The organism is Nocardia sp. JCM 34519.1, from assembly GCF_020361265.1.
In the GTDB taxonomy this organism is placed as follows: Bacteria; Actinomycetota; Actinomycetes; order Mycobacteriales; family Mycobacteriaceae; genus Nocardia; species Nocardia arthritidis_A.
Genome location: NZ_JAIRBR010000020.1, coordinates 55,809 through 113,479, shown reverse-complemented (window position 1 = coordinate 113,479; position 57,671 = coordinate 55,809). Strand labels below are relative to the sequence as shown.

Annotated in this window: 46 protein-coding genes, 1 tRNA gene and 1 riboswitch (2 of these 48 cut by a window edge); of the genes, 17 read left to right on the top strand and 30 right to left on the bottom strand. The window is 67.1% G+C overall.

What is annotated here, in order from left to right; translation table 11 throughout:
• From tilS to LGY53_RS34525, 3 genes are all read right to left on the bottom strand, one after another.
• A protein-coding gene (tilS, locus tag LGY53_RS34535) for a tRNA lysidine(34) synthetase TilS (RefSeq protein ID WP_225730893.1) crosses the window boundary here: on the bottom strand, positions 1-692 show its 5' portion. The gene continues 292 nt to the left of window position 1, outside the view; only the first 692 of its 984 coding nucleotides appear in the window; its start codon is at positions 690-692; the stop codon falls past the left edge of the window.
• 24 nt (positions 693-716) lie between these two features.
• Positions 717-1,772 (bottom strand): zinc-dependent metalloprotease, encoded by a 1,056-nt coding sequence (locus tag LGY53_RS34530; protein WP_374111276.1) that lies wholly within the window; start codon positions 1,770-1,772, stop codon positions 717-719.
• Between the two features lie 94 nt (positions 1,773-1,866).
• Complete coding sequence (locus LGY53_RS34525; RefSeq protein ID WP_225730918.1) at positions 1,867-3,303, bottom strand: D-alanyl-D-alanine carboxypeptidase; 1,437 nt, start codon at positions 3,301-3,303, stop codon at positions 1,867-1,869.
• A gap of 157 nt (positions 3,304-3,460) precedes the next feature.
• Here LGY53_RS34525 and LGY53_RS34520 point away from each other — a divergent pair, with 157 nt between their 5' ends.
• Complete coding sequence (locus LGY53_RS34520) at positions 3,461-3,952, top strand: inorganic diphosphatase (RefSeq protein WP_167471611.1); 492 nt, start codon at positions 3,461-3,463, stop codon at positions 3,950-3,952.
• Positions 3,953-4,059: 107 nt separating this feature from the next.
• On the opposite strand, the gene LGY53_RS34515 is transcribed toward LGY53_RS34520, so the two are convergent.
• A complete protein-coding gene (locus LGY53_RS34515) occupies positions 4,060-7,119 on the bottom strand; it encodes a BTAD domain-containing putative transcriptional regulator (RefSeq protein ID WP_225730891.1) in 3,060 nt (1,019 codons plus the stop codon).
• A 408-nt stretch (positions 7,120-7,527) separates the two neighbouring features.
• Between LGY53_RS34515 and LGY53_RS34510 the strand changes: the two genes are divergently transcribed.
• Positions 7,528-9,021, top strand: coding sequence for an alpha/beta fold hydrolase (locus LGY53_RS34510; RefSeq protein WP_225730890.1), 1,494 nt, complete (start codon positions 7,528-7,530; stop codon positions 9,019-9,021).
• Positions 9,022-9,104: 83 nt separating this feature from the next.
• Here LGY53_RS34510 and LGY53_RS34505 read toward each other — a convergent pair whose 3' ends face one another.
• From LGY53_RS34505 to LGY53_RS34495, 3 genes are all read right to left on the bottom strand, one after another.
• Positions 9,105-10,898 carry an MDR family MFS transporter gene (locus tag LGY53_RS34505; protein ID WP_225730889.1) on the bottom strand — a complete coding sequence of 598 codons (1,794 nt, stop codon included), beginning with the start codon at positions 10,896-10,898 and terminating at the stop codon, positions 9,105-9,107.
• Positions 10,895-11,407, bottom strand: a complete 513-nt coding sequence (locus tag LGY53_RS34500; RefSeq protein WP_225730888.1) for a MarR family winged helix-turn-helix transcriptional regulator — start codon at positions 11,405-11,407, stop codon at positions 10,895-10,897. Before LGY53_RS34500 ends, LGY53_RS34505 begins: the two co-directional genes overlap by 4 nt.
• 88 nt (positions 11,408-11,495) lie before the next feature.
• Positions 11,496-12,317, bottom strand: a complete 822-nt coding sequence (locus LGY53_RS34495; RefSeq protein WP_225730887.1) for a crotonase/enoyl-CoA hydratase family protein — start codon at positions 12,315-12,317, stop codon at positions 11,496-11,498.
• Positions 12,318-12,561: 244 nt separating this feature from the next.
• On the opposite strand from LGY53_RS34495, the gene LGY53_RS34490 reads away from it, so the two are divergent.
• Positions 12,562-13,038 (top strand): YbaK/EbsC family protein, encoded by a 477-nt coding sequence (locus LGY53_RS34490; RefSeq protein WP_167471607.1) that lies wholly within the window; start codon positions 12,562-12,564, stop codon positions 13,036-13,038.
• A gap of 150 nt (positions 13,039-13,188) precedes the next feature.
• The gene (locus LGY53_RS34485; RefSeq protein ID WP_167478925.1) at positions 13,189-13,656 is read left to right on the top strand and encodes a flavin reductase family protein; all 468 of its coding nucleotides are present in this window, start codon (positions 13,189-13,191) and stop codon (positions 13,654-13,656) included.
• Between the two features lie 10 nt (positions 13,657-13,666).
• On the opposite strand, the gene LGY53_RS34480 is transcribed toward LGY53_RS34485, so the two are convergent.
• A complete protein-coding gene (locus LGY53_RS34480) occupies positions 13,667-14,986 on the bottom strand; it encodes an aminotransferase class V-fold PLP-dependent enzyme (RefSeq protein ID WP_225730886.1) in 1,320 nt (439 codons plus the stop codon).
• A gap of 45 nt (positions 14,987-15,031) precedes the next feature.
• A riboswitch (SAM riboswitch) is annotated at positions 15,032-15,145 on the bottom strand.
• 87 nt (positions 15,146-15,232) lie between these two features.
• Between LGY53_RS34480 and LGY53_RS34475 the strand changes: the two genes are divergently transcribed.
• Positions 15,233-15,898: a LysE family translocator gene (locus LGY53_RS34475; RefSeq protein ID WP_225730885.1), complete on the top strand. Its 666-nt coding sequence runs from the start codon at positions 15,233-15,235 to the stop codon at positions 15,896-15,898.
• 3 nt (positions 15,899-15,901) lie between these two features.
• Here the strand turns inward: LGY53_RS34475 and LGY53_RS34470 are convergent, their stop codons facing one another.
• On the bottom strand, positions 15,902-17,317 hold the full coding sequence (locus LGY53_RS34470; RefSeq protein ID WP_225730884.1) for a DHA2 family efflux MFS transporter permease subunit: 1,416 nt from the start codon (positions 17,315-17,317) through the stop codon (positions 15,902-15,904).
• A gap of 81 nt (positions 17,318-17,398) precedes the next feature.
• Here LGY53_RS34470 and LGY53_RS34465 point away from each other — a divergent pair, with 81 nt between their 5' ends.
• The 3 genes from LGY53_RS34465 (at position 17,399) to LGY53_RS34455 (ending at position 23,264) form a co-directional block, all read left to right on the top strand.
• The gene (locus LGY53_RS34465) at positions 17,399-17,836 is read left to right on the top strand and encodes a MarR family winged helix-turn-helix transcriptional regulator (protein ID WP_225730883.1); all 438 of its coding nucleotides are present in this window, start codon (positions 17,399-17,401) and stop codon (positions 17,834-17,836) included.
• 158 nt (positions 17,837-17,994) lie between these two features.
• Complete coding sequence (locus LGY53_RS34460) at positions 17,995-21,915, top strand: Pls/PosA family non-ribosomal peptide synthetase (RefSeq protein ID WP_225730882.1); 3,921 nt, start codon at positions 17,995-17,997, stop codon at positions 21,913-21,915.
• Complete coding sequence (locus LGY53_RS34455; protein ID WP_225730881.1) at positions 21,915-23,264, top strand: M1 family metallopeptidase; 1,350 nt, start codon at positions 21,915-21,917, stop codon at positions 23,262-23,264. The genes LGY53_RS34460 and LGY53_RS34455 overlap by 1 nt, the downstream gene beginning before the upstream one ends.
• A 4-nt stretch (positions 23,265-23,268) precedes the next feature.
• On the opposite strand, the gene LGY53_RS34450 is transcribed toward LGY53_RS34455, so the two are convergent.
• The 3 genes from LGY53_RS34450 to LGY53_RS34445 are packed head-to-tail and all read right to left on the bottom strand — an operon-like array spanning position 23,269 to position 24,026.
• Positions 23,269-23,457, bottom strand: coding sequence for a hypothetical protein (locus LGY53_RS34450; RefSeq protein ID WP_167471601.1), 189 nt, complete (start codon positions 23,455-23,457; stop codon positions 23,269-23,271).
• Complete coding sequence (locus tag LGY53_RS43810; RefSeq protein ID WP_255664951.1) at positions 23,450-23,572, bottom strand: hypothetical protein; 123 nt, start codon at positions 23,570-23,572, stop codon at positions 23,450-23,452. The genes LGY53_RS34450 and LGY53_RS43810 overlap by 8 nt, the downstream gene beginning before the upstream one ends.
• A gap of 10 nt (positions 23,573-23,582) precedes the next feature.
• A complete protein-coding gene (locus tag LGY53_RS34445; protein WP_374111272.1) occupies positions 23,583-24,026 on the bottom strand; it encodes a DUF2752 domain-containing protein in 444 nt (147 codons plus the stop codon).
• 108 nt (positions 24,027-24,134) lie between these two features.
• Between LGY53_RS34445 and LGY53_RS34440 the strand changes: the two genes are divergently transcribed.
• Positions 24,135-24,434 carry a hypothetical protein gene (locus LGY53_RS34440; protein ID WP_225730879.1) on the top strand — a complete coding sequence of 100 codons (300 nt, stop codon included), beginning with the start codon at positions 24,135-24,137 and terminating at the stop codon, positions 24,432-24,434.
• Between the two features lie 183 nt (positions 24,435-24,617).
• Positions 24,618-25,673 (top strand): alpha/beta fold hydrolase, encoded by a 1,056-nt coding sequence (locus tag LGY53_RS34435; protein ID WP_225730878.1) that lies wholly within the window; start codon positions 24,618-24,620, stop codon positions 25,671-25,673.
• Between the two features lie 169 nt (positions 25,674-25,842).
• Here LGY53_RS34435 and LGY53_RS34430 read toward each other — a convergent pair whose 3' ends face one another.
• Entirely contained in the window at positions 25,843-26,943 is a 1,101-nt protein-coding gene (locus LGY53_RS34430) for a serine hydrolase domain-containing protein (protein WP_308103038.1), read from the bottom strand.
• A 555-nt stretch (positions 26,944-27,498) separates the two neighbouring features.
• Between LGY53_RS34430 and LGY53_RS34425 the strand changes: the two genes are divergently transcribed.
• Both LGY53_RS34425 and LGY53_RS34420 read left to right on the top strand, forming a co-directional pair.
• On the top strand, positions 27,499-29,031 hold the full coding sequence (locus LGY53_RS34425) for a serine hydrolase (RefSeq protein ID WP_225730876.1): 1,533 nt from the start codon (positions 27,499-27,501) through the stop codon (positions 29,029-29,031).
• 261 nt (positions 29,032-29,292) lie between these two features.
• Complete coding sequence (locus tag LGY53_RS34420) at positions 29,293-29,724, top strand: hypothetical protein (protein WP_225730875.1); 432 nt, start codon at positions 29,293-29,295, stop codon at positions 29,722-29,724.
• A 59-nt stretch (positions 29,725-29,783) separates the two neighbouring features.
• Here LGY53_RS34420 and LGY53_RS34415 read toward each other — a convergent pair.
• Together LGY53_RS34415 and LGY53_RS34410 are read right to left on the bottom strand one after the other, a co-directional pair.
• A tRNA-Thr gene (locus LGY53_RS34415) sits at positions 29,784-29,856 on the bottom strand.
• A 62-nt stretch (positions 29,857-29,918) separates the two neighbouring features.
• Positions 29,919-31,112, bottom strand: coding sequence for a DNA polymerase III subunit delta' (locus LGY53_RS34410; RefSeq protein ID WP_225730874.1), 1,194 nt, complete (start codon positions 31,110-31,112; stop codon positions 29,919-29,921).
• Between the two features lie 85 nt (positions 31,113-31,197).
• Here LGY53_RS34410 and LGY53_RS34405 point away from each other — a divergent pair, with 85 nt between their 5' ends.
• Positions 31,198-31,743: a DJ-1/PfpI family protein gene (locus LGY53_RS34405; protein ID WP_225730873.1), complete on the top strand. Its 546-nt coding sequence runs from the start codon at positions 31,198-31,200 to the stop codon at positions 31,741-31,743.
• A gap of 3 nt (positions 31,744-31,746) precedes the next feature.
• Here the strand turns inward: LGY53_RS34405 and LGY53_RS34400 are convergent, their stop codons facing one another.
• From LGY53_RS34400 to LGY53_RS34390, 3 genes are all read right to left on the bottom strand, one after another.
• Entirely contained in the window at positions 31,747-32,250 is a 504-nt protein-coding gene (locus tag LGY53_RS34400) for a DUF664 domain-containing protein (protein ID WP_225730872.1), read from the bottom strand.
• 67 nt (positions 32,251-32,317) lie between these two features.
• Positions 32,318-35,236 carry a type I DNA topoisomerase gene (gene topA / locus LGY53_RS34395; RefSeq protein WP_374111271.1) on the bottom strand — a complete coding sequence of 973 codons (2,919 nt, stop codon included), beginning with the start codon at positions 35,234-35,236 and terminating at the stop codon, positions 32,318-32,320.
• 295 nt (positions 35,237-35,531) lie between these two features.
• Positions 35,532-35,738, bottom strand: a complete 207-nt coding sequence (locus LGY53_RS34390) for a cold-shock protein (RefSeq protein WP_225730871.1) — start codon at positions 35,736-35,738, stop codon at positions 35,532-35,534.
• A gap of 436 nt (positions 35,739-36,174) precedes the next feature.
• Here LGY53_RS34390 and LGY53_RS34385 point away from each other — a divergent pair, with 436 nt between their 5' ends.
• The gene (locus LGY53_RS34385; RefSeq protein WP_225730870.1) at positions 36,175-38,568 is read left to right on the top strand and encodes a DEAD/DEAH box helicase; all 2,394 of its coding nucleotides are present in this window, start codon (positions 36,175-36,177) and stop codon (positions 38,566-38,568) included.
• A gap of 219 nt (positions 38,569-38,787) precedes the next feature.
• On the opposite strand, the gene LGY53_RS34380 is transcribed toward LGY53_RS34385, so the two are convergent.
• From LGY53_RS34380 to ssd, 7 genes are all read right to left on the bottom strand, one after another.
• The gene (locus LGY53_RS34380; RefSeq protein WP_225730869.1) at positions 38,788-39,168 is read right to left on the bottom strand and encodes an Rv3654c family TadE-like protein; all 381 of its coding nucleotides are present in this window, start codon (positions 39,166-39,168) and stop codon (positions 38,788-38,790) included.
• Positions 39,165-39,479, bottom strand: coding sequence for a TadE family type IV pilus minor pilin (locus LGY53_RS34375; RefSeq protein WP_225730868.1), 315 nt, complete (start codon positions 39,477-39,479; stop codon positions 39,165-39,167). Before LGY53_RS34375 ends, LGY53_RS34380 begins: the two co-directional genes overlap by 4 nt.
• Before the next feature lie 56 nt (positions 39,480-39,535).
• Positions 39,536-39,709, bottom strand: coding sequence for a DUF4244 domain-containing protein (locus LGY53_RS34370; RefSeq protein ID WP_167478919.1), 174 nt, complete (start codon positions 39,707-39,709; stop codon positions 39,536-39,538).
• 952 nt (positions 39,710-40,661) lie between these two features.
• The gene (locus tag LGY53_RS34365; protein ID WP_225730867.1) at positions 40,662-41,276 is read right to left on the bottom strand and encodes a type II secretion system F family protein; all 615 of its coding nucleotides are present in this window, start codon (positions 41,274-41,276) and stop codon (positions 40,662-40,664) included.
• 459 nt (positions 41,277-41,735) lie between these two features.
• Positions 41,736-42,527, bottom strand: a complete 792-nt coding sequence (locus tag LGY53_RS34360) for a type II secretion system F family protein (RefSeq protein WP_225730866.1) — start codon at positions 42,525-42,527, stop codon at positions 41,736-41,738.
• Positions 42,528-42,582: 55 nt separating this feature from the next.
• A complete protein-coding gene (locus tag LGY53_RS34355; protein WP_225730865.1) occupies positions 42,583-43,770 on the bottom strand; it encodes a TadA family conjugal transfer-associated ATPase in 1,188 nt (395 codons plus the stop codon).
• Positions 43,771-43,855: 85 nt separating this feature from the next.
• On the bottom strand, positions 43,856-44,968 hold the full coding sequence (gene ssd / locus LGY53_RS34350) for a septum site-determining protein Ssd (RefSeq protein ID WP_225730864.1): 1,113 nt from the start codon (positions 44,966-44,968) through the stop codon (positions 43,856-43,858).
• A gap of 1,374 nt (positions 44,969-46,342) precedes the next feature.
• Between ssd and LGY53_RS34345 the strand changes: the two genes are divergently transcribed.
• A complete protein-coding gene (locus tag LGY53_RS34345; protein ID WP_225730863.1) occupies positions 46,343-47,182 on the top strand; it encodes an HAD family phosphatase in 840 nt (279 codons plus the stop codon).
• Between the two features lie 503 nt (positions 47,183-47,685).
• On the opposite strand, the gene LGY53_RS34340 is transcribed toward LGY53_RS34345, so the two are convergent.
• From LGY53_RS34340 to LGY53_RS34320, 5 genes are all read right to left on the bottom strand, one after another.
• On the bottom strand, positions 47,686-48,432 hold the full coding sequence (locus LGY53_RS34340; RefSeq protein ID WP_225730862.1) for an oxidoreductase: 747 nt from the start codon (positions 48,430-48,432) through the stop codon (positions 47,686-47,688).
• A 294-nt stretch (positions 48,433-48,726) separates the two neighbouring features.
• A complete protein-coding gene (locus LGY53_RS34335) occupies positions 48,727-50,427 on the bottom strand; it encodes an ABC transporter ATP-binding protein (protein WP_225730861.1) in 1,701 nt (566 codons plus the stop codon).
• Between the two features lie 8 nt (positions 50,428-50,435).
• On the bottom strand, positions 50,436-51,383 hold the full coding sequence (locus LGY53_RS34330; protein WP_225730860.1) for an ABC transporter permease: 948 nt from the start codon (positions 51,381-51,383) through the stop codon (positions 50,436-50,438).
• Positions 51,376-52,302: an ABC transporter permease gene (locus tag LGY53_RS34325; RefSeq protein ID WP_225730859.1), complete on the bottom strand. Its 927-nt coding sequence runs from the start codon at positions 52,300-52,302 to the stop codon at positions 51,376-51,378. Before LGY53_RS34325 ends, LGY53_RS34330 begins: the two co-directional genes overlap by 8 nt.
• Before the next feature lie 113 nt (positions 52,303-52,415).
• Entirely contained in the window at positions 52,416-54,011 is a 1,596-nt protein-coding gene (locus LGY53_RS34320) for an ABC transporter substrate-binding protein (RefSeq protein ID WP_225730858.1), read from the bottom strand.
• A gap of 402 nt (positions 54,012-54,413) precedes the next feature.
• On the opposite strand from LGY53_RS34320, the gene acs reads away from it, so the two are divergent.
• A complete protein-coding gene (acs, locus tag LGY53_RS34315; protein ID WP_225730857.1) occupies positions 54,414-56,363 on the top strand; it encodes an acetate--CoA ligase in 1,950 nt (649 codons plus the stop codon).
• Between the two features lie 200 nt (positions 56,364-56,563).
• Positions 56,564-57,671, top strand: the 5' portion of a protein-coding gene (gene nhaA, locus LGY53_RS34310) for a Na+/H+ antiporter NhaA (protein WP_225730856.1). 122 nt of this gene lie beyond the right edge of the window; 1,108 of the gene's 1,230 nt are visible here — the first part of the coding sequence; the start codon lies at positions 56,564-56,566; its stop codon lies beyond the right edge, outside the window.

Genomic DNA, 57,671 nt, shown 5'->3' with positions numbered 1-57,671 from the left:
GCGCCGTCATCGCGCAGCTGCGCGCCGGTGCGGGCCAGCGCCGCCGCGACGCCGCCGCCGAGCACCTGCTCCAACAGCGGCAGCACCTCCGTGCGCAACCGGACCCTGGTGAAATCGGGCGACGCGTTGTGCGGATCGTCATGCGGAATCAGGCCGATATCCGCGCACAGCTGCCGAGTGGTGGCGCGCCGGACGTCGAGCAGCGGGCGGCCCCACGGTTCGGCATAGGCCGCCATACCTTGGATCGAGCGTCCGCCGGAACCGCGCCCGAGGCCGAGCAGAACGGTTTCGGCCTGGTCATCGAGGGTGTGGCCGAGCAGAACCGGCAGCCCGTCGCGGGCGGCGTCGAGCGCGTCGTATCTGGCTTCGCGGGCCGCGGCCTCCAGCCCGCCTTCCCGGCCGACATGGACCGGAAGCACCCGCGCCGATCGGCAGCCGAGCCCGAGCGCCGCCGCCGCGGCTTCGGCGGCCACCGCATCGGAGCCCACCTGCAATTGATGATCGACGATCAGGGCATCGACCGCGCCCGCCTCGACCACCGCGGCAGCGGTCAACGCGAGCGAATCCGCACCACCGGACAGCGCGACGGCAACAGGTCCGGATGCGTACCGGGACAACCAGTTTCGCACCGCATGCCGGACCTCCAACACCGCCTCGGTCTCGGGGAGACGGCGAGCCGGAGCAAAACCCATATCCGGAGCCTACTGGGCAGACCCTCAGGCCAGCACCCGGCGGATCCAATCCTCGGGCGCACCGATTTCCGCTGGCAGCGGCAGGGTTTCCGGATTGGTCCACACGTGGTTGAACCGCTCCATCCCCACCCGCTCGACGACCGCGTCCACGAACGCCTTACCCCGCACGTACTGTGCGACCTTCGCGTCAACACCCAACAGCGCGCGCAGAATCCGCTGCACCGGATTGGTCGGGCGCTTGCGACGCTGGTCGAAGGCGGACCGGATCTGTTCGACGGTCGGAACGACCGCGGGCCCAACGGCATCCATCACATGGTCGGCATGGCCCTCCAGCAGGGTGCCGAGCACGAGCAACCGGTCGAGCGCCTCGCGCTGCGCGGGCGGCTGGGTGGCCCGCAACAATCCGACGACGCCGCGCGCATTCGGGTCGTCGGGGCCGTCGCCGCGACGGCGCTCGCGCAACTCCTCGACCAGGCGGCCGAGCATATCCGCGAGCGGTTCGTCACCGACCTCGCCGAGCAGATCGACATTGCCGCGCATATATTCACCGAGCCACGGCGCGGAGGAGAACTGCACCCGGTGCGTCACCTCGTGCAGGCAGACCCAGAACCGGAAGTCGGTGGGCGAGACGCCGAGCGCGCGCTCGACCGCCATGATGTTGGGCGCGACCAGCAGCAGGGTGCCGTCCGGCCCGGTGAACGGGTCGTACTGGCCGAGGATCGCGGTGGACAGGAATGCGAGCATCGCACCCGCCTGCACCCCGGCGGGTTTACCCGCGAGCAGGCCGCGTTCGGTCTCGCCCGGTTCGTTGCCGGTGAGGTGAGACATCGAATCGGCGGCGGCCTCGATCCAGCCGCGCCGGTCGACGACGCGGGCCGCGGGCACCGGCTCGTCGTCGAGCATTCCGCTCACCTCGCGGACCGGGCCCTCGGCCCGCTCGGACGCCTCCGCCAATTCCGCGACGATCTGTTCGACCGAATAGCGCGAGGTCCGCGGCCCCGACGGCACCAGGGCCGCGCCGGTGCGGGCCGCCAACCGCCAGTCCACGACGCCGGACAGGCCGCGCCGCCGCTTGCTCACCGAGACATCGCCCCCGGATACGACCGCCGGGCTCGCGTCGGGAGTTTCGGCAGCACCTGATCGGTCAGCATCCTGGTTCATGATCATCCACCCGTCACGAGCATCCACAGTTCCGCAGCGCGCCGACGACGGCGTCGAGCGCGGGCTTGGCCACCGTGTCGGGTCGATCGTTCGACATGAGCGCGAAGGTCAGCACCCGCCCGTCCGCGTCGAGCACGTATCCGACCAACGCGCTGGCAATCGAGAGAGTTCCGGTCTTGGCCCGCACCCAGCCCGCACCCTGCCGGTTCTGGTCGACGTAGCGACCGGCCAGCGTCCCGGTGCCGCCCGCGACCGGCAGATCGTCGAGCATCGGGGCGAAGGTGGCCGTCAACCCCGCCGGGTCGGCGGGCGTTGTCGCGCCGGTCGGCGACACCGCCATGGTGTCGGGTCTGGCCGCGACGGCCAGGATGCGGTCCAGCAGCCGCGCCGGAATCCGGTCTTCCGTCGACAGTCCGCTGTTGTCTTTCATACCCAACCCGGTCAGATCGAATCCGGCCTTGCCGAGCAGGGCGCTGAGCGCGGCCGTCGCGCCGTCGAAGGAGGCCTGGTTGCCGTTGGCCACCGCGATCTCGCGACCGATGGCCTCGGCGAGCACGTCGTCGGAGTCGACCATCATGTCGTGCAAGCGATCTCGCAGCGTCGCCGACTGCACCGCCGCGATCTGCGTCGCACCCGGTGGCGCATTGCCGATGCGGACCTTGCCCGGATCGAGGCCGAGATCGGCGGCCAGCTTGCGGCCGACGTCCAGTGCCGGGGTGTTGGTGCGCGGCGAGTAATCCATCAGCGGGTTGATCCGGCCGCCGTCGAGCATCACCGGTTCGATCGGCGCCCACGAGCCCTCGGCGATATCGACCGGATCCCAACCGGGCGCCATGGTCGGGCCCTGATACGCGGAGATGTCGACGACGATGGTGTCGACGCCGCGGCCCGCGGCACGGATCTGGGCGACGAGATCGGACAGCCTCGCGGGGTTCGTGTAATAGCCCTTACCGTCGGGCTGCGCGGTGAGCGTCGGGTCACCACCGCCGACGAGCACCAGTTCGTTCGGCGCGGCGCCCGTGACGACGCGGGTGCTCAACCGGTGGTCGGCGGGCAGGCCGAGCAGCGCGGCGGCGGAGGTCAGCACCTTGGCCGTCGACGCGGGGACCATCGGCCGGGCCGAATCCTGGCTCCACAGCACCGTCCCGGTCGTCGCATCGGTGATCTCACCGGCGAACGATCCGAGATCCGGATTCCCGAGCGCCGGCCCGAGCGCGGCGAGCAACCCGGCCTGGGTCGGCGCGGTCGGGGCAGGCTGCGCTGGCACGATCTGCGGCGGCGGGCGGGTGCCCGTCGGCGGCGGCGCGACCCGCAACCCGCCGTGCCGGAATTCGGGAGTCCAGGGTTTGGTGGTTACCAACACCACCGCGGCCGCCGCTACCAGCAGCGTCACCGCGGTACCGAGCACTATCCAGGTTTTGCGGCGCCGCCGGGCGGCCAGACCACCGATTTTCTTGCCTCCGTCAACCACGTGCCCGCCGTCTCCTCAACACCCTGGCCTGCGCACCCACGTACGCCCCGACCACACTATCCTCGTTGCGCAAACGTTCCCCCGAACAACCAGGCGAGTCGGCAGACCGCGCGGTAGACGCGATTGAGGAGATGACGTGGAATTCGACGTCACCATCGAGATCCCCAAGGGCTCTCGCAACAAGTACGAGGTCGATCACGAGACCGGCCGGGTCCGGCTGGACCGCTTCCTGTACACGTCGATGGTTTACCCGGCCGACTACGGCTACATCGAGAACACCCTCGGCGAGGACGGCGATCCGCTGGACGCGCTGGTGCTGCTGCCCGAGCCGCTGTTCCCCGGCGTCGTGGTCGAGGTCCGTCCGGTGGCCATGTACAAGATGACCGACGAGAAGGGCGGCGACGACAAGGTCCTGTGCGTCCCCGCGGGCGACCCGCGCTGGGACCACATCCAGGATCTGAAGGATGTGCCGGAATTCGAGCTGGCCGCGATCAAGCACTTCTTCGAGCGGTACAAGGATCTGGAACCCGGCAAGTACGTGAAGGGTTCGGAGTGGGTCGGCCGCGCCGAGGCCGAGGCCGAGGTGCAGGCGTCGATCAAGCGGCTGCAGGATCAGGGCGGCCACTGATACCGAAAATGAAGCGGGAAGTCCGGATCCGGACTTCCCGCTTCGGTTTTCGATGAGCGGGCCTGTATCGCGCAGCGATTCGACGAGGGGTGGTGGCCGAGTGGGCCTCAGGCGGGCGAGGTGACCTCGGCCCGCTCGGCACTGCGACGCTGACGCTCGGCGATCACCTGGTCGAGATGCTCGCGCAGCAGTTCCACCACCGGGCCCTCGATCTCGGCATCCAACCGCTCGTGTGCCATCTCCCCGTCCGTCATGGACGCGAAAGCCTCTGCGGCCGTTCGCAATACGCAGTATGCCTGTTCGGAGCGGCCGAGCGCCTGCAGGATGAGGCCGTGCATCACCAGCACCCGCGCCCGGTGCATCGGACCGATGGCCCTGGTGAGGGTGCGCACCGCCGCGTCGGCGCCCTGCTCGGCGTGCACCAGCTGTCCGGCCATCATCTGCACATGTGCGTACCGGGCGAGCGCGAAACCCTCCCGGAGCACCAGCCCGCTGGCCCGCACCAGCCGCACCGCCTCCTCGCACAGCTGTAGCGCGGTCACCAGATCGCCTTGGAAGGCCCGGTTGGCCCCGATCTCATGGGTGGCCGTCGCCTCCAAGCCACGGTTGCCCAGCTGCCGGGCCAGCGTTCGCGCGTATGCGGCGCGCTCCTCGGCCTCGCCGAACCGGCCCGCATCCGACAGCGTCTTGGACAGGAAAAGCGTTGCCTCGCATTCGATGTAGCCGTCGCCGACGCGCCGCGCCAACCGGATCGCCCGTTCGGCGTGGCCGAGTGAGGCCATCGGATCGAGACCGTTGCGGGTCGCGGTGACGAGCTGGGTCGCCGCGAACGCGGTAAGCCTTGCCGCGGTGACGGATTCGCCGTCCAGCGAGAGCGCGATGCGCTGATGGTCGCGGCCGAGGCGGACCGCGCCGAGCGAATCGGTGCACAGCACGCCGAGCGCAACCCGGATCCGGCACTCCACCTCACGATCGCCGACCCGCAGCGCCGCGTCGAGCAGTTTGTTCAGCGATCGGGACAGCTCTTGGCAATTCGGCCCACCGTCCATCAATTCCGCGGTGGCCCAAGCGATATCGGCCGCGACGGCGAGGGCCGGGCCCTGCACGTCGGCGGCCTGCGCGTACAGCGTCACCAGATTCGGCCGCTCCGCGTTCAGCCAGGTCTGCGCGGCGACGGCATCGCCGAACGCCCGTCCCTCGGCCGCGGTGGAGCGCAGGTGTTCCGGCAGCCGGGTGCCCGGATTGCACACCACCAGAACCTTTCTCATGGTGGCAAGGTAGAAGTCGAGCAACCGCAGCAGCGGCGCGAACGCCGGATGTCTGATGCTCGGATCGGGCTGCAGATCCCTGGCGAACAGGCGCAGCAGATCGTGATAGGTGTAGCGGCCCGCCGCGCTGGTCTCCAGCAGATTCAGGTCGACGAGCGATTCGCACAGCTCCTCGGCCAGCTCGCGGTCGGTGCCGAGAATGGCTGCGGCGCCGTCCAGCGAGAGCTCCGCGACATCGGGCACCGCCAGCACCCGAAATGCCCTGGCCTGCACCGCATCCAGCTGGTCGTAGCTGAGCCGGAAGGCCGCCTCGACGGCCAGGTCGCCGGTGCGCAGCGCGGCGATCCGCTGCTGCTCGTCCACCAGTCGCTCGGCCAGGCAGCCGATGCTCCAGCGCGGTCTGGCCGCCAGCCGGGCGCCGACGATGCGCACCGCGAGCGGCAGCCCGCCGCAGGCGGCGAGCACACTGTCGGCCGCCTCCGGTTCCGCCGAAACCCGATGTTCCCCAACGATTCCGGAGAGCAGGCTGCGCGCCTCGCGGGGACTGAGCACATCCAGCCGGACGCCGAGCATCGCGGGTAGTTCACCCATCGCCGAACGGCTGGTGATCAGCACCGCCGAACCAGGGGTGCCCGGAATCAGCGGACGCACCTGGTCCACGTCGCGGGCGTTGTCGAGGACGACGAGCACCCGCTTGTCGTCGAGGCAGCTGCGGAACTGCGCGGCGCGTTCGGCCAGCGACGGCGCGATCTCCCCCTCCGGAACGCCGAGCGCCCGCAGGAAGTCGCCGAGCGTATCCGCGGCAGGCGTGCCGAACCGCTCGCCGGGAGTGCGGCTGCGGGCCGGCGCGAAACCGTGCAGGTCGACGTGCAGCTGCCCGTCCGGGAAGCGCTCGCGGACCTGATGCGCGACATGAACGGCCAAGGCGCTCTTACCCACTCCGCCCATGCCGCCGATCGCACACACCGGCACCGCATTGCCGTCGGTGTTGGCCAACCACTGGGTGATTCGATGCACCGCCTCCGACCGGCCGGTGAAATCCGCTACGTCCGCGGGTAATTGGGCCACCCGGGCCACCACCCTCGGCTGCGGCGCCTGCGCCTGCGCGACGACGACCTCCCGATGCGGTGCGGGCAGATCACCGCGCAGGATCCGCTGATGCAGTTCGGCCAGCTGCTGCCCCGGCTCGATGCCGAGCCGCTCGATGAGCACCCGGCGGGTGTCCGCGTACACCGCGAGCGCCTCGGCCTGTCTGCCCGCGTGGAACAGCGCGGTCATCAGCAGACCCCTGGTCTGCTCGCGCATCGGATGTTCCGCGCACAGCGGGGACAGTTCCGCGATGACCTCGGCGTAGCGGCCGAGCCGCAGATCCAGCTCGACGCGCTGTTCGAGCAGGGCGAGGCGGCGTTCGATGAGCTGGGTGCGCTGCCGGTCGGCGTATGGCCCGGGCAATCCGGCCAGCGGGGTGCCCGACCACAGGCGCAGCGCGGCGTCGAGCCGCTCGCGCACGGTTTCGATCGCGGCTGCGGATTCGTCGACGAGACGTTCGGCCTGAACCTCCAGCAACAGATCCTCGACGTGTTCCACGTCCACCGAGCCGGGCGTCAACCGCAGCGCGTAGCCGCCGCCGAAGCCGACGAGCACGGTCGCCGGGCTGCCGGACGGGCGGTCCGGCTCCAACACCCGCCGCAGATGCAGGATGTGATTGCGCAGCGCGCCGACGGCACTCGGCGTCGGATGCTCGCCCCAGACCCCATCGATCAACTCCGGCACCGTGGCCGAACGTCCGCTGCGTAGCAGCAGTGCTGCCAATAGGGCGCGGCGCTGCTTGGACCCGAGATCGAGCTCCTCATCGCCGCGCCAGGCCCGAACCTCACCGAGTACGGCGAACTTCAGCATGCGGTCCCCTCTCTGACCGTGGAGCGTCGGCTATAAAACCTAGACAATCGGCTCGGACGCTCGTCATCCTTGTGGCCATTTAGTCTCCGATGAGCCAACGATGACCCCCGGCCAATGACAGTGACACTCAAGCAAGCCCTTCATGAGATTTTCGTGACGTCTCGGCCGTACGGATAACAGACCGTACGGGTTCGATGACGGTTCGGAATGGTGCCAGCCCTACCTCGGCACACCTGCCACCTGCGGTAAAGATGGGGGTGTTCCCGCATTGTTCGGGTCCACCGGAATTCCTAGGCTCGAAAATGATCGGAAGCCAAAAACTTTCGGCCGGAATCGAAGGAAATCCCCCGTCCTGGATGGCAACTCGACGGCAACCATCCGCAGGACCGACTCGACGGAGTAACGACAGTGCATCGCAAGCAGCTGCTCGCCACGCTGGCCGCCGGTCTGATCGCCGGAACCGCCTTGGCCACAACGCCTTACGCAACGGCCGAAACCCCATTGGACCGTTTCTACCACCAGCGCCTCGACTGGCGCCCGTGCGACAATCCCCGACTCGACCAGGCGGGCGCGCAGTGCGCCGATATCACGGTGCCGCTGAATTACGCCGAGCCGCAAGGCGGGACCATCACCGTCGCGATCTCCAGGATCGCGGCCGACCCGGCGCGCAGGCGCGGGGTGATGCTCTCGAATCCGGGCGGCCCCGGCGGACCCGGATTGGATTTCACCGTCGACATCGCCGCGGCACTGACACCCGATGTGCGGGCGAGCTATGACCTCATCGGCATGGATCCCCGCGGCGTCGGGCGTTCCACCCCGGTGAACTGCCATTGGCCGCCCGGGCTCGGCCTGGAGTCCGCCGGGGCAGGCCTGGCCGACTACGCGGAATCCGTTGCGACACGGGCCGATCTGGCGCTGCGCTGCACGAGCGTCGGCCTCGACCGGTTGCGCCAGAACACTACTCGCAATACCGCTCGGGATATGGATGTCATCCGGGCTGCCCTGGGCGTCGACCGGATCAGCTATTACGGCACGTCATACGGAACCTATCTGGGATCGGTCTTCACCCAGCTGTTTCCGGAGCGGGTCGATCGAATCGTATTGGACAGCAGCGTCGATCCGGCACGCTACGGCCCGGTCGAGATGATGCGCGATATGGGCCCAGCCAACGAGGCCGCCTTGGATCTGTGGGCCGGTTGGACCGCCGGGCACAATGACGAATACCGGCTCGGCGACACCCGGCAGCAGGTCCGCCACGCGGTCGAGGAGCTGATCCGTCGAGCGGGTGAACAGCCGGTTCGCTTGGGCACCTACACCATCGACGCACATACGATGCCGATCATCCCGTACGTCGCACTGTCCGACCCGCGGAATTACGCGCAGCTGGCGTCGAATATCCGCCAGCTCGTCGACGCCGCCGATGGCAAACCGGTCGAACCGGCGCCCGACCTGAAGGATCTGCTCTCGATGGTGTTCGACCCACAGCCGCAGGACAATTCGGCGATTATGGCGATCATGTGCGGCGATGCCGCCGTGCCGCGCGATCCGTCATGGTACTGGCGCAATATCGAGCAATCGCGGGCGACACAGCCGGTGTTCGGGGCGTTCGTGAACAACATCACCGCGTGCGCCTTCTGGGCCCCGCCCGTCGAACCCCTTACGGCGGTCGGCAATTCGGTACCCGCACTGATCGTTCAGTCCACCGGGGACACCCGCACGACCTATCAGAACGCCCTCGGCATGCATCGCGCGCTGACGGCGTCGCGCATGGTCACCCTGCAGGATGTCTCGGTCCACCAGATCTTCGCGAACTTCCCCAACCGATGCGTCTACGACGCGGTGAACGCCTACTTCCGCGACGGCGCCCTCCCCGCCACCGACCTGACCTGCCGAGCCGACTAGCCCGCATCGAATCGACGCCAGGCCGAACGAAAACGCCGGTCGAGGAGTAGAACAACTCCTCGACCGGCGAATCAGCTACGGACTCAGGCGGATTCGTCCGTCCTGCCCGCGACCCGGTCGCGGGAATCACCGTTGACCGTCACTCCGCCGCCGAGCACCAGCCCGGTCTGCTCGACCATCCGCGCCTCGGTGTCGACAAGCGAATCACCGCCATTCGCAGCGGGTTTCGCACCGGCCGCCTGGAGGCCGCCGGTGGTCCGCAGCGGCACCTCCTTCCAGAACAGCGTCAGGATCAGCGCGAGCAGCGCGATACCGGTCACCGAGAGGAACACCGTCGACATCGATTCGGAGAAGCCGACCTTGAACGGACGGGCCAGATCCGGGTTCAGCTGCTGGATAACCCGACTATCCTGCAGCACCTTGCCCGCCGCCGAGGTGTCGTGGTCCAGCAGGCCTTTCGCCAGCGCGGCGTCGACGGGGTTACTGCTCTGCGCGCTCTGCACCACCACTTGCTGGAAGTGCGGATCGGCCGAGGCGGACCGCATCTCATCCGCGATATTCGGGGTCAGCTGCGCGAACAGGATGGAAAGGAATACCGCGACACCGAGGGTGCCGCCAATCTGCCGGAAGAAAGTGGCCGCCGCGGTCGAAACGCCCATATCCTTCGGCTCGGCCGCGTTCTGCAGCGCGACGGTGAGCGGCTGCATCAGGTTACCGAGGCCGAACCCGGTGAACACCATGAAGATCATGGTCAGCCAGAGCGGGCTGTCGGCGCTGAGGAAATGCAGCAGGAACAGTCCGAGCGTCAGCATGCTCGCACCGATCAGCGGGAAGATCCGGTAACGCCCGGTGCGCGAGATAATCTGGCCGGACACAATGGATCCGGTCATCAGGCCGAGCACCATCGGCAGCATCTGCAGACCGGCCAGCGTCGGGCTGGCGCCCCGCACCACCTGCAGGTACTGCGGCAGCAGCGAGATACCGCCGAACATGGCCGCACCGACGACGAACGAGATCACCACGCCGAGTGCGAAGGTGCCGTTCTTGAAGATCCGCAGCGGAATCAGCGCCGTATCGCCCATGAACCGCTCGACCACGACGAAGCCGAGCACACCGATGACGGCGATCACGTAGCACGTGATGGAACGTCCACTGCCCCAGCCCCATTCGCGTCCCTGCTCGGCCACGATGAGCAGCGGCACCAGGCCGATCGCCAGCACCAGCACGCCCCACCAGTCGACCTTGTTGCTGGTCTGCGGCCGACGCGGCAGCTTGAGCACCCGCGAGACAACGGCCAGCGCGACCAGGCCCACCGGCACGTTCACCAGGAACACCCAGCGCCAGCCGCTGATACCGAGGATGGTGTCCTGTCCGGCGAGCACACCGCCGAGCACCGGCCCGATGACGCTGGACGTACCGAATACCGCCAGGAAATACCCCTGGTACCTTGCCCTTTCGCGCGGCGAGACGATATCGCCGATGATCGCGAGCGCCAGCGACATCAGACCGCCAGCACCCAGACCTTGGAAGGCGCGGAACGCCGCCAGCTCATACATCGACTGGGCCAGCGTGCAGAGCAGCGAACCGACCACGAAGATGGCGATGGCGGACATGAAGAACGGCTTGCGGCCGAACATATCCGACAACTTGCCGTACAGCGGCGTCGCCAGGGTGGCGGTGATCAGGTAGGCGGTGGTCGCCCAGGCCTGCATCGAATAGCCGTTGAGATCGTCGGCGATGGTGCGGATGGAGGTGGACACGATCGTCTGATCGAGCGCCGCCAGCAGCATGCCGAGCATCAGACCGCTGAGGATTGTCAGGATCTGCCGATGTGTGAAGCCCCCGGTAGGTGCCTCCACTTTATCCGTTACGGTCACGAAACTTTCTCCGTCCCAGTAGTTTCAGCGCCCCACGCGGCCCGCATGGCGGCCAGCAGTTCGGGTTTCTTGCGCTCGTAGTCGTCGACGAATTGCCGCAGTAGCGCGGCGAATTCGGCCCGCTGCCGCGGTGCCCAGTCGGCCATCACCCGGCCCATGTTCTCCGCCCGCCGCTTACGCATGAGTTCGACGGTGGCGTGACCCTCCTCGGTCACCACCAGGACCGTGGCTCGACCGTCCTCCGGATCGGCTTGGCGGACAACGAGTTTGCGTGTCACCAATTGAGCGACCTGTCTGCTCACCGTCGATGCGTCCGAATGCAGCGCCGCCGCGAGGGCGCCCGACCGCATGGGTCCGTGGCATGCCAGATGGAACAGCAGCCCGAACGCGGCCAGATCCACCCCATCCCTGGTGAAGGCGGCCATCTGCGCCGCGGTGCGCTCCCTGATCCGGTGCAGCCGGGATAGTTGCAGCGCGATCGTCTCCAACGACTCGTCTACCGCGTCCACTTCACTACCTTTGCTTGTACCAATCAATTAGTTGCGTGATACAAGTATGTCGGGACAACGGTCGCCGGGGCAACCGTTTTACCGGGCTTTACCTGCCCTTGAACTGTGGCGGCCGCTTCTCGAACACCGCCTGAATGGCCTCGGTCAGATCCTCCGACGGCAGGAATGCCGCATTCCAGGCCGATACATAGCGCAATCCCTCGGCCACCTCGGATGCCCGGCGCTGCGCGAGCACATCCTTCACACCCTGCACCACCAGCGGCGGGTTGTCGGCGATCTCGCGCGCCGTCGCATGCGCCGCGTCCAGCGCCGCCGCCTGATCCGCGAACACCTCGTTCACCAGGCCGATCCGCTCGGCCCGTGCGGCATCGATATCCTTGCCGGTGAAGGCGAGCTCACGCAGCTGCCCCTCGCCGATGATGCCGGGCAGCCGGTGCAGCGAACCGATATCCGCGACGATGGCCACCTTCGCCTCGCGCAGGCTGAACTTCGCGTCGGCGCTCGCGTACCGGATATCGACGGCGGCGATCAGGTCGAGGCCACCGCCGATGCACCAGCCGGACACCGCGGCGATCACCGGCTTGCGGCAATCCGCCACCGCGGTCACCGACGCCTGCATGCGGCGCACCTCGTCCAGGAAGGCGGTGCGCGGCGCGGCGAACGCCTTATCGGCCAGCAGCGGACCGAAGGTGCCCGCCATCGCGGGCAGATCGAGGCCATAGGAGAAGTGCCGCCCCGATCCGGTCAGCACGATCGCGCGCACCTCGGGATCCGCGTCCAGGCCGCGGAAGATCTCCGGCAGCTCGCGCCAGAAGTCCGGGCCCATCGCATTGCCCTTGCCGGGACCGGTCAGCGTCACCTGCGCGACGTGGTCCTTGGTTTCGACGGTGAAAGCCTGCCAGTCAGTCATTCGTACAGCGTAATAGGACCGGTTCGCACGCCGCGACGGCCGGATCGCGCCGCTACCCTTCCGACACCGGATCGCCCGCACCGGCCAGGCTCGACCATCGATACGATTGCGTACGAAGCGGTTTCGGCGCGCACCGGCCAGGCGCGGTCCCGTGCCGATCACCGAAATGCCTGGTACCGCAACGGGTTAACCGGACTACCCGAATTCTCCGGCGTATCGTCCGCAATCGCTCTAACCTGGTGCCATGCGCAGGTCGTCGTTACCACCGGTCGCATGCCGGGTCTCCGATACCCTCATCGCCCGCGGGCATCACGGTGTCATCGTGAACCAACCGAACCCGACGCACACCGCGGCGGATGCCGCGCGTGCGCTGGGGATCGAGGTCGGGGCCATCACCAAATCGCTGGTATTCCTGCTCGACGAGGATCCGGTGCTGCTACTGGTTTCCGGTGCGCACCAGGTGGATCTGGACAACACCGGAAAACGCCTCGAAGGCACGTTGAAGCGGGCGCCCGCCGAGATGGTGCAGGAGGTCACCGGGCAACCGATCGGCGGCGTCGCCCCCGTCGGCCATCCCACCAACCTGCCGACGTGGGTGGATAACGAGCTATCGAGACATCGCGAGGTGTGGGCCGCGGCCGGACATCCGAATACCGTATTCCGCACGTCCTTTCACGAACTGGTCCGGATCACCGCGGGTCTGCCGATCGACGTGGACTGAATCACAGGGCGGGCCGTGTTCCGAACCCATCGACCCGGCCGGGCGTAGTTTCGTCATGTGAACGATGCACCGCCGCCCGATACGGGCATCCACATACCGCCGATCCCCGATGATCTGAGCGGTATCACCGCCGAGCAATACCGGGCGTCGATGCGGCACTATCCGGCCGGGGTCACCGTTGTCACCCTCACCTCGCCCGGCGGCCCGATCGGCTTCACCGCGACGTCGTTCGCCTCGCTATCGCTGGAGCCACCGCTCGTCTCGTTCAATATCGCGCACACGTCGTCGAGCATCGAGGCGATGCGTTCGGCCGAATCGGTCGTCATCCATTTCCTCGGCGAGCATCAACGGCATCTGGCGCAACGTTTCGCCAGGACCGCCGAGGAGCGCTTCACCGACAGCTCGCTGTGGACCAGCCTGGAAACCGGTGAGCCGGTGCTGCACGGCACCCCGATCTGGGTACGCGCCACCGTCGCGCAACTCATCCCGATCGGGGATCACACCTTCGTCGTCGGTCTGGTCACCCGGGTGCACGACAACACCGACGAGAAGCCCGCCGCGGCACCGCTGCTCTATTACAACGGCCGCTACTACCGGCCGACTCCGTTGGGCAACTGAGGAATTCGGCTCAGCCCACCAGGCAGGGCGCGGCGCCGTCCGCGCCGTCGGTATCGAACGGACGGGTCTCCGGGGTGGGATTCCACAGGCCGTTGGTGGCCGCGTAATTCCAGGTGGCGCCGGATTCGACCAGCGTGGCGATCGCGCCGATCAGCCGGTCGACGTCGGCGGCGGTGGTGCCGAGCCCGATGCTGGCGCGCAGCGCGCCGTCCAGGCCGAGGCGAGCGAGCAGCGGATGGGCGCAGAAGCGGCCGTCGCGCACGCCGATACCGTATTCGGCCGAAAGATACGCGGCGACGTGACCGGGCACGAAGCCGTCGACGATGAAGGCGACGATGCCGACGCTCTCGGTGCTGTCGGCCCAGATGTTCAGCAACCGCACACCGGGAATGGCGGCGAGCCCGTCGCGCAGCCGGTCGGCGAGTCGATGTTCGTGGGCGGCGAGCGCGTCGGCATCGATGGCACAGAGCGCGTCACAGGCGGCGGCCAGCGCGGCGGCGCCGAGCACATTCGGCGAACCGGCCTCGTGCCGCTGCGGGGCGGGCGCCCATTCTGCCGTCTCCGTGGTCACCTCGCGCACCGCGCCGCCACCGGCCAGATACGGCTGTGCGGCATCGAGCCAATCGCGGCGACCCACCAGCACCCCGGCCCCGAACGGGGCGTACAGCTTGTGACCGGAAAAGGCCAGGTAGTCGATTCCGCTGTCGCGCAAGCTGATTCGACGGTGCGGTGCGAGCTGGGCGGCGTCGACGAGTATCCGCGCGCCACACTGGTGCGCGATGGCGGCCAACCGCTCCAGCGGCAGCACCTCACCGGTGACATTGGACGCGCCGGTGACGGCCAGCAATGCCGCGGGCTTGCTGCACAATTCGCCGACGATGCGCCGCACGGTCTCCTCGACGGTGTCGGCGGCCCGAACCACCCGCCTGCCGTGCCGGGTCCACGGCAGGAAATTGGCGTGATGTTCGATATCCAGCACCACCGTGTCGCCCGGTACGCAGGAGGCCAGCAGGTTCAGCGAATCGGTCGTATTGCGGGTGAACACCACCACCTGGTCGTCGGCGGTGTCCAGGAAGCGGGACACCGAGCCACGAGCCGCCTCATAACATTCGGTCGAGATCCGGGAAGCATAGCCGGCGCCGCGGTGCACGCTCGCATAGAACGGCAGCAGCTGCTCGATTCGAGCCGTCACCTGCGCCAATGCCGGGGCGCTCGCGGCGTAGTCGAAGTTGGCGTACGTGGTGGTCCCGCCCTGCACCAGCGGAACACGGAGCTCGGAGCCGGACACCTGGGCCAGCGGGGCACAACTCGGATCGATCACAGCGGTCATTGACGTCATCCCATCGGTTCAGGGACTCGCAATCGGGAATCAACGAGTCCGCGCTTGCCGCGCCCGGTCGGGCTGCGGCCCGGTCGTCACCCGGAGCACCCCACCGCGGAGGAGGGTTGCCGGCCAGCAAGCCGGGGCTTTGCGCTGGCACTCATGACCTGATTCAGAGATTGGCAGACGCCGACGGCGGCTGTCAACCCCGTTACTCCGTTGCCAAATCGGACGTTCTGGAGTGACATCGATTGGGTGACCGTTTCGCTGCTGGCCGGATTTGTCGGCGTCTGCATCCTGCTCTCGATCGTCCCCGGGCCGGATTCCTTTCTGGTACTGCGCTTTTCGATAGTGAGCGCACGTCCCGGCATTGCCGCCGCGCTCGGCTCCGCACTCGGCGGGATGCTGTGGGCCGTCGTCGTCGCGGCGGGTGTCGCGACCCTGCTCGAGGAATCCGCGACGGCCTACCGGGCGCTGAAGGTGATCGGCGGAATCTACCTGCTGTATCTGGGTATTCGAGCACTGCTGGCCCAGCGGCGGCAACGATCGCATCAGCAGGCCGAATTCGCCTCGGACACTTCGGAATCGGATACGAGCGGCACCGCGCGGCCGAGCCGCCCGCCAACGGTGCGCGGCGCCTTCGTCGCCGGGGTGCTGTCCTGCATGCTCAATCCGAAGGTCGGGCTCTTCTACCTCGCGGTGCTGCCGCAGTTCCTGACCGAAGTGACCTTCGGCAACACCCTGGCACTCGGGGCTATCGAATGTTCCATCGCGGCGACCGAGCAGGTGCTGCTCGCGCTGGCCGCCGCGACCGCGGTCGCGCTGCTGCGGCGGCCTTCGGTGCGCGACCGGCTCGAGCAGGTCGCGGCGGGCGCCCTCGCCGTGCTCGGCATCGGCACCGCGGCGTCGGCGCTGGCCTGACGATCAGCGACGACTACCGATCTCCGTGCGCCACAGGATGATAGATGCGATGAGCGCGACCGCCAGCGCACCGGTCAGCCACCAGAACGCGTGCTGGAATCCGGTCGCCACCGAGGTGCCCGCCCGGTAGAGCACCACCGCGAACAGCGCGGAGCCGATCGAACCACCCACCCGCTGCGTGATATTCACCACCGACGCCGCATCCGGCAACTGATCCCTGCGCACCGCCGCGTACGCCGCGGTGGTCACCGGCATTCCGGTCAGGCCGGTGGCAATACCGCGAATGAGCAGCAACACCTGCACCAGCACCAGGCTCATGGTGGCATCCCCGATCGCGAACGGCAGCGTCGCCAGCAGATTCAGCGCATTGCCCGCGACCGCGACGACACCGCCGCCGTACCGATCGGTGAGCCTGCCCGCGATCGGCAGCGCGATGATGCCGCCCAGCCCGAAGGTGAACAGCGAAAGTCCGGTCGCCACAATGCCTTGCCCATGTAGCAGCTGAAAGTACAACGGCAGCAACAGCATCGAGCCGAACAACGACGCGCCCGCGAACAGGTTGGCGGCATTCGCCGCGCCGAATACCCGGCTGCCGAACACCGTCAGGTCGAGCAGCGAGCCGACACCGCGCACCGAGCGCAGGACGAACCCGCCCAGCGCGAGCGCGCCGACCACCAGTGGCATCCACACCTGCGAGGCGGAAAGCCCACCGCGGCTGCCGAATTCGCCGAGCCCGTACACGAGCAGCGACAACCCGCCGCCGATCAGCGTGAACCCGATGGCATCGAACGACGCTACTTCATCGGCCTTTTCACTCGCGGGCAGCATGCGCATGGCGAGGAAGAAGGCAACGATGCCGAACGGGATATTGATCAAAAACAGCCACTGCCAAGCCAAATGAGCCAACATCACGCCGCCGATGGTCGGCCCGACAGCCGGGGCCGCCACCACCGCGACGCCCACCACGCTCATCACCCGGCCCAGCCGGTGTGGTCCGGCGACCTGCCCGATGATGGCCTGTCCCGCGGGCACCAACAATCCGGCGGCCAGCCCCTGTGCGATGCGTAATGCGATGAGCCAGCCGATATTCGGCGCGAGCGCGCACAGTGCGGAGGTGACGCTGAAACCGATCAGCGCACCGATCCAGACCCGGCTCATCCCGAACCGGCGCCCGAGCCAGCCGACCAGCGGCAGCGAGACCGCGAGCGCGAGCAGGTAGGCGCTGGCAATCCACTGCGAAATATCAAGTGTCGCACCTAATTTAGCGGCAATGGTACCGAGCCCGACATTCACCAGCGAGGTGTCGAGCATGCCCATCAACGCACCGAAGACGACAACCCCCGCCACCTTCCACACCGATGCCGGAATGGTTTCGGGCGCACGCGCGGCGACATCTGCCGCCGTCCGGGTATCCGACATGGATCCTCCACTATTCGTAGACAGCTACAATTGCGGATGTTATCAACAATCTTGCTGCCCAACAATAGATAGAATCCCCTTATGTCCGCCGACCAGCTGCACCCCCGCGGCCTGCTGCGCTTCCCGACCTACGTCTTCGGCAAGCTGCACCGAGCCGTACATGCCGAAATCGATGCGTCACTGCGTGAACACTGGGTGCTCGTCTGTCTCGAGGAATTCACCGATCTCTCCCAGCAACAAGTAGCCACCACATTGCAGATCGATCGCAGCGAGGTCGTCCGCATCATCGACGGGCTGGAGAAGGACGGATTCGTCGTGCGCACCCGCGATCCGGGCGACCGCCGCAAGAACTGTCTGTCCATCACCGCGGCGGGCCGGGCCGAGCGCCGCCGCGTCGACGAGCTGGTCCAACAGGCCACCGACCGGGTGCTCGGCCGACTGGACGCGGACGAGCGACACACCCTGCTACGCCTGGCGCTCAAGGCAATCGGCGAGGACGAGATACCACCGCGGGCTTAGCGCGCTATCGAATGCGACCTCGGTCTCGGTGAACGGCAAACGACCATTGCCCCGAGTACCGTTGATTCCTGGTCGGCGCACTGTTTGCCGACTGGTAACCCCACCATGCAACAACGGATAGAGCACCGGGCAGGTCTATGAGAGGTGGACAGGACGTGATGCTGCACTCGGCAGATCCGGCGGCGGCCGCGCCCCCGGCGCGGGATCCGCTGCGCCGCGCCGCGCTGGCGGCGCCCGCCCGCACGCTCGTCGACATCCTGACCGCCACCGCGCAAACCCATCCCGACGCACCGGCCATCGATGACGGCCGCGCCGCACTCACCTACCTCGAGCTGATCATCGAGATCGAGGCGACGCTCGCCCGGCTCACCGCGGCGGGCGTGCGGCCGGGCGACCGGGTCGGGGTGCGCATGCCGTCCGGCCACCGCGAGCTCTACATCACCATCCTGGCCGTCCTCTACGCGGGCGCGGCTTATGTCCCGGTGGACGCCGACGATCCGGAGGAGCGGGCCCGGCTGGTCTTCGGCGAGGCCAGGGTCACCGCGATAGTCACCGCGGCGGGCATCGAGACCACCATCGCGGGCGCGGGCCGCGCCGCACCCGATTCACAGTGGAGCGCGCTGCCGACGCCCGCCGACGACGCCTGGATCATCTTCACCTCCGGGTCTACCGGAACACCGAAAGGCGTTGCGGTGACTCATCGCAACGCCGCCGCATTCGTCGACGCGGAGGCGGTGCTCTTCCTGCGCGACGCCCCGATCGGCCCCGGCGACCGGGTGCTCGCCGGGCTCTCGGTCGCCTTCGACGCCTCCTGCGAGGAGATGTGGCTGGCCTGGCGCAACGGCGCCTGCCTGGTGCCCGCGCCGCGCGAATTGGTGCGCACCGGAGCCGATCTGGGGCCCTGGCTGGTGCGCAGGGAGATCAGCATCGTCTCCACCGTGCCGACGCTGGCCGCCACCTGGCCCGCCGAGGCGCTGGATTCGGTGCGGCTGCTCATCTTCGGCGGCGAGGCGGTACCGCCGGAACTGGCCGAACGCCTTGCCGGACACCGGAATTCGAGTCGCGAGGTGTGGAATACCTACGGCCCCACCGAGGCTACCGTCGTCGCATGCGCGGCCCGGCTGGACGGCAGCTCGCCGATCCGAATCGGACTGCCGCTGGACGGCTGGGATCTCGCGGTCATCGATCAGGCCGGAAATCCGGTGGCGGAGGGCGCATCCGGGGAGTTGGTCATCGGCGGCGCCGGCCTGGCCCGCTACCTCGACCCGGACAAGGACGCCGAAAAGTACGCTCCCCTACCGTCGCTCGGCTGGGAGCGCGCGTACCGCAGCGGCGATCTGGTCCGCAACGAGCGGGCCGGTCTCGTCTTCCTGGGCCGCGCCGACGATCAGATCAAGATCGGTGGCAGGCGCATCGAACTGGGCGAGATCGATAACGCGCTACAACTGCTGCCCGGTGTCACGGGCGCGGCAGCTGCGATCCGGACCACCAAGGCGGGCAACAAGATCCTGGTCGGCTATCTCACCGGCGCGGGCCCCGATTTCGACCTGAAGAAGGCCAGAGCCCAACTCGCCGAACAACTTCCGGCCCCGCTGGTGCCCAGGCTCGCAGTGGTGCCCGAACTGCCGACCCGCACCTCCGGCAAGGTCGACCGCAACGCACTGCCCTGGCCGCTGCCCACCGATACCGACGCCGACGACTCCGACCTCACCGGCACCGCCCGCTGGGTCGCCGACCAGTGGGACGCCATCCTCGGCGCCGAAATCACCGGCCTCGACGTGGATTTCTTCGATCTCGGCGGCGGTTCGCTCGCCGCCGCCCAACTGGTCACCGCGCTGCGCGAACGCTATCCACAGATCGCCGTCGCCGACGTATACGACCATCCGCGGCTCGGCGCGCTGGTGGAACTGCTGGAGGACAGCGAGCCCGCATTCGTCGTCACCGAGCGGGTCGTCGAGCCGACTCCATTGCGCGCACAGCTCGTTCAGGTGCTGGCCGGTATCCCGTTGGCCACCCTCACCGGCCTGCAGTGGCTCACCTGGCTGGCCATCGTCGGCAATATCGCGCACTGGTCGGGGGCGCTGTCCTGGCTGCCGAACCTGTCCTGGTGGTGGACGCTGCTCGCCTTCGCGCTGTTCATCTCGCCGCCAGGACGGATGGCGATCTGCGTCGCGGGCTCGCGACTGCTGCTGCACGGCGTCGAGCCGGGCACGTATCCGCGCGGCGGTCCGGTGCACCTGCGCCTATGGGCGGCCGTCCGGCTGTCCGAGGCCAGCGGCGCCGAAAACCTTTCCGGCGCACCGTGGATGGTGCCGTTCGCGCGGGCGCTCGGCGCCAAGGTCGGCAAGGGTGTCGACCTGCACACCCTGCCGCCGGTCACCGGCATGCTGGAACTCGGCGACGGCTGCAGTGTGGAACCCGAGGTCGACCTGTCCGGCTACTGGATCGATGGCGACCTGGTACATCTCGGCCGGATCAGCATCGGTCCGGGCGCGGTCATCGGCGCACGCTCGATCCTGTTGCCCGGCACCAAAATCGGCAAGAACGCCGAAATCGCGCCCGGCTCATCGGTTTCCGGCCGGATCAAACCGGAGCAGGAATGGGCCGGCTCACCCGCCGTCAAAACCGGTAGGGCACAGCACCGTTGGCCCGACGAAACCCCGGCGCGGGCGGCGCACTGGGTGCTGATCTTCGGCATCACCTCGATGGCGCTGGCCGCCATGCCCATCCTCGGGCTCGGCGCGGGCGGCGCCTTCCTCGCCTGGTTCATCCGCGACACCCGAACGCTCGCGGGCGGACTCGGCCGCGCCTTCGCCATACTGCCGGTGGCGACGCTGCTCAGCCTCGGCGTATACGCGGCGGCCACCATCATCGCGGTGCGCCTGTTCAGCATCGGACTGCGCGAGGGTTATCACCCGGTGCGCAGCCGGATCGGCTGGCAGGCCTGGTCCACCGAGCGGCTGCTGGATTCCGCGCGCACCTTCCTTTTTCCGCTGTACGCCAGCCTGCTCACCCCGCTGTGGCTGCGGCTGCTCGGCGCGAAGATCGGCAAGAGCGTCGAGGCATCCACCGTGCTGCTGCTGCCGAAATTCACCGTCGTGGCCGACGGCGCGTTCCTCGCCGACGACACCATGATCGCCAGTTACGAACTCGGCGGCGGTTGGCTGCGAATCGGCGAGGCGAAGGTCGGCAAGCGCGCCTTCCTCGGCAATTCCGGAATGACCGCACCCGGCCGCCGGGTGCCGAAAAACGGTCTGGTCGCGGTGCTTTCGGCGGCGCCGTCGAAGGCCAAGGCCGGATCGTCGTGGCTCGGCAGCCCGCCGGTCAAACTGCGTCGGGCCTCGGAAACCGCGGATGTGGCAAGAACTTTCGACCCACCGCCGCGACTGCGGGTGGCGCGCGGCATCGTGGAGACCTGCCGGTTGATCCCGGTGCTGGTGACCTTCGCCATCGGACTCGGCATGCTTTTCGCACTCGCCGCGCTCGCACACCAATTCGGCTATCTCACCGCCGGATTGCTTTCCGGGCTCGTCCTGATGGTCGCGGGAGCGCTCGCCGGCGCGAGTTCGGTACTCGCGAAATGGTTGCTGGTCGGGCGGATCGACGCCGAGGAACATCCGCTGTGGAGTTCCTTCGTGTGGCGCAACGAGGTTGCCGACACCTTCGTGGAAACCGTTGCCGCACCGTGGTTCGCGCGGGCCGCGACCGGCACCCCGCTGCTCAATCTGTGGCTGCGCGGACTCGGCGCCAAGATCGGCCGCGGGGTATGGTGCGAGTCCTACTGGCTACCGGAGGCGGACCTGGTGACACTCGGCGACGGCGCGACCGTTGAACGCGGCTGTGTGGTGCAGACCCATCTGTTCCACGACCGCATCATGGCCATGGATACCGTCACCCTCGGCCCCGGCGCCACCCTCGGGCCGCACTGCGTCGCGCTGCCCGCCGCCGGCATCGGCGCGGGCGCCACCATCGGCCCGGCCTCGCTCGTCATGCGCGGCGATTCGGTGCCCCCGTCCACCCGCTGGTGGGGCAACCCGATCGCGCCCTGGTTCCCAACGGGTCCGGGATCGGCGGCTTGATGACGGACAAGTTCTACGAGCCGCCGATCGACGAATACCTTCCGCAGAACGGCAACCGCGGCTACCGCGTCTCGCGCTACGAGCTCGAACTCGGCTACCGGGTCTCCAGCAATCGGTTGTCCGGCAAGGCCACCATCACCGCGGTCACCACCGCTGTCCGGCCGCGCTACGCCCTCGATCTATCCCAGGCGCTGAACGTGACCAAGGTGTTCGTCAACGGTGCCAAGGCCGCGAAATACGTTCACCAGCACGGCAAACTGGTGATCACGCCGCAGCAGCGCGTTCCGGCGGGCGGGGCGCTCGTGCTCACCGTCCAATACGCGGGCACGCCCAAACCGTTGCGCGGCCCGTGGGGCGAGGTCGGTTGGGAGGAACTCACCGAGGGCGCCCTGGTAGCCAGCCAGCCCAACGGCGCGGCCTCCTGGTTCCCCTGCGACGACCATCCGAGTTCCAAAGCCAGCTACCGGATTTCGATCACCACCGACTCGCCGTACTACGCACTGGCCAACGGCACCCTGGTCGGCAAACAGACCAAGGCCAGCCAGACCACCTGGGTCTACGAACAGCCCGAACCGATGTCGAGCTACCTGGCCACCATTCAGATCGGCTACTACCGCAAGCACCGCATCGGCTCGGTACACACTCCGGTTCCGATGCAGGCCGTCGTCCCGGCCCGGCTGCGCGCCGATTTCGATCATGATTTCGCCAGGCAGCCGCGGATGATGGAGATCTTCACCGAATTCTTCGGCCCATACCCGTTCGCCGGCTACACCGTGGTCGTCACCGATGACGACCTGGAAATTCCCATTGAGGCCCAAGGCATTTCGATATTCGGCGCCAATCACTGCGACGGCCGCCGCGGCGCGGAGCGACTGGTCGCGCACGAGCTGGCGCACCAGTGGTTCGGCAACAGCCTGACCATCCGGCAGTGGCGCGATATCTGGCTGCACGAGGGTTTCGCCTGTTACGCGGAATGGATCTGGTCGGAGGCGGCGGGCGGGCCCACCGCCGACCAATTGGCCCGCGCGGCCAGGCACAACCTGTCCCGGCAGCCACAGGACATCGTCATCGGTGATCCGGGCCCGCAGCACATGTTCGACGACCGGGTCTACAAGCGCGGCGCGCTCACCCTGCACACGCTGCGCCTGGAACTCGGCGACACCGCATTCTTCGATCTGTTGCGCGAGTGGACGATTCGCTACCGGCACAGTTCGGTGAGCACCGAGGAGTTCACCGATCTCGCGAGCCACTACAGCGCTACGCCGCTGCGCCCGCTGTGGGACGACTGGCTGAACGGCGCCGCACTGCCGCAGTTACCGCCGTCCGGCGGGCAGGCAAGTTCGCGCTGACCGGTCAGGACACCAGGTAGCGCACGGCCAACTCCTCGATCAGCGGATCATCGTCGGCGACGCTGTCGAGCGCGTCGAGGTCGGTGGCCACCGCGAGCTGCCGGGTGTCCTCCTGCTCGGGATCGACGGGTCCGTCCTCGGCGAGTTGGCGCAGCAGCTTGGCGCGCACCCGGTCCTTCAGCGAATCAGTCATGCCGCCCATCCGAATCGTCGTGCCGCCGGAATACCTGCCGGGCCAGCGGGATGATCGTGATCAGTGCGCCGAGCACCAAGACGATCGAGAAGACCTGCCAGACAGCGGAATTCACGAGGAGCCTCCTAAACCGGAGTGAGCCAGGTCCCCCACGGCGTATTGCGCAGCACCGAATACACCGCCAGCAGCGCGAAGAACACCCCCGCCGTGCGGATGCCGATCGATGGCAGGCGCATCGACTGTCCGCGCCAGGCGCGCACCGTCCAATCGGTCACCCACACCAGGAAGGCCATGATCAGCGGCAGCGCGAGGATATTGCTGTGGATCGCGTCGATCAGGTGGCCGTCGGTGAGGTTGTGCACGGCCCGCAGGCCACCGCAGCCTGGGCAGTACCAGCCGGTCAGCGCGTAGACCGGGCATTCACCGTAGGAACCCTCCTGGTGCGGATCGCGCAGATGCAGCAGCACCAGCGCGCCGATACCGGCCCCGGCCACCAGCAGCGGCACTCCCCTTGTGCGCCAACGTGCCCCGTGCGCCTCGGATACCAGGTGTGTGCTCTCCACAAGCATCAACGGTAACCGCGGCGGGTTCGCGACCGCCAGCGGTGTCCGGCGATCCAACCGCGGAAAATGATCTAAAACACCAAAGTTTCCGCAGGTAGAGTAGAATTTCTGAGTGTGGACGCCACCGGTTCGGCCCGGTTCGACGGATTCGGGTTCCCCGCGCACCGCAGGCTCGAATTCGGGCAGGTGGGCCACTGGCACACAGCCGCGGACCAGGCGCTCGACGAGCGGGCGCCGGATACGGTCGCGGTGGAATTCGATCCGGGCGACGGCTCCTCGATGGTCGTATTCGTGCAAGCACCCAACCGGCGCGATATCCCCGGTGACTTCCATCCGGACGATCAGGTCTGTCTGGTCCTGCCCGAAGCCATCACCGCACTGCTGCCGACAGCGGTGAAACACGTCACAGCTTAATCACAATTCGACGAGGTCAGTCGCATTTCCCACGCCCCGAACGTTTTTCACGTTGTCGGGCGGATTGTCCGACGGTCCGATCGGGTATCAATCCAACGAGCCAGGATCGCCGCCTCGGCGCTTGCACTAGCAAGCATCTTGCTTGCACGGTAGTGTGGCGGCTGACACAAAGGAGTGCTCGAAATGCTGGTGAAGTCGATGCAGACTTTGGCGGGGGTGCGCGACTCCGAGCCCCTGACCGCCGCCTACCGAGCCCGACTACGGACTCGCACCCTCCGGACCGCGGCGTTGAACTCTCCCACCATGCCGCCCGAGGTCATCCCGGTTACCACGGTCGATGGGGCGCGGCTGCGGGTCCACGCGTACGGCCCGGCGGACGGCGAGGTCCTGGTGCTGATCCACGGCTGGAGCTGCAGCATCGAGTACTGGAACCCGCAGATCAACGCCTTCGCCGACCGTTACCGAGTCATCGCCTACGATCAGCGCGGCCACGGGGAGAGCTCCCTCGGCACGGCCCCGCCCAGCGGCAGCACCCTGGCCGACGATCTCGCCACGGTCCTCGACGCCGCCCTACCGCGCGGCCGCCGCGCCGTGCTGGCCGGCCACAGCATGGGCGGAATCACCTTGCAGGCGTGGGCCGCTCACTATCCGGAGCAGGTCGCGGCGCGTGCGTCGGCGGTCGTGCTGCTCAACACCACCTCGGGCGATATCCGGCGCGAAACCGATCTGTTCCCGCTGATGAACCGGCCGCTCACCGTGGCGAACCGCCCCGTAACGGTTTTCGGTAATGCCGTGCGTTTGCCGCAGTTCATCGGCGAAACGGTGCTCAGCCTGCCGGTGCCGCTGCCCGACATCTGGCCGGTGCGTTCGGTTTTCAAGGCGCGCGTGATGTCCCCGCCCGCCACCGACGAGGAGGTCGACTTCGCACTCGGCGTCGTCCGGTCCTGTCGTCCGCTCACTCGCGGCCTGTACGCCGCCGCCCTCGCCGGGCTCGAATTAGGCGATGCCGCAGTCAATTTGACGGTCCCGACCACCGTCATCGCGGGCGCCATCGACCACCTGCTGCCCGAGCGCATGAACCGTCCCATCGTCGCCGCCCTCCGCCGCGCGGGCACCCTGGCCAACTATCACGTCTGGCCGACCGGACACCTCGGCAATATCGAGGCGGCCGCCCGATTCAACGCCGAGCTGCACCGAATCCTCACCAGCGCAACCGATTACCGCGCCACCGCGGTCTAGGACGCACCAGCGCGCTCCCGAGCCGGTCAACGACGCCCGGCTCGGGAGCTTTTTTCTGCCCACTTTATCGATGGAACCAAAAGGCCGGGCGCCCATCTAATCCTGTAGGGGTGCAACGAGTCTGACGTCGCCCACTACAGCAAGAACGAGTAGGGTTCCGACCGGCGTCCTAGCTCGCGGCGCACAGCGCGGCGTCGACCACCTTCGTGACATCCTCCGATGACTCGGGGACCTGGTTGACGCTCACGGTGACCGCGCGGCCGTCGACGACGCCGCCGCGGGTCTCGAACCCGTCGATATCGCCGCCGTGACCCCAACTGTCCTTGCCGCAGGGCAACCGCCAACGCATAAGACCGAGCCCGTAGCCGAGTTGCGCTCCCGAATCTCCTATGGGGACAGTGCGTTTCATCTCCGCCAGCTGCGCGGGCGGCAACAGCTTCCCGTCCAGCAGCGCGCTGAAGAACTGGTTGAGGTCCGCACCCGTCGCCACCATGGCACCCGCCGGACCGGCCCACGACACGTTCTGCCTCGTGTAATCGACCCGCGCCCCGCCGATCTCGCTATAACCGGCGGGGTGCGGGCCGCGGATATCGGTCTCATCCGGATCCGGATAGTAGGTGTCGCGCAGGCCGAGCGGCTCGATGATGCGGCGGGTGATCTCCGCGCCGACGGAATCACCGGTGTTCTTCTCGATCACCATCGCGGCCACGAGGTAGTTGGTATTGGAATACGCCCACTTCGCGCCGGGTTCGAAATCAGCTGGCGCGGTGAGCACATTGCGTAGCACCTCGACCAGATCCCCTCTCCCCCAACGCACTTGGTCGGTGTGCATATCGATCTGCCCAGGCTTGGGCGTCTCCCCGAACTCCGCCGCGAATTCGGGCAGCCCGCTGGTGTGCTGCAACAGATTTCGAATCGTAATGCGATCGCCGTCGATCTTCGGCCCGTGCACTACTCCCGGCAGATAACGTTCCACCGGCGCATCCAATTCCACCTTGCCCTCGGCCACCAGTTGCAACATCACCGTCGCCACATATGTCTTGGTATTACTGCCGATTCGCACCCGAGCGTTATCCGGAAAGGGGGTGCCCCGCTCGATATCGCCCATACCCGCCGTCGCGGTCCAGACCCGGCCATGATCGGTAACGACGACCTGGGCACCGGGCACACTGCCCGCCTCCACCAAATGGCTAAGCGCCCCAACAACTTCCGCCCGTCCAGCATCGGCAGCCCCTGCCCTATCGCTCCCCGTCGAATCGCAAGCCGCCACGGCAGCAATCAACACCCCCACTGCCACCGCGGCAGTCGACGATCGACGACATAGCCTGATACGCAAGGCAATTCCCTCCTGCTGCGGACGCGCACCGACGCGTCACAATGACAATCCCACGTTAGAAAATGTCCAGTTATCACGCCTACGCAGCAGGCACCCATCTTCTCGGTAGTGCTGGCCACACCTGACGATCGGCACCCGAGCACCGACTCCGAATACCGAGCTTGCGGATGCTGTTGACCCGGAGCCGCATGGGGACTCAGCTGCTCCGAGCGACTGCGGCAAACCACGACAGGCACTGCGCGCGCGACCGTGGATTCAATACCCAACGTTCCGGAGTGGGCATCGGCAGCTGCTCGGGCGCGATTGCGCAATGCACGCGGCGTTGGACAGGCACTCAACTGAGCCAGCGACCAGGTCGATCGCTATGTCAGCGGCCGTGTCAGATCTGCATCAGGTCGTTATCAGCCGGTCCGGCGACAGTAGTGACGTCAACAGCACAGCATCCCGCTCGACGGGATTGCCGCACAACAGTTTTGAGGAGATAACGAGATGACCCTGATCAGCCTCACCGACAAGGACAAGGGCATTCTGCGGACCGCAGCGTACGGCGCTGTGTCACTGCTGGCCGCCACCGGCGCACCCCACCGTTCCGCCACGAACGCCTCCACCGCCCTGACCTCGGCGACCGGGCTGGTCGGGCATGTGCTCGCGGCGAAGTCGGCCGACATCAAACTGGTCGGCAAGACCGTCGCCGCTCTCGCCGACCAGGTGCTGCCCGCGCTGACCGCGGCCATGAGCCTGCTCACCGCACAGGATCCCGCCGAGGCCGCCAACTTCCGCGAAACCGTTCTGATCGCTGTCGAGGCCGCCGCGGGCGAGCCCGGTCCCGCCACCGCGGCGATGGCTCGCAAGATCATCGCGGCGCTCGACGCCGGCGCGAGCAGCCCGGGGGCGCCGGAGGCCACGAACGGACCGGATCGCCCGGAACTACAGCAGGCTCTGGAGGACATCGTCGAGTCCGGTATCACCGGAATCACGTTGCGCGTGAACGACGAGCGGGGCGAGTGGGTCGGCAGCGCCGGTGCGGCGGAGCTGGGCAAGACCGCGAAGCCGCCGATCGACGGGCACGTCCGGATCGGCAGCAACACCAAGACCTTCACCGCCACCCTGGTGCTGCAACTGGTAGCCGAAGGCAAAATCGCCCTGGACGTGCCGGCGGCCGACTACCTCCCCGAATTCGCGCTCGACGAGCGGATCACCGTGCGAATGCTGTTGCAGCACACCAGCGGAATCTTCAACTTCACCGGCGAGTACTACCCCGACGGGACGATGGTGCCCGGTATCCCCGCCACCACTGCGGGCAAGGAATGGGTGGACAACCGATTCCACACCTACCAGCCCGAGGAACTGGTCCGGCTGGCGCTGTCCAAGCCGGCGCGATTCGAACCTGGCACGGACTGGAGCTACTCCAACACCAACTATGTGCTGGCCCGGCTGCTGATCGAGAAGGTCACCGGTCGCACGGTCGCCGAGGAGATGCAGCGGCTGATCCTGGGCCCGCTCGGACTATCGGGCACCGCACAACCGACAACCCAGATCGAGATCACTGAGCCGCACGCCCACGCCTACTACCGGTACGAAGAAAACGGTGCGGAGACCATCGTCGACGTCACCCGCCACAACCCCTCCTGGATCTCCAGCGGCGGCGACATGATCTCCACCAGTCAGGATCTGCAAACCTTCATCTCCGCACTGGTGACCGGCAAGCTGCTGCCTGCCGAACTGCTGACCGAGATGTGCACCCCGCACCCGACGCCCATCCCGAATATGGGCTACGGCCTGGGAGTGTTCGTGCAGCACACTCCGGCAGGCGGCACCGTCATCACCCACAACGGCGGCGCCGCGGGCCATGCGGCGATCATGTTCAGCACCCCCGACGGCAGCAAAACCCTCACCGGCACACTGAATTACGTCGACGATGCCGCCCTGTCGCTGGCCGTGGCATTCCAGCAGGCGACGCAACGTCTGATCGACGAGGTGTTCGGCGACACCCGAACCACGCCTTCCGCACCGACTCGATAAGACGTGGCCGCGCACCACCGACCAGGACACCCCGGATACCAACCAGACCCGGCCGAGCTCACTGAGCCCGGCCGGGTCTTCCCGCATGCCGACACCGACCCGGGCAGGTCGCCAGGCCCGGCTGGCAAGTCGGATGAGTTTCGCGCGCACTCACAACCGATGCCAAGGGACGATCACATGTGTAACAATTTGCCACAGCACAGCTAATTATCAGCAACAACTTGATACGGTGGCGGCTCAATTCGGACAAACGGAGAAGCCATGAACCGAACCACCGTCGCGGCGGTCGCCGTGTCGCTATTGCCGCTGCTCACGGCGATCGGCTGTACAAGTACCGATTCCAGTCCCGCGGCGCAGCCGACGAGTGCCAACCCGCCGCCACAGTCGAAGCCCGACGCCCCGCTGACCCGGAACGCGGCTCTGACCCTGATGAACCTCATCAACCAGTGCGGTCCGATCCCGGACGAAAAGATCGACAACCCGTGCACCGTGGACATCGCCAAACCGGACAGCGTGAACCCCGTGGTCACCGTCACTTACGACGTGCCGAAGGACGACTCGATCCGCGCAGTGCGCCAGCAATCCACATTCACTTACGACGGCAAACAATGGAAGCCAGGAGCTGTCGAGTGGTCCTACCGCTGCAATAGGGAAGGCAGCAGCCCAGATTTCATCAACGGATTGTGTCCGTAGGCGCTGGCTGGGATTCAGTCCAGGACAACACGATTCGATCGTTCCGACCTGGGATTTTGAGCCGCCTGGGGGAATCGAACCCCCGACCTTTTCATTACGAGTGAAGCGCTCTACCGACTGAGCTAAGGCGGCGTGCCTCTCGGCCCAGCGAGTCTATCGTGACTGCGCCGGATCGCGAAAACGGGTGGTAGGGGTCACGTTGCTTGGGCGGCCATGAGGGCGGCGACCATGGCGGCGAGTGCGAAGCGGGGTTTCACGTTCAGGTCGAGGGCCTCCCGGCAGGCGAGCACCGCCTCGATCGATTTCAGCAGGCCCTCCGGGCGCACCCGGTCGGCCAGGTCGCGGATCTGGTCGGCCATATCGGGGTGGGTGAGTGCGACGCCGTCCGCACCGAATCGGAGGGCGAGCGCGTCCCGGTAGACGCCCGCGACGTCGATGAGCGCTCGGTCGAGCGCATCGCGTCCGGTGCGGGTGGCGCGTGACTTCTGGCGGCGTTCCAGATCTTTCAGCACGCCGGCCGAACCGCGGGTCGCCGATGCGGCGCCCTTGCCGGTGCCGCCCGCGCCGAGTGCGGTCGCCAATTCCTCGCGTTCACGCTCATCGCGTTCGGCGCTCATCTGTTTGGCCTCGTCGTCGGCCGATTTCACCAGTTCGTCGGCCGCCGAGTACGCCGCACCGGGTCGCGCGACCGCGCCGACCAATGCCAGCGCTCGTTTGCGCCGTCCGCGCGCCTCGTCGTCGGTGGCCAGTCGCCGTGCCCGTCCGACGTGGCCGCCGCTGATCGATGCCGCCCACTCGGCGGTCCGCTGGTCGAGTTTGTCCCGCTCCTGCAGCACCCGTGCGATCGATGCGACCGACGGCGTCACCAGATGGACGTGCCTGCACCGGGAACGCAGCGTCACGGAGATGTCCTCCGGATCAATCGACGGCGCGCACAGCAGGAATACGGTCCGGTCCGGCGGCTCTTCGACCACCTTCAGCAGCACGTTGCCCGCCGCCTCGGTCAATCGGTCGGCATCCTCGATCACCACCACCTGCCAGCGTCCGGTACTCGGCCGCCGGGCGGCGATCTGCACGATTTCGCGCATCTCCTTGGTGCTGATGCTCAACCCCTCCGGCACCACCCGGCGCACGTCACCGTGGGTGCCCGCCATGGTGGTCGTGCACGCGTGACACCGCCCGCACCCCGGCGTACCGGGGTCGGTGCACTGTAGTGCGGCCGCAAAGCACAGCGCCGCAACGGATCTGCCCGATCCCGGCGGCCCGGTGAACAGCCACGAGTGGGTCATCGCCCCCTCGACGCTGCCGGCCCGCGCGGCGATCGCGGCAGCCGTCAGCTCGGATTCGACCGCATCCTGGCCGACCAGCCGATCGAAGACACCCGCCACGCCGTACACCCTAGCCGCCGCCACCGACACAGCACTTGACCGCCTTCCCGGCCCCGGCGGATCGTTGATGCGGAGGAGGATTTCCGTGAGAATTCTGTTGATCGCCGGTGACGCGGCCGAGGACCTCGAGGTCATGTATCCCTACCAGCGGCTCCTCGAAGAGGGCCACCAGGTGGAGATCGCCGCGCCCGCCGTCAAGAAATTGCAGTTCGTCGTGCACGATTTCGTGGACGGCTTCGACACATACACCGAGAAACTCGGCCACACCTGGCCCGCCGATATCGCCTTCGAAAACGTCGAGCCGGCAACGTATGACGCGCTGGTGGTGCCGGGCGGCCGCGCGCCGGAGTACCTGCGCAACGATGAGCGATGCCGAGAGCTGGTGCGGCACTTCGCATCCGAGCGCAAGCCCATCGCCGCGCTGTGCCACGGACCGCTGATCCTCGCCGCCGCAGGCGTTTTGACGGGCCGCTCGTGCAGCGCGTATCCGGCGCTCGCACCCGATATCGAGGCGGCGGGTGCGAAATTCGTCGACAGCGAGGCGCATGTGGAGGACAACATCGTCACCGGCCGGGCCTGGCCGGACCATCCGGCGTGGATGCGCGAATTCCTGCGCCTGCTGCGCCGATAACACTCAGGCGATGCGCGAATACGTGCTGTTCTGCCCGTCGAGCTCCTCGCGGATGATATCCGCGTGTCCGGCGTGATGGGCGATCTCGCGCAGGATGTGCAGCAGCGTGTAGCGCACCGTCCACCACTGACGTTCCGGCGTCCACGGCGCGGTGGGCGTCGGAATCGAGGAGTCCAGGCTGTCCACCGTGCGGATCAGCGCATCGGTCGCGGCGGCGACCTCGGCCCAATTTTCGAGCAGCCCGGCCATGGTCTCCTGCGGCGCCATCACGTATTCGCCGTCGAACTCCGACACGTCGAGTTCGGCGTTCTCGTCCCGTTCGACGATCACCGAAGTCCAGTGTCGTTCCATGTTTATCAGGTGGTGCAGCAGGCCACCGAGGGTCAGCTCGCTGACCGTGGTGCGCCTGCGCGCCTGTTCGTCGTCGATATTCCGAAGGGTGATCTGGAACAGTTCACGCTGGTTGCCGAGGATCTTGATCAGATCCTCGCGCTCCTGATCGGCCATGGGTGTCCTTCGCTCTTGCCGTTGTGCCCCTCGAGGCTAGGGCACCGTGAGCGATCAGGACACCCGATCACGCCTTGCCGACTCCGGTCTTCTTCGCCGCCGCCTTCTTCGCGGGCGTCTTCTTGGCCACCGTCTTGGTGGTCGTCGCCTTCGCCGCCGCCTTCTTGGCCGTCGTCTTCTTGGCCGCGGTCTTCTTCGCCGCCGCCTTCTTGGCCACCTTCTTCACCGGCCCACGCGCCCGCCGATCCGCGAGCAATTCCGAGGCCCGCTCGTCGGTGATGGTCGCGACGTCGTCGCCCTTGCGCAGGCTGGCATTGGTCTCGCCGTCGGTGACGTACGGGCCGAACCGTCCGTCCTTGATCACCATCGGCATACCGGTGGCCGCGTCGTTTCCGAGTTCACGCAGCGGTGCCGCGTTCGCCGCCTGGCGACCGCGCCGCTTCGGCTCGGCGTAGATCTTCAACGCCTCCTCCAGCGTCACGGTGAAGATCTGATCTTCGCTGCTCAGCGTGCGCGAGTCGGTGCCCTTCTTCAAATACGGCCCGTACCGGCCGTTCTGAGCGGTGATCTCGTCGCCGGATTCCGGATCCTTACCGACCACTCGTGGCAACGAAAGCAGCTTGAGCGCGTCGTCGAGGGTGATCGTGGCCAGATCCATCGACTTGAACAGCGAGCCGGTGCGCGGTTTAGCCACTGCCGCAGCCTTTTTCGCGGTTTTCTTGGCGGGCGCTTCACCGTCTTCGGAGCCCGGTTCCGGCAGCACCTCGGTGACGTACGGGCCGAAACGTCCCTCCTTGGCGACGATTTCGTGTCCGGTCTCCGGATCGATACCGAGCGACCTACCCTCCTGCTGAGTCTTGCTGAAGAGCTCCTCGGCCTTCTCGAGCGTCAGCTCATCCGGTGGCAGATCGTTCGGCGGCGGATCATTCGGCACGTTCGCCCGCTGCGAGATCGGCTCTCCTTGCGGGTCATCGGGATTCGGGATCATCCGCTCCAGATACGGTCCGTACCGCCCGACCCGGAGCACGATATCGCGGCCCTCGGCGTCGGTGAAGAGCTTGATCGAGTTGACTTCCCTGGCATCGATATCGTCGAGCCGGTCGCCGACCATCTTCTTCAGCCCGCCGGACCGCGCGACCGAACCTTCGACGCCGTGCTCACCGCCGAAATAGAAGCTGGACAACCAATTTCCGCGCTGCTCGCGCCCGCCCGCGATGGCGTCGAGATCGTCCTCCATCGCCGCGGTGAAGTCGAAATCGACGAGACGGCCGAAATGTTCCTCCAGCAAACCGGTTACGGCGAACGCCAACCACGACGGCACCAGCGCGCTACCGCGCTTGTACACGTAGCCGCGACCCAGAATCGTCTTGATAATCGACGAATACGTTGAGGGACGGCCGATTCCGAGATCTTCGAGGGCCTTGATCAGCGAGGCCTCGGTATAGCGCGCGGGCGGATTCGTCGCGTGCCCATCGGGATTCAGCTCGACCGCGGTGACGGCCTGGCCCTGTTCCAGTGCGGGCAAACGGGATTCGGCGTCATCGGATTGACCGCCCGCCTCCTCGTCGACGCTTTCCACATAGGCCTTGAGGAAGCCGGCGAACGTGATGGTCCGGCCCGAGGCCGAAAACACGCACTGCTCACCGGATCCCGCGGTACCGGCAATCCGCAGCGTCAGCGTTGTGCCCCTGGCATCGGCCATCTGCGAGGCGACGGTGCGCTGCCAGATCAGCTCGTAGAGCCGGAATTGGTCGCGGTCCAATCGCGAATGCAGCTCGCCCGGCGTCGCGAAGGTGTCACCGGCGGGCCGGATCGCCTCGTGCGCCTCCTGCGCGTTCTTCACCTTGCGGTTGTACTGACGCGGGGTGGGATGCACGAATTCCGCGCCGTAGAGCTGGGTGGCCTGCGCACGGGCCGCGGCGATCGCCGACTCCGACAGCGTGGTCGAGTCGGTACGCATATAGGTGATGTAGCCGTTCTCGTACAGCGCCTGCGCCACCCGCATGGTGTGCTCGGCGTTGAAGCGCAGCTTGCGCCCCGCCTCCTGCTGCAGCGTCGAGGTCATGAACGGCGGATACGGCTTGCGGGTGTACGGCTTCGACTCCGCCGACGCCACCACCAGATCGACGCCGTCCAGCGCGGTGGCCAACCGCCGCGCATTCGACTCGTCAAGTACGACAACACCATTCGCGGTCTTCAGCTGTCCTTCGGGCCCGAAGTCGCGGCCCGAGGCCACCCGTGCGCCGTCCACCTGCACCAGACGCGCACCGAAGGTCCTCGGGTTGGCGGCGTCCGCACCCTCACCGGTGCCCGCGTCCAGAATCGCGGCGATATCCCAGTACTCGGCCGAGCGGAACGCCATCCGCTCGCGCTCGCGCTGCACGATGACCCGCGTCGCCACCGACTGCACCCGGCCCGCCGACAGCTTCGGCATGACCTTCTTCCACAGCACCGGGCTGACCTCGTAGCCGTACAGCCGGTCCAGGATGCGCCGGGTCTCCTGCGCGTCGACCAGATCCGAGTCGAGCTCACGGGTGTCGGCGGCGGCGGCCAGGATGGCGGGCTCGGTGATCTCGTGGAACACCATCCGCCGCACCGGCACCTTCGGCTTCAGCGTCTCCAGCAGATGCCAGGCGATGGCCTCGCCCTCGCGGTCGGGGTCGGTGGCCAGGTAGAGCTCGTCGGCGTCCTTCAGCAGGCTCTTGAGCTCGGTGACCTTGGTCTTCTTATCCGGGTTGACCACGTAGATGGGCTCGAAGTCATGATCGACGTCGACACCGAGCCGCGCCCACGGCTGGCCCTTGTATTTGGCGGGCACGTCGGCGGCGTTCGCCGGCAGATCCCGGATGTGACCGACCGAGGCTTCGACCGTGTAATTGCGACCCAGGTACGGCGCGATCTTGCGGGCCTTGGTCGGGGACTCGACGATCACGAGACGACGCAGGGGACGGCCCTGGTCGGCTGCACCGCGGTCTCGTGTTGCCACCGGCGAATACACCTTTCCTTCTCGACCCGCGCGACGCTGGTGCGCCCGGTGCGCGGTGTGGGGCAAGCGGTGGCGACGGTTGAACATCGCTACCAGACACGTTTATACCTTGACGCTGAGTGTGGTCGAGTGCTTGCGACCCGAACCACTGAGCGTACGCGCGTCACTTCGCACCAGTATGCAGTGTTTTATCCGATGCGCGTCCATGCGGCGTGTCCTCAGTACCCCAGATATAAGTCGTCCCCCACCCCGTTTCCGGTGGTGAGGGACGAGCTGGTGGAAACGTTTGCGACGCTCAGGGGAGCGCGCGAACTCCGGTGGCCTGCGGGCCCTTGGTGCCCTGGCCGACCTCGAACTCGACCTTCTGGTTCTCCTCAAGGGTGCGGAAGCCGGACCCCTGGATCTCGGAGTAGTGGACGAAGACGTCAGCGGAGCCGTCCTCGGGCGCGATGAAGCCGAACCCCTTCTCCGCGTTGAACCACTTCACAGTTCCCTGTGCCATTCTGTTCCTTCTCTTTTCTTACCGGAACGGCGGACAACTGGGTTCGTCCACCGGGTCCGTTCCGACCGCTGTACTGTTGGTTCCCCCTGCAGGAAAGCACCAAGCACACCGTTCGCAACATCGATCCTGCTGACGGTTTGGACTTTGGATCCGACCCTCGAACACAGAAGCTTGCGACCAGGAACCAGTGAACCATGTCTTCGAGCAATTCAACAGTCGAGTTACCGACAATTTGCAAAAAAGTTGATCTTGCGAATGCGCAGGTGAGGGACACAATGCCGGAATCCAGACTTGTGGTTCGTTTGCCTCCCGATAACCGAGTGAGTGTTCGGCAAACCGGCTGTGACCCAGGTCGCTATTTGGTATCGAAATGGCAGGTGAAGGTTCCTAACCGCACACGTTTCACACTTTCTTGGCGTGTCGCGGCGCGCGTCTCATGAATCCGACCGACCAGACCGCCCCGGAGGCGACCGATAGGGGACTCAGCTACGGGCGATCGTTGCTGAACCGTGTCCTTACCGGGCTTTCGGATGATGATCCCAGGTTGACCCACGTCGTCGACCTGCCTGCCCGGCCGGCGGCGCACACGGAATGGCCGGAATGGGTGTCGCCGGACGTGCTCGCCGCATTACAGGCGAGCGGAATCGACACGCCGTGGAGCCATCAGGTCAGCACCGCCGATTTCGCGGTGAACGGCAGACATGTCGTCGTCAGCACCGGCACCGCATCCGGTAAATCGCTCGGCTATCAGCTGCCGGTGCTGACCGCGTTGCGCGATGATCCCAAGGCCACCGCGCTATATCTGGCGCCGACCAAGGCGCTCGGCGCGGACCAACTGCGCGCCATCGGCGAATTGACCCACGAGGGCCCGCTGCGCGATATCCACCCCGCGACCTACGACGGCGATACGCCCGCCGAGGTCCGGCAGTGGGTGCGGGCCAATGCCCGGTGGATCTTCACCAACCCCGACATGCTGCACATCGGCATACTGCGGTCCCATCAGCGCTGGGCCAGGGTGCTGCGCAGGCTGCGCTACGTCGTCGTCGACGAATGCCATGCCTACCGTGGCGTTTTCGGATCACACGTGGCGCTGGTGCTGCGCAGGTTGCGGCGGCTCGCCGCACGGTACGGGGCCGAGCCGGTTTTCGTGCTCTGTTCGGCGACCGCCGCCGACCCCGCGGCCGCCGCATCCCGGCTGATCGGCGCGCCATGCGTCGCCGTCACCGAGGACGGATCGCCGCAGGGGCCGCGCACCGTCGCACTGTGGGAGCCGCCGCTGCTCACCACCGTGACCGGCGAAAACGGTGCGCCGGTGCGTCGAGCCGCGACCGCGGAGGCCGGACGCATCATGGCCGATCTGATCGCCGAGGGGGCGAGCACGCTCACCTTCGTCCGCTCCCGGCGCGGCGCGGAGCTGACCGCCATGGAAACCCGCAGGCTGTTGGCGGAAATCGACCCGACGCTGGTGGGCCGGGTCGCCGCCTACCGGGCCGGTTATCTCGCCGAGGACCGACGTGAGCTGGAGGCGGCGCTGTCCGACGGGTCGCTGCTCGGCGCCGCGTCCACCAACGCGCTCGAGCTCGGCGTGGATATCGCGGGCCTGGACGCGGTGGTGATCTCCGGCTTTCCCGGTACCGTCGCCTCGTTCTGGCAGCAGGCCGGGCGGGCCGGACGGCGTACCCAGGGCTCGCTGGTGGTGCTGGTGGCCAGGGATGATCCGCTGGACACCTTCCTGGTGCACCATCCGGCGGCACTGCTGGACAAACCCGTCGAGGCCACTATCACCGATCCCGGAAATCCGTATGTGCTCGGGCCGCAGCTGCTGTGCGCCGCACTCGAGCTGCCACTCACCGACGAAGAGGTGGACGAATACGGGGGTCGCCAGGTGCTCACCGATCTGGCGGCGCAGGGGCTGATCCGGCGGCGCGCAGCCAACGGGGCCGGTGGCCGCTGGTATGTCACCGCGGATGCGCAGCCGCACGACGCGGTCGACGTGCGTGGCGGAATCGGCACGCCGATCGCCATTGTCGACACCGAAACCGGCAGGCTGCTCGGCACCGCCGACGCGGGCCGGGCGCGGTCGACCCTGCATCAAGGCGCGGTACACCTGCATCAGGGCGACACCTACGTGGTCGACGAGCTGGATCTCGATGGCGGCGTCGCCTTCGTGCACCAGGACGATCCCGGATGGACCACCAGCCCGAGGCAGCTGACCTCGATCACCATCGACGCCATCGTCGAACAGCGCGCGCACGGCCCGGTGACCGTGGCATTGGCGCAGGTCAGGGTGACCGGTCAGGTTATGGGCTATCTGCGCACGCTGCTTACCGGCGAGGTCTTGGACCTCGTCGAGCTGGATATGCCCGCGCAAACGCTGCCGACCAGGGCGGTGCTCTACACCGTGACGCCGGAACTGCTGGCGCGGGCCGGGATCGAACCCGCGCGGGTCGCCGGCGCGCTGCACGCCGCCGAGCATGCGGCGATCGGCCTGTTGCCGCTGGTCGCGACGTGCGACCGCTGGGATATCGGTGGCGTGTCGACCGCCGAACATCCGGATACCGGGCTGCCGACGGTCTTCGTCTACGACGGACAGCCCGGTGGCGCCGGCTTCGCCGAGCGCGGGTTCGCGAGGTTGCGCGATTGGCTCGCGGCGACGCTGGCGGCCATCGAATCCTGCGGGTGTGCCGGTGGTTGTCCCTCCTGCGTTCAGTCGCCCAAGTGCGGCAACGGCAACCACCCGCTGGACAAGGCGGGTGCCGCACGCCTGCTCGCGGCGGTCGTCGGCGAGCTGAGCAGCGATAACGATGAAGACTGGGCGTTCGATTCGTGACAGTGCCGCGTTGCGCGCGTGACCGATCGTCCACCTGGCCAGGTGATCACCAGCGGCGATCACCCGCGCCGACCAGCGGCGGAATAAAAAGGAACAAAATCATGTTAACTGAAGTATTGCCACGTGCGCAAATCGCGCAAAATCATTTCAACGTTTCCTTTTCCGGGTCCGCGCGGACAATTCCAGATATCACATTTCCGCGGTCTGGGGAATTACCGATTAACCCGTGGCCATATCAACCACTTCGGTCGGCCCCGCCCGCGCAACCGCGCGTACGGTTCGATCACCTAGCAGACCCATTGGTATTTTCTCAGTGACCGTTAAGGTGACATCCCAATCGGCCACCAAGCACCCTTCCACCTGGAACTTCATGCGCCGAACGATTTCTTCGGCCGCGGCGCACCCGGCCTCCGCACCTCCGTCCAGTGCCCCGGCGCCCGCGAGTGCACCGAGGTCCGCCGCCGCCTGTGCCCGGTGGCGCGCCAGGATGACCATCCCCACTTGACCGATCAATAACGTCACCACCACCAGTGCGGCCAGCCCGGCACATGCGAGTACCGTCGCCCCGCCATCCGATGCCCGCAGCCGCGCGGGCGTCACGTGATCGCCTCGGGTTCGATCGCGGCGACGGCTTCGGCGCGCAGGACCAGCAGCGGAAGCAGCCGCGTGTGGGCGGAGACCAGAGCGATCACCCGATCACCCTCGGTGCGCACCGTGATGTCGGCGGCCGGTGGAGCGGTGCGGCGAGCCGCGGCAATGGCATCGACGCGATCGCCGCGGGCGGTGAGCCGGGCCGCCTCACGGGCGGCATCGACACAGCGGATCTGAGCCGACACCGCGAGCAGAGCGCCGAGGCACAGGGCAACCGCGATGACGATCGCGGTGACGGCAATGGCCGCCTCGACCGTCACGCCACCGCGGTCACCACCCAGACTGCTTGCGCCCCAGCGCTTTACCGCCGTAGCGGCTACACGGCGGTGTTCAGCGCCCGATCGATGATCTTCGTCAACGCATCGACGATGCTGTTGCCCGTCACCACCGTGTACAGCACCGCCCCGAACGCCGCCGCGGCGACGGTCCCTACCGCATACTCCGCGGTGCTCATCCCATCCTCGGCGAACACCACCTGTATCAGCCGCATCCGCAACTGCCGCGACCCAGCCCGCACCGCCCTGCCGACCCGCGCCGGAACCTGCTCGATTCGCAAATTCTTCCCCTCTCACCAACGCCCGCACGGCGACTCCGCACGGACACGCCTGCCCCACCCCGCACCCCCTCGCCCGCTCTCCACCCGACGCACGGCGCGTCACCGGCACACGCACACCACCGCTTGCGAACTCGCGCACAACACCACCCCGACGACCCCCAACCGCCATGCGCCACAAGCCCCGCGCCAACGATCCACACACGAACTCACTCATGACCGCGTCCCGCAGCACCCGGCCGCTGCCGCCCGCAACGCGAACCGGCGAAGGGTTACACACGAACTCATCGACGAACGCAGCCCGCCAGTGCCCAACCAGCATGTGCCACACGCCCCGCGCCAACGACTCGCACATGAACTCATTCATGGCCGCACCCCGCGCGCACTCCACCACTGCCAGTCCGCGATGCGAACCGGCGAAGGGCCGCACACGAACGCATCCACGAGCACACCCCGGCGGCCCCCAACCGCCATGTGCCCGACACACCGCGTCAAGGATCCGCACGCGACCTCATTCACGAGCGCGCCCCACCGGCACCCAACCGACGTGCGCCATACGCGCCGCAGCAACGACTCGCACACGAACGCATCCATGAGCGCAGCCCGCCAGTGCCCAACCAGCATGTGCCACACGCGCCGCGCCGACGATCCGCACGTGAACTCATTCATGGCCGCGTCCCCAGCGCTCGACCCCTACCGTCCGCGACGCGAACCGACGAAAGGCCACATACGAACGCATCCACGAACGCACCCCGCCAGTGCCCAACCAGCATGTGCCACACGCGCCGCGCCGACGATCCGCACGCGAGCTCATTCATGGCCACGCCCCACAGCACTCCACCGCTACCGTCCGCGACGCGAACCGACGAAGGGCCACACTCGAATTCGCTCATAGGAGTCCACCGCCGAGTACTCGACCGGCCAGTCCGATGACGACGGGGACGATGCCGAGACAGACGAATGCGGGGAGGAAGCAGAGGCCGAGTGGGCCGCTGATGAGGACTCCGGCGCGCTCAGCCCGTGCCGCGGCGGCGTCCTCGACCGCTGTTCTGCGCTGTTCGGCCAGTTCGGCGATCGCGACCGCCATGGATGCGCCCGAGCGCGCGGAACGCCGCGCCATACGGGCAAGCGCCGCAACCTCTTCCGATTCCGCGGCCTCTTGGGCGGCGCGTTCCCAGGCGGCACCGGCGTCAGCGCCCAATGCCAACAGATCCGCGGCTCGCCGCAGTGCCAGTGCCAACCGTTCGGGTGCGCTCGGCGCGGCGGCCCGCGCCGCTCCCACCATCGGCAAACCAGCGCGCAGGCACGCTGCCAGCAGGTCGAATGTCGATGCCGCCGCGAGCGGATCAGCCGTTGCGGGCACGACGGCCCGTGGCCCTTCCGCCCCGCCAGCACGCCACAGATGGCGCATCCGCCGCCGCACCGAAACCCGCCCCGGAAACACCGCTAAGCCCGCCGCGGCCGCCAACAGTGGCAGCGCCGAACTCTCCACACCCACGAGCATCCCGACCGCCTTCCATTCGAATGCCACCCGAACCGACTGCTACCAAGCACTTTTCGACCGCATCCCACATCCCGCCAGACCGCACGCCTCGGACTCGAAGCCGGACTGACACGGCAGCAATATCCCGCGCACCTTTCGACCGCCTACCGTGTCTCGCCAGACCACATGCCTCGGAGTCGAAGCCGAACTGGCACGGCGGCCATGTCACCGAGCACTTTTCGACTCGCCTACCGCGTCTCGCCAGACCGCACGCCTCGGACTCGACGCCGAACTGACACGGCAGCAATGACTGAGCACCTTTCGACCGCCTACCGTGTCTCGCCAGATCGCATGCTTCGGAGTCGAAGCCGGACTGGCGCGCGGCAGCAATGTCATCGCGGGCACCGCATCGGCAGATCAGGATGGTTTCGGGGTGGTCCGATTGGCCTGATCGACAGTGGTTTCGGGGATGGGAGGGGGTCACAGGAGCACCTTTCTGGTGATGGCGTCGGTCCATATGAGGCCGCAGCAGGCCAGGGCCGAGCCCAACGGAAGAAGTAGCGTTCCGGCGGCGGTGGTGAACAGGACGTGCAATGGGGCCGCGCCCATCAGCTGACCGAGGGTTATGCCGAGCAGTGGAAGTCCGGCCAGCACGGCCGCGCTGGCCCTGGCACCCGCCAGCGCGGCATTGGTGCGGGCCCGGAAACGGATGCGGCCCACCAGATCCGCGCGGGCCGCGGCGAGCAGTTCCGCCAGCGCCAGGCCATGCTGCTCGGCGACCCGCCAGGCGCCAGCGATCCTGGACAGTTCGGCGGACACCACGGACTCCGGCAGGAGTAGACCGTCCGCGGCGGAGCCACCTAACCTGCCGCGTGCCGCGCTGATCGAAAACGCCTGTGCGGCTTCACCTTGTGACTCGCTTGCGGCAACATCCGCGGCTGCGCTCGGATGCGCGCCGACACGCAACTCCGCCACAACGCATTCCAGTGCATCGAGCAACCAGGCGCATTCGCGAGCGCGGCGTTTGTCCCGACCCGAGCGGCGCACCCTGACACAGATCGTCGCCGTCACCATGATCGCGGCGACAACCGTTCCCGCTCCGAACCCGGCCGTCGCCAATACCGCAACCGCGACACCAGCTCGAATCAGCGTGCCTCGCTTGGCCTTTCGTTCGGTCCACACAACACCGAACACCCGGGCGAATCGCCGCCGCGCCCCCGAGGCCGGAGCCACAAGTAAGGCGATCGCCAAACATCCCAGCGCCATGCTCATGCGAGCACCTCGTCTGTCGGCTCACCGATGTCGAGGACGGGTGAGATGACCGCGGTCATCGGGCGAGCCGTTCAGTGAGCAGATGGCGAAGGGCATCTGCCGCGGGGGCCGCGCGGCTATCGGCGCACCAGGCCGGAACGATGTGGACGCGTCCGGATTCTGCGCGCTCGACCAGGCCGATTTCGCGCAGCCCGCGGGAACCGTTGGGGCGGCGGTGTACATGCAGGACGACCTGGATCGCGGCGGCCAGTTGGCTGTGCAGGGCCGCCCGGTCCATTCCGCCCAGTGCCGCAAGGGCTTCCAGACGGGCGGGCACTTCTTGCGGGGAGTTGGCGTGCACGGTGCCAGCCCCACCGTCATGACCGGTGTTCAACGCGGTCAGCAGGTCGACCACCTCGGCGCCGCGGACCTCGCCGACCACGATTCGGTCGGGACGCATGCGCAGCGCCTGGCGCACCAGGTCGCGCACCGTCACCTCACCGACGCCCTCGACATTCGCGACGCGTGCGACCAAGCGGACGACATGCGGGTGCGGCGGTGCGAGTTCGGCGGCGTCCTCGACGCAGATGATGCGTTCGGCGGGATCCACCTTCGCGAGCAGACCGGATAGCAGCGTCGTCTTCCCGGCACCGGTGCCGCCGACGACCAGAAATGCCAGGCGGGCCCGGATGATCTCCTCCAGCAGCGACTTCGCGGTCGTAGGTATCGCGCCAGCGGTGGCGAGCGCATCGAGACCCTGGGTGGCCGGGCGCAGGATCCGCAGCGAAAGACAGGTGCCGCCGTGCGCAATGGGCGCGAGCACCGCATGCAACCGCACGCCGAACGAATCGCCCAGTGCCGCTTCCCATCCGGAGAGCCTGCCGTCCACCCACGGCTGGGCGTCGTCGAGCCTGCGGCCCGCGGACAGCGCCAGCCGCTGCGCCAGCCGGCGAACGGCGGCCTCGTCGGGGAAGGACACCGGTGCCCGCCGCAAACCGCGGCCACGGTCGATCCAGACCGAGTCCGGACCCGTCACCAGTACATCCGCGACTTCCGGATCCCGCAGCAGCGGTTCGAGCACGCCGGCGCCCGTCATTTCGGTCTGCAACAGTCGTAGCGCACGCAGTAGATCGGTATCGCCGAGCACCGCTCCCGCCTCCGCCCGGATCGCAGCGGCCACCATGGCCGGATCGGGTTCCCCTGCGCCGCAGGCCAATCGCTCCCGCACCCGGTCGAGCAGTTCCGATGTCACCAACTCACTCATGCCGCACCCTCCCGTCCGGCACACCGAACTCCGATCCGTGTATGCGCCTGTGCCCCAGCACATCCGGAACTTCCACCCCGGCAGCTCATTCCGGCTCCGGCCCGCCGGACCCGCTCAGGACGGCCAGGATCGCATCGGCGGCCTCGCGCAACGGGCCACGGCGCGGCGCTGTCAGCCCACCGCGCTCGAGACGAGCGCACAGCCCCGGCTGGGCCCGGACCGCGGCGAGCAGCGGCAGGTCCAGCACCTCGGCCGCCTCGATGCTGCGTAGACCGCCCGGAGCTGGACCGCGTATCACCAACCCCTGGTTGGGATTTCGCCTCCTGATATGGGCCGCGACGGATTCCGCCGCGGCCAGCGCGCGGATCCGCGCCTGCACCACCAAGACGACGAGGTCGGCGGCGTCGAGCATCTGGTCCGCGTGCGGGCCGCGTTCGCCCGAGACATCACAGACCACCAAATCGCCTGCGGCCCGGCCTGCTTCGAGTACGGCCCGCATTGCGGACGCGCGTATTTCACTTGGCAACCGGCCCGCACCACCGCGCCCGCAGGACAGCACGGCGAGCCCGGGCGCGGCGCTCGGCAGCGCGCCGTGCAGCGCCGATGCCGAAACCCTGCCGTCCTCGACAACCAGGTCGGGCCAGCGCAGACCGTCCGTGGTTTCGATCCCGAGCAGCAGGTCCAGGCCACCGCCGAGGGGTGCGCCATCGACGAGGATGGTGTCGCGCCGGAACCGTTGGGTGGCACCGCGCAGGGCGGTCGCGGCGGCCAGGGTGGACGCGCCCGCACCGCCGCCCGCACCCGCGATGGCGACGATCACGCCGTCGCCCGTGCGCTGTTCGGCATGCTCAGCAAACTTCTCGATAAGTCCGACCGCGGCGTCGGGCAGCGCGATGACCCGCTCCGCGCCGACCGCCGTCGCGGCCTGCCAATCCGGCAGTGCCGGTTCGCCATCGGTCACCAGCACGATGCCGACGCGACGCAGATATCCGGCCTCGGCGCACTCTCGCGCGGCGTTTGTGTCGAGAATCACCATCGGCGCACCGGACCAGGCGTGCCTGCCGACCGGCAGTGCCCGCTCGTCCAACGCTCGTTCGGCGGCGGCCGCGACCCGGCGCACCTCGTCGCGCAGCCGGGTGTCGCGGAGGAGTACGAGGACCGGTGGCGCCGTAGTCGCCTGCGCTGCTTGGTGATCCATGCAGGCAAGCGTTGTCGACCGAGCCGGGCGGCAGAAGGGCCGCTTCGGCGAGTGTGGACAACTCGCGGGGTGTGGATAACTTTTGGCCTGCGGCACACAGCCGAAAAGACGGGCCGTCCCGAAATAGAGGACGGCCCCAGCCGGGGGGGGAGGAGGCTGGGGCCGTCGGGTTCAGCCCCGGGGGGTCGGGCTGAACGCGCCTGGACCATGTCCAGGTGCCAGCAATAATACACCCAATCCCCGCCCACAACGCAAGTCCGTCACGCCGGAACTTTAGGCCAACTACAGGCCCTCCGAGGGCAGGGCAAACTTCCAGGCACACCCCCGGAACGAGGCTCCGGCACGAAGCCCGCATCGGCGGGATAACGCCGATCGCGGTCCCTTCACAGACCCACACCCGCCCGAGCCCCAACACGAGCCTCCATCGCGGAATGCACGCCGCCGGAAGCGCTCCAGCAACAGCCCCAAATCGGATCGAGCCCCCTGGACACTCGCCAAATGCGCACTGCCGGAAGAAATCTGATGCCAACCACAGGTCAGAACTCCCGCCCGAAACAAATCGGCCAATATGCGCAGCCGGACGAAGCCCGACCCATCCCCGCCGGAACGGACCCCACGCGTGACACCCACCGAATCAGCACCACCGCACGGCGGCCGATCTCACCCCGTCGAGCCGAACCCAGCGAGAAGTATCCGTCGAATCAGCGCTGACGGAAGCAGCTCGACCGCAGCCCGCGCCCCGGCCGAACTCCCACGCGAGACACCGGCCGGATCAGCACCACCACACAGAGTCCGACCTCGCCCCGCCGAACCGAGCTCCCGAGCGACGCACTCGCCGAATCAGCACCGCAGGAAGAAATCTGACGCCATCCATGCGCCGAGCCTCACACGAAACACTGACCCGATGCGCCCAGCCGGACGAAGCCCAACTCAGCCCACCAGGCCGAACCTCCGCATGAGACTCCCGTCGAAATCAGCACTACCGCACGGCGGCCGACCTCGCCCCGCCGGGCCGAGCTCCCGAGCGACGCACTCGCCGAATCAGCACCGCAGGAAGAAGTCTGACGCCAACCGCGCACCGGGCCGAACTCCCATACGAGAACACTGACCCGATGCGCAGCCGGACGAAGGTCAACCCAACCCATCAGGCCGAACCTCGGCGTGACGCGCCGCCGCACACCGCACGACGCCCGACTTCGCCCCGCCGAGCTCCCGCGCGAAACACCCGCCGAATTAGCGCCACCACCCGGCGTCCGGCCTTGCCCGCCGAACCGAGCTCCCGCGGACGCATTCGCCGAATCAGCACTGCCGACCAAGTCCGACGTCGCCTCGCCGTGCCGGACCCCCTGCGGGGCGCTCGCCTATCCTGGACGCGTGACGGCGGAGGGCGAACTGACAGGGCTGGCGGGTACTCGGATCCAGGGCTCGGGGCGGGTCGCGGCCTTTTTCGACCTCGACAAGACGGTGATCGCGAAGTCGAGCACCTTTGTATTCAGCAAGCCGTTCTATGCGCAGGGGTTGATCAACCGGCGGGCGGTGCTGGAGAGCAGCTACGCACACTTCCTGTTCCTGCTCTCCGGCGCGGACCACGACCAGATGGAGCGCATGCGCGCCCACCTCACGGATATGTGTGCGGGCTGGGATGTCGAGCAGGTGAAATCCATTGTGGCCGAGACACTTCACGAGTTGGTCGACCCGCTGATCTACGCCGAGGCGGCCGATCTCATCGCCGATCACAAGATCCGCGGGCACGATGTGGTGATCGTCTCGGCGTCCGGCGAGGAGATCGTCGCGCCGATCGCGGATGTGCTCGGCGCCTCACATACGGCGGCCACCAGGATGGTGGTCGAGGACGGCCGCTACACCGGCGGCGTCGAGTTCTACTGCTACGGCTCGGGTAAGGTCACCGCGATCGAAAAGCTCGCCGCCGCTGAGGGTTACGACCTTTCGCGGTGTTACGCCTACTCCGATTCGATCACCGATCTGCCGATGCTGGAGGCGGTCGGGCATCCGACGGCGGTGAATCCGGACCGGAACCTGCGACGGGAGGCGACGACGCGGGGCTGGCCGATTCTCACCTTCTCGAACCCGGTTTCGCTGTGGGCCCGGTTCCAGTCGCCGTCGTCGACCACCCTTGCCGCGACGGCGGTGGTCGGGTTGAGCGCGGTGCTGGCCGGCGCGATCAGCTACCGGCTGCTGCGCCGACGCCGCTGAGGCTTAACCAACTCGGTACCGGCACGCGAAAGCGCAGTTGGATGTGCGGTAGCAGAGTTGTCGCGGTGTTTGCTGACATAACGCATGCGACCGGGCGACATGGGATTAAACCACGAAACGCCGATCGACACGCCGATAATTGAATGTTTTCCCAGGTCTTGATGTGAGCGCTGTCACAGGGTACAAAGGTAACCAAGGAAGGACGGAAGGCCAAGGCGGGACCGGAAGAGAAGGTTCAGCCTCCCATCCCACCCTTCCCAGCACGGGCACCAGGCACCCACGCGGAGCGCGCCGCGACAAGGGCAGAAGCGTTGTGGGCCTGCGAGATTCGGGTTTTCGACGGCGAGGGCCTCGCACAGGTTGCGGGGATGAACCGGCGGAGTCCGCATCATCGCCGAGGCCGCGGAACACAACCCACCTAGCACGCTTGGTAACCCGGTGGCCCGTGCTAGCGGGCGGTGAGGTCGAAAGACAACGCCGCCCGCTTTGATATGTCGGGGGTCTCAGGCGGAGGCCGCGGCCGCGATCGAGGTCGCCTCCCTGGCGCCGTCCTCGAAGGCGCCGCAGCAGAGGATCACCCAGCCGCCGACCCCATCCGGATCACCGGTGCCGAAGGCCGCGGCGGCGTCCAGATATGCCTGCCTGCGCCGCAGCCAGAACACTTCCGGCACACCGAGGCTGTGCGGGTCCAGCCCGCTGGACACCGCGACGAGTCGTGAGGCCGCACGGGCGACGATCCCGTCGGCGGTGCCGAACGGCCGCAGCGCCAGCAGCTCCCCGTGCACCACCGCGGCGAGCACCGGTGCGGGTGCGGCGGAGCCGAGCACCGTCTGCGTCAACAGGTCGAGGCGTTCGGCGACGCCGGCGTCGGCGCGTGGCCTGCCGAGCAGTTCCGCATCGGGCGTCATATCGGCAGCGGCGAGCAGATGCAGCCGGGCAAGCGCCTGTAGCGGCGCCCGCTGCCAGGTGCAGACCAGATTGCGCAGTGCGTCGCCGTCCAGCGCCTGACCGACCCGCAACGCGCCCGCCAGGATCGGATCCGCGACCCGGCCGTCCGCTGGCAGCTCGGTACTGCCGCCATCGATGGCGGCCGACGAGCGGGCCGCCCGGACCGCGGCCTCGGCGGCGGTGGTCGGCCAGCCGCGCCGGTTCGCCTTGTGCCGATGCACCTCGGCGAGCGCGTCGCGGGCCCGGTCGGCGGCGTCCCGGACGCCGGGCAGGTCGACGAGGGGCTGTAGCGGATCCGTCACGGGAACGAGGCTACTGGCGGCACCTCCCGTGACGTGCGCCACGGGTTCCGACGGCGTCCGCGGCCCGGCTTCCAGATCGTCACCGAAGCGGTGCCGCGCCATCGGCCTCATAGCCGACGGTGAAATCGACCGCCCACAGCTGGCGGAGTCGTCCACCGACCCGCACACGACCGAAGCGAATGCGGAGGTACCCGTGACGACCCGCCATGCGCGCCCGCCGAGACCCGACGAATACGAACATCCGCGCTCGTCCGAAACTCCTTGTGCCGCAGTCTCGGACGAGCGCGCCGTCGCTCAGACCGCGCCGGTGAGCAGGTCGCGGCCGGGGATGGCGTCCAGCAGGCGCTTGGTGTAATCCTCCTGTGGATTGTCGAAGACCTCATCGGTGGTGGCGGTCTCGACGACCTTGCCCTTCTGCATGACGATCACGTCGTCGGCGATTTGGCGAACAACCGCGAGATCGTGCGTGATGAACAGGTAGGACAAACCGAGTTCGGCCTGTAAATCGTTGAGCAGCTTCAGGATCTGCGCCTGCACCAACACGTCGAGCGCGGAGACCGCCTCGTCGCAGATCACCACCTCCGGATTCAGCGCGAGCGCGCGGGCGACGGCGACGCGCTGCCGCTGACCGCCGGACAGCTCGTTCGGATAGCGGCGCATCACCGACGACGGCAGCGAAACCTTGTCCAGCAGATCGCGAACCGTCTTCTCGCGCTCCTTCGGGGTGCCGATCCGGTGGGTGCGCAGCGGCTCCTCGATCGTGCGATAGATCGAGTACATCGGGTCGAGCGAACCGTACGGATCCTGGAAGATCGGCTGCACTCGGCGCCGGAATGCGAACGCGGCCTTGCTGTCCAGCTTGGCGACCTCTTTGCCGTCGAAGGTCACCGAACCCGATGTCGGGTCGAGCAGGCCGAGCGCCATCCGCGCGACGGTGGACTTGCCCGAACCGGATTCGCCGACGATCGCGGTGGTGGTTCCACGCGCCAGTTTGAACGAAACATCATCGACCGCAACGAAATCCGTCGACTTCCAGGGCGCGCCACCGCGGATCGGGAACACCTTGGTCAAATTCTTCACGACCATGACGTCATCCGGCACGGCGGTGAGTTCGGCATCGGCGGCCACCGCCTCCTCGGCGGCCTGCACGGCCCGCTCCCGGATCTCGGCCCGCTTGACGCTGGAGGACAGCCGCTGCGATGCGAGCGACGGCGCCGAGTTCACCAGCTTCTTGGTGTACAGATGCTGCGGCTCGCGCAGAATCTGCAGTGCCGGACCGGATTCCACCACTCGGCCGCGATACATCACCACCAGGTGCTCGGCCCGTTCGGCGGCCAGACCGAGGTCGTGGGTGATCAGCAGCACCGCGGTGCCGAGATCGTTGGTGAGGCCGTCGAGGTGGTCGAGGATCTGTCGCTGCACCGTGACGTCGAGCGCGGAGGTCGGCTCGTCGGCGATGAGCAGTTTCGGGCGGCACGCCAAACCCATTGCGATCAAAGCGCGTTGCCGCATGCCGCCGGAGAATTCGTGCGGATACTGGTTGACCCGGCGCGCCGCGTCGGACATACCGGCCTCCTGCAGCAGTTCGATCGCCCGCTGCTTAGCCGCCTTGCCCTTGGCTATTCCGTTGGCCTCCAAGGTTTCCTTGATCTGGAAGCCGATCTTCCACACCGGATTCAGGTTCGACATCGGATCCTGCGGGACGAGCCCGATTCCGTTGCCGCGCACCGCGACAACCTCCTTCTTGGAGGCGGCCGCGAGATCCTTTCCATCGAACATGATCTCGCCGGAGGTCACCTTGCCGGTGCCGGGCAGCAGATCGATGATCGCGTGCGCCGTAGTCGATTTCCCGGATCCGGATTCACCGACGATCGCCACGGTCTGCCCCGGATACACCGACAGGCTCACATCGCGCACCGCCGGAATCTTCTTGCCCTCCGAGCTGAAGCACACGTTCAGGTCTCGGATATCGAGCAGCGGTTCCGTCGAGGTCATCGTTGCCGTCACCTCTTCCTCGCCTTCGGGTCGAGCGCATCGCGCACGGCGTCACCGAGCATGATGAAGCTGAGCACCGTCAGCGCCAAAGCTGTTGCGGGATAGAACAAAATGGCCGAGGTGCGGATTTCCGTCTTGTCCATGGCGATATCGGAACCCCAGGAAACGATGGTGCGCGGCAGGCCGACACCGAGGAAGGACAGCGTCGCCTCGGTGACGATGAAGACGCCGAGCCAGATGGTGGTGACCACGATCAGCGGTCCGGCCGAATTGGGCAGCACGTGCCGCAGCAGGGTGCGGAATCTGCTGACGCCCAACGCTTTCGCCGCCGTGACGTAGTCGCTGTTCTTCGCCTCGATCACCGCGCTGCGCGCGATGCGCGCGGCCTGCGGCCAGGTGAACGCGGCCAGGATCAGGATGACGGTCCAGATCGAACGCTGTTGCAGCAGCTGCATGATCACGATCGCGGCCAACATCAGCGGGATGGCGTAGAAGATCTCCGCCACCCGGGACACGATCGAATCCAGCAGTCCCCCATAGAAACCCGCGAGCGAACCGAGCACGCCGCCGAGCAGGACGAAGACGAACGTCGCGCCGAGACCACACATCACCGACGCCCTGGCGCCGTAGACGGTCCTGGCGTAGACGTCGCAGCCCTGCTTGTCGAAGCCGAACGGATGACCGTCGCCGGCCGGGCCCATGCTGAACGCGCCGTTGCAGTAGCGCGGATCCTGATCGGTGAACAGCTGGGGGAACAGCACGACGATCGCGACGAAGAGGATCAACAGCGCGGCGGCGATGAAGATCGGGTTGCGCCGCAGCTGCCGCCAGGCGTCGCGCCAAATGCTTGTCGGCGTGCCGGTTTCGTCCACCTGGTCGGTGGCCAGCACCACCACCTCGTCGGGTGGTGCGACGTAGTACTCCTGCCTGCCTCGGGGAGCTTTGACTTCAGGCATAGCGAATCCTCGGATCGAGTGCGGCGTAGAGCAGATCGATGATCAGGTTGGAGACCAGGAAGATCACGATCAGGACGGTTACGAACGACACCACCGTCGGTGGTTCGCCGCGCGTGATCGCCTGATACAGCGTCCCGCCAACGCCGGGAATATTGAAGATGCCTTCGGTGACGATCGCACCGCCCATCAGGGCGCCGAGATCGGCGCCGAGGAAGGTGAGCACCGGAATCATGGAATTGCGCAGGATATGCACGGTGACGACGCGCCTGCGGCTCAGGCCCTTGGCCGTCGCGGTCCGCACATAATCCGCGGATTGGTTCTCCGCCACCGAATTCCTGGTCAGCCGCAGCACATAGGCGAACGACAGCGACCCGAGGACGAAGGCGGGTAACAGCAATTCCTGGAACGATGCCTTACCGGTCACCGTGACCGGCGCGATTCCCCATTTGACCCCGAGGAAGTACTGGGCGAGGTAGCCGAGCACGAAGATCGGCACCGCGATGATGACCAGGCTGACCACCAGCATGGTCGAGTCGAACAGTTTGCCCTTGCGCAGTCCGGCGACGAGGCCGAAGGCCACGCCGAAGATGCCCTCGATGCATACCGCCATGAAGGCCAGCCGGATGGTGATCGGGAAGGCCCGGGCGAGTTCGTCGCGCACCGGCCGCCCGGAGAACGAGGTGCCGAAATCGAAGGTCACAATGCCCTTCAGATACAGCAGGTACTGCATCAAGAACGGCTTGTCCAGGTGGTATCGAGCGCGCAGCTGCGCCTCGACTATCGGCGACATCGGTTTGTCGCCTGCCAGCGCCCTGATCGGGTCGCCGGGGATCAGAAATACCATTGCGTAAATAAGCAGCGTCGCCCCGATAAATACCGGGATCATTTGAAGCAGGCGCCGCAGGATATACCAGGCCATCTTTCCTCCGCGGGTTCAGCGGTGGTTCCGGCTCGTGCCGCAGTGATCGCCGGGTACCTGTTTCCGCATGCCGGAGCCCAGGTACCCGGCGATCTCCGCCGAGCCGTTACCCACTACTTCTCGATGTTCTCGAAATCGAACAGACCGCTCCAGGCAAGCGGCGCCTTCTTCACCTTGGTGGACCGACCCGCATCGGCCAGGTAGTCGAGCACCGGAATGTCGGCCATGTTCTGCAACAGCATCGTCTGCGCCTGCGCGACGATCTTCCACGACTCCTCTTCGGTCGGCGCGGCGAGAGCCTTGTTGAGCAGCGCGTCGAATTCGGGATTCTTCCAGTCGACGTTGTTGGTCTCGGAGAAGCTGAAGTACTGCGAGGTCAGGAACTCGAGCATGGTCGGGTAGTCACCCTGCCAGCCGTAGCGGAAGGCCATGCCGATGGTGCGCGTATTCACCTTGTCCCGAATGATTTTGAAGGTCGGGAACGGCGTGCCGACGGCATCGATGCCGAGGGTGTTTTTGATGCTGTTGGCCACGGCCTCGATCCATTCCTGGTGGCCGCCGTCGGAGTTGTAGGCGATCTCGAAGCGACCGGACCACGGGGAAATGGCATCGGCCTGGGCCCACAGCTTCTTGGCCTCATCCGGCTTGTAGGTCAGCAGGTCGACACCGGGCAGGTTGGGGTCGAAGCCGGGCAGCGTGGCCGCGGTGAAGTCGCGGGGCGGTTTGCGGCTGCCGTGGAAGATCTTGTCGCACATCTGCTCTCGGTCGATCGCCATCGAGATCGCCTTGCGCCGCAGCACGCCCTCCGCACCACCGAAGTGCGGCACGTTCTGCTGGATGCCGATGTGCTGGTTCTGCGCGGTCGGTTTGGTGATCGCGCGGTCGCCGAGATCCTTACGGTACGTGGCGATCGCGCTGTTCGGGATGGTGTCGAGCGCGTCGAGGTTATCCGCCTGCAGGTCGGCGTACGCGGTGTCGAAGGACTGGTACATCACGAAGCGCAGGCCCTTGTTCTTGGCCGGGCGTCCGCCGTGGTAGTCCGGATTGGGCACCACTTCGATCTTGACGTTGTGGTCCCAGGTGGTGATCTTGTACGGACCGTTGCCGATCGGGTGCTCCCCGAACGCCTTCATATCCTTGAACGCCGCATCGGGCAGCGGATAGAACGGCGCGTAGCCGAGCGCGGTCACGAAATCGATGGACGGCTGCTTGAGATCGACGGTGAAGGTCTTGTCGTCGACCACCTTCAGGCCCGATAACGTCTGTGCCTTCGGCGGATTCGCGTTCACGTCGTCGAAGCCGACGATCGGCGCAAAGACGTAGCTCTGCAACTGGGCGTTGGTGCCGAGGGCGCCGTAGTTCCACGCGTTGACGAACGACTTGGCGGTCACCGGGGTGCCGTCGGTGAACTTCCAGTCCGGCTTGATGGTGATCTTGTAGTGCTGCCGGTCGCTCGTCTCGATCGATTGCGCCATCTCGTCGTGCGACTTGCCATCGGCGTCGTAGTACTTGAGACCGGCGAAGAGCCGGTCGACCACGCGGCCGCCGTAGTTCTCATTGGTGTTGGTCGGCACCAACGGGTTCTGCGGTTCGCCGCCGTTCACGGTGACCAGATCGGTGCCACCGGAGTCCGAGGAGCAGGCGGTCAGTCCAAGGCTGGTAGCCGTTAGGACCGCCACCGCCAGCGCGGCTGCAGTCTTGAATCTCAACGCGTTCTCCCGTTGTCGAGAAAGGGCGAGGAACCGGCGACACACGCTTGAGTTGTGCTCATGGCGCGTCTCGGCACGATCCGCTGTCGAATGCATCGGAGGTTAGCCACCGTTCACCGGTGTTGTCATCGGATTGACCTAGGTTCGTTCCACTTGTTACCGCCACGGCAACATCTATGAAACATGAAAACATCACTGGAAAATAAGTTTTCGGCTGGAATAATGCGACGACGCGCCCGAAATCTGCACAAATGCGCTAGCTGACCGGCCGACCACCCGGGGGTTCGCGGGGCAGATCGGTGGCAGTCGCGCGTGTCGGCCCAGCCGGCGCGATCCACATCACACTTGGCTAGTGTCGGGGGTGTCGACAACCCAGGGATACGTGAAAGAAGTGACGAACAGATGACCACCGATGCGACCGCCGACAACCGGGACGTCTACCCGCCGACACCGGAATTCGCCGCCGCGGCCAATGCGGAAGCGGCCATATACCAACAGGCAGCCGCCGATCGTGAGGCGTTCTGGGCGGAGCAGGCGGGCCGGTTGCATTGGCATCAGCCGTGGTCGCGGGTGCTGGACTGGTCCGGGGCGCCGGTGGCGCGGTGGTTCGTCGACGGCAAACTCAACGTCGCCTACAACTGCGTGGACCGGCACGTGCTCGACGGGCACGGCGATCAGGTCGCCATCCACTGGGAAGGCGAACCCGGCGATTCCCGCGACATCACCTACACCCAACTGCTGCACGAGGTTTCGCAGGCGGCGAACTACCTGACCGAACTCGGCCTGCACGCCGGTGACCGGGTCGCGATCTACATGCCGATGGTGCCCGAGGCCATCGTGGCGATGCTGGCCTGCGCCCGGCTGGGCCTGACCCACTCGGTGGTCTTCGCCGGATTCTCCCCCACCGCGCTGCGTCAACGCGTCGACGACGCCCAGGCCCGCCTGGTCATCACCACCGACGGCCAATGGCGACGCGGCACCCCCGCACCACTCAAAGCCGCAGTGGACGAGGCACTTTCGGGCGGCACACACAGCGTCGAACATGTGCTCGTGGTGCGGCGCACCGGTATCGAGGTGCCGTGGACCGAGGGCCGCGACGTGTGGTGGCACGACACCGTCGCGCACGCCTCGCCTTCCCATGAGGTGGAAGCCTTCGATGCCGAGCACCCGCTGTTCATTCTCTACACTTCCGGGACCACCGGTAAGCCGAAGGGCATCCTGCACACTTCGGGTGGTTACCTGACCCAGGCCGCTTACACCCATCACTACGTCTTCGATCACAAAGCGGGACAAGATGTTTACTGGTGCACCGCCGATATCGGCTGGGTCACCGGGCACAGCTATATCGTCTACGGGCCGTTGGCCAACCGGGTCACCGAGGTGGTCTACGAGGGCACCCCGAACTTCCCCGACGAGCACCGGCACTGGCAGATCATCGAAAAGTACGGTGTCTCAATCTATTACACCGCGCCGACGCTGGTCCGGACATTCATGAAGTGGGGCAGGGAGATTCCCGCCGCACACGATCTGTCCTCACTTCGGGTGCTCGGCTCGGTGGGTGAGCCGATCAACCCGGAGGCCTGGCGCTGGTACCGGGAGGTGATCGGCGGCAACCGAACCCCGATCGTGGACACCTGGTGGCAGACCGAGACCGGCGCGATCATGATCTCCCCGCTGCCCGGCATCACCGCCGCCAAACCCGGCGCGGCGATGACACCGCTGCCCGGCATCTCGGCGCAGGTCGTCGACGAGGAGGGCAAGCCGGTGCAACTCGGCGAGACCGAGGCCAACGGCTACCTGGTGCTCGACCAGCCGTGGCCGTCGATGCTGCGCGGCATCTGGGGCGATATGGACCGCTACCGGTCCACCTACTGGGAGCGCTACGCCGAACAGGGCTGGTACTTCGCCGGTGACGGCGCGCGACTGGACGCGCAGGGCGATCTGTGGGTGCTGGGCCGGGTGGACGATGTGATGAACGTATCCGGCCACCGCATCTCCACCGCCGAGGTCGAATCCGCACTCGTCGGACACACCGGCGTCGCCGAAGCCGCCGTCGTCGGCGCCAGCGACCCCACCACCGGACAAGGCATCGTCGCCTTCGTCATCCTCACCGCCGAAACCACCAACACCGGCACCGCACTCATCGACGAACTCAAAGCACAGGTCTCCCGCGACATCAGCCCCATCGCCAAACCCCGCGAAATCCACATCGTCCCCGAACTCCCCAAAACCCGCAGCGGCAAAATCATGCGCCGCCTACTGCGCGACGTCGCCGAAGGACGCGAACTCGGCGACACCTCAACCCTGGTGGACCCCAACGTCTTCGAGGCGATACGGGCCAGTCGCGCCTGATGCATAGCGCCTGATCGCGGCGCGGCGGCGGCACATGGTAGGGCCGGTGACGGAATTCGTCACCGGCCCTACCCGTTAGAATTGCGTAATAAGTACGTGAGGTGTGCCGGGAAGTCTGGTCGGCGCGCGACTGCAGCTGCCCAACAAACCAACCGGTAGGTGCCGGGTCGCGACCATGCCGACCTATCGAAAGGCCGCCCGTGATCGCTCAGGTGCGCTCGGAACTATCCCGCTACCTACGCACGGAAACCGTAGGCGGCGCACTACTTCTCATCGCGGCGGCGATCGCGCTGCTCTGGGCCAACTCGCCGTGGCGGGACAGCTACGTCACCATGACCGAGACCGTCCTCGCGATACCCCCGCTGCACCTGGAACTGAGCCTGGCCGACTGGACGACCGACGGGCTGCTCGCCATCTTCTTCTTCGTCGCCGGGCTCGAACTCAAACGCGAACTGGTGGTCGGCGAGCTGGCCGATCCCAAGAGCGCCGCGCTGCCGATCATCGCCGCGGTGGGCGGCGTGCTCACCCCGGCGCTGATCGCGCTCGCCGTCGGCCACGGCACACCCGGCATGGATCGCGGTTGGGCGATACCCGTCGCGACCGATATCGCGTTCGCGCTCGCCGTGCTCGCCATGACCGGATCGCGGATTCCGGCCAGCGCCCGCGTCTTCCTGCTCAGCCTCGCGGTGGTCGACGATCTGCTGGCGATCATCCTGATCGCGGTGCTGTTCACCACCTCGCTCGCGGTGCTGTGGCTGGTGGCCGCCGCGGCCTGCTTCGCGCTGTGGGCGCTGGCTCAGCATCGACGGATCCGCACACCGCTGGTGTACGTCCCGCTCGCGCTGGTGTCCTGGTATGCGTTGCATGAGGCGGGAATTCACCCGACCCTGGCCGGGGTGATCCTCGGACTGCTCACGCGGGTGCGGCCCGACACCGGCGAGGAGCAGGCGCCCGCGACTCGACTGGAGCATATGTTCCAACCGATTTCGGCCGGTGTGTGCGTTCCGCTGTTCGCGCTGTTCGCGTCCGGAGTTCCGTTGGACGGCAAGGTGTTCGGGCAGCTTTTCACCGATCGCCTTGCGCTGTCGATCGTCATCGGGCTGCTGGTCGGCAAGACCTGCGGCATCTTCGGGATCAGCTGGGCGGCAATCCGGTTGGGCATCGCGAAGCGTCCCGCCGAGCTCGGCTACCGCGATATGTTCGCGCTGTCGGTGCTCGGCGCCATCGGATTCACCGTTAGCCTGCTCGTGGCGGAACTCGCGCTCAGCGATGTCGGCGACGGTTCGGCGGTGGAATTGGCGAAGGCCG

Coding starts and splice junctions, on each gene's coding strand:
- LGY53_RS34385 (WP_225730870.1), top strand. CDS start 36,175: ATGAATCCGACCGACCAGACCGCCCCGGAGGCGACCGATAGGGGACTC.
- LGY53_RS34480 (WP_225730886.1), bottom strand. CDS start 14,986: ATGACCGCTGTGATCGATCCGAGTTGTGCCCCGCTGGCCCAGGTGTCC.
- LGY53_RS34400 (WP_225730872.1), bottom strand. CDS start 32,250: ATGGCCGATCAGGAGCGCGAGGATCTGATCAAGATCCTCGGCAACCAG.
- LGY53_RS34365 (WP_225730867.1), bottom strand. CDS start 41,276: ATGCTCGTGGGTGTGGAGAGTTCGGCGCTGCCACTGTTGGCGGCCGCG.
- LGY53_RS34470 (WP_225730884.1), bottom strand. CDS start 17,317: ATGTCGGATACCCGGACGGCGGCAGATGTCGCCGCGCGTGCGCCCGAA.
- LGY53_RS34450 (WP_167471601.1), bottom strand. CDS start 23,457: ATGACTGATTCGCTGAAGGACCGGGTGCGCGCCAAGCTGCTGCGCCAA.
- LGY53_RS34495 (WP_225730887.1), bottom strand. CDS start 12,317: ATGACTGACTGGCAGGCTTTCACCGTCGAAACCAAGGACCACGTCGCG.
- LGY53_RS34335 (WP_225730861.1), bottom strand. CDS start 50,427: ATGACCTCGACGGAACCGCTGCTCGATATCCGAGACCTGAACGTGTGC.
- LGY53_RS34460 (WP_225730882.1), top strand. CDS start 17,995: ATGCTGCACTCGGCAGATCCGGCGGCGGCCGCGCCCCCGGCGCGGGAT.
- LGY53_RS34360 (WP_225730866.1), bottom strand. CDS start 42,527: ATGAGCATGGCGCTGGGATGTTTGGCGATCGCCTTACTTGTGGCTCCG.
- LGY53_RS34515 (WP_225730891.1), bottom strand. CDS start 7,119: ATGCTGAAGTTCGCCGTACTCGGTGAGGTTCGGGCCTGGCGCGGCGAT.
- LGY53_RS34390 (WP_225730871.1), bottom strand. CDS start 35,738: ATGGCACAGGGAACTGTGAAGTGGTTCAACGCGGAGAAGGGGTTCGGC.
- acs (WP_225730857.1), top strand. CDS start 54,414: ATGACCACCGATGCGACCGCCGACAACCGGGACGTCTACCCGCCGACA.
- ssd (WP_225730864.1), bottom strand. CDS start 44,968: ATGGATCACCAAGCAGCGCAGGCGACTACGGCGCCACCGGTCCTCGTA.
- LGY53_RS34420 (WP_225730875.1), top strand. CDS start 29,293: ATGAACCGAACCACCGTCGCGGCGGTCGCCGTGTCGCTATTGCCGCTG.
- LGY53_RS34435 (WP_225730878.1), top strand. CDS start 24,618: ATGCTGGTGAAGTCGATGCAGACTTTGGCGGGGGTGCGCGACTCCGAG.
- LGY53_RS34330 (WP_225730860.1), bottom strand. CDS start 51,383: ATGCCTGAAGTCAAAGCTCCCCGAGGCAGGCAGGAGTACTACGTCGCA.
- LGY53_RS34370 (WP_167478919.1), bottom strand. CDS start 39,709: ATGCGGCTGATACAGGTGGTGTTCGCCGAGGATGGGATGAGCACCGCG.
- LGY53_RS34455 (WP_225730881.1), top strand. CDS start 21,915: ATGACGGACAAGTTCTACGAGCCGCCGATCGACGAATACCTTCCGCAG.
- LGY53_RS34425 (WP_225730876.1), top strand. CDS start 27,499: ATGACCCTGATCAGCCTCACCGACAAGGACAAGGGCATTCTGCGGACC.
- LGY53_RS34465 (WP_225730883.1), top strand. CDS start 17,399: ATGTCCGCCGACCAGCTGCACCCCCGCGGCCTGCTGCGCTTCCCGACC.
- LGY53_RS34490 (WP_167471607.1), top strand. CDS start 12,562: ATGCGCAGGTCGTCGTTACCACCGGTCGCATGCCGGGTCTCCGATACC.
- LGY53_RS34355 (WP_225730865.1), bottom strand. CDS start 43,770: ATGAGTGAGTTGGTGACATCGGAACTGCTCGACCGGGTGCGGGAGCGA.
- LGY53_RS34485 (WP_167478925.1), top strand. CDS start 13,189: ATGCGGCACTATCCGGCCGGGGTCACCGTTGTCACCCTCACCTCGCCC.
- LGY53_RS34445 (WP_374111272.1), bottom strand. CDS start 24,026: ATGCTTGTGGAGAGCACACACCTGGTATCCGAGGCGCACGGGGCACGT.
- LGY53_RS34325 (WP_225730859.1), bottom strand. CDS start 52,302: ATGGCCTGGTATATCCTGCGGCGCCTGCTTCAAATGATCCCGGTATTT.